Genomic DNA, 54,934 nt, shown 5'->3' with positions numbered 1-54,934 from the left:
TCGGTCGGACTCAACTGCATGATCCTGTCGCTGCTCTACCGGCTGACCCCGGACCAGTGCCGCATGATCATGATCGATCCCAAGATGCTGGAACTCAGCATGTACAAGGACATCCCGCATCTGCTGGCCGATGTGGTCACCGACCCGCCCAAGGCGGTGCGCGCGCTCAAATGGGCGGTCGAGCAGATGGAGGAACGCTATCGCATGATGGCGTCGGTCAACGTCCGCTCGCTCGGGTCGTTCAACGACAAGGTGCGCCAGGCACTCGCCAAGGGGCAGAAACTCGGCCGCAAGGTCCAGGTCGGCTACGATCCCGAAACGCGCAAGCCGCTGTACGAAGAGGAAATGCTCGACCTCAATCCGCTGCCACAGATCGTGATCATCGTCGACGAACTCGCCGATCTGATGATGACCGCGGGCAAGGAAGTCGAATTCCTGATCCAGCGTCTGGCGCAAAAGGCGCGCGCCGCCGGCATCCACCTGATCATGGCGACTCAGCGCCCCTCGGTCGACGTCATCACCGGCGTTATCAAGGCGAACCTGCCCACCCGAATCAGCTTCCACGTCACGTCGAAGATCGATTCGCGCACGATTCTGGGCGAACAGGGTGCCGAACAGCTGCTGGGCAAGGGCGACATGCTCTACATGCCCGGCGGCAAGCAGATCGCCCGCGTCCACGGCCCATTCGTGAGCGATGAGGAAGTGATGGCGGTCGCCGATCACTGGCGCTCGCAGGGTGCGCCCGACTATATCTCCGCCGTCACCGAAGAGCCGGAAGGCGGCGAGTTCGCATTGGACGGCGCCCCGACCGGCGAGGATTCGCCGGAAGAACAGCTCTACCGCCGCGCGGTCCAGCTGGTCGCGGAGAGCCAGAAGGCCTCGACCTCATGGCTCCAGCGCCAGCTACGCGTCGGTTACAACAGCGCAGCGCGGCTGGTGGAACGGATGGAAAAGGACGGCCTCGTGTCCCGCCCCGACCATGTCGGCCGGCGCGAGGTGCTGATGGATCAGGACGGGCGGCCGTTGTGAGCGAGTTCACCGTAGATGGCCGCGCATTCACGCTTGTGCGCGGAAGCGACATCGATCGTGACGGAATGTATCTTGAGTTGAGTGAAGCAGGCGGACGATCGGGAATTGCTGAACTCTTCTACTCAGACGCGCATCGCAATTTCGTACTCAGCACCTTTGGCGACGACATACCGTTGGAAGCCATCGAGATGCTGATCGCCCAAGGCAGAAAATCGCTCCCGGCGAAATCCGCCTGAACTCACCCCTCGATATCAAACAACCCGATCAGCCAGTCATGGAACAGCTTCACCGGCCGCTGCTCCAGCGCGCGGGGGCGGCAGACGAACCAATAGCTGTACGGGCTTTTGACGCTCGGATCGCCGAACAAAGTCCCAATGCGCGGGTCGTCGGGATCGATGCGATGCGAATCGAGCATGAAGGCGATGCCCACCCCCTGCGCCGCCGCCTCCAGCAGCAGCGATCCCGAATCGAACAGATCGATCGACACCGGCTCCAGATCGGGCAGGCCCAGCGCCGCCCGCCAGATTTCGAAACTGTCGGCCATGTCGCGATGGGCCAGGATCGAATAGCCGGCCAGCTCCTCGGGCCGCCCGATCGCCTCCGGCCCATGCGCCAGCCGCCGCGCCGCCACCGGGCGGATGCGGTTGCGGTCGAGTCGTCGCCCGTACAAAGTCGGTTCGATATCGCGCGCCAGCACGATCGCCGCGTCCAGCCCGTCGCCCAGCCGCGACATGCCATGCCCGCCGGTATCAATGTCGAGGTGAAGCTGCGGATGCACCGCACGCAATGCGGTCAAATGCGGCAACAACCGCTGGCTCGCGAACAACGACGGCGTGCCCAGGCGCAGCCGCAGCACTTCTGCGCCACTGTTCATGCTCTCGATCGCGTCGCTCATCGTGTCGAGCGCCGGCGCGATCAGATGCAGCAGCCGCTCGCCCTCCGCATTCAGCTTCATCGCCTGATGCCGCCGCTCGAACAATTGCTTGCCGATAAAACGCTCCAGCGCCTGCACCCGGCGGCTCAGCGCGGGTGACGACAGCGCCAGTTCCTCCGACGCGGCCTTGACCGATCCCAGCCGGGCGACCTGGACGAACGCCTCAATGGCGGTGAGGGGCGGCAGCCTGCGCATCTTATATTTCTGTGGTGCAGCGTAGCATATTGCAACTCATTCCCGCGGGCGTCCCGTGCATGACACCCCTGTCATCGGCTATAATCCGCGAATGTTACAGATTGCAGAATCTGCAATCGTCGCGAACGCTCTTCGCACTTGCACAAAAGCTCGCCGCACTGCACATAGAGCAGGCCTTTCAGGCATCCTCTCCTAAACCTTTCAAAGGGCTGGTCTTCGGACCGGCCCATTTTTTTGCGTTTTTTGCGTCGGCGAGGGTCCGGCACCGGTCCGTACTCCCAACGAACCCGCCCCCAACTCTAGCCGACACGGAACCGGCTGCCTATCTGCGCGTCACCCCCCGACGGGCGAAAGGAGAGCCGATGGCCGATACCGAAACCGATACGCGCAAGCTGCAGGTCGCCAATTCGCGACCCGAGGACAGCGGCCGCGGCCTCGCGCATCTGCCGCGTACGATGATGGAAGCGCTCGGCCTGCAACAGGGCGATGTGGTCGAGATCATCGGCAAACGCACGACGCCCGCCCGCGCCGTCTTCCCCTATCCCGAGGATGAGGGACTCGAGCTGCTGCGCATCGACGGGCTTCAGCGCGCAAATGCCGGCGTCGGTTCGGGCGACTATGTCGAGGTGCGCAAGGCCGAGTCGCGCCCAGCGACTCGCGTGATCTTCGCCCCCGCCCGCCGCGACCTGCGACTCGAGGGATCGGGCGACGCGCTGCGCCGTACCTTCCTTGGCCGTCCGCTGTGTCAGGGCGACACCATTTCGACCGTCGGGCAACAACGCGTGTCGGACATGCCGCCCAACGTGCTCCAGCATCTGCGCGCGCCCGCTTATGCGCTGCAGGAGATTCGCCTGACCGTCGTCTCGGCCGTTCCGCGCGGCATCGTCCATATCGACGCCGAGACCGAGATCGAGCTGCGCAACGAGTTCGAGGAGGCGCGCGAACTGCGCCGCGCTGACGTAACCTACGATGACATCGGTGGCATGGCCGCGACGATCGATCAGCTGCGCGAGATGGTCGAGCTTCCCCTCCGCTATCCCGAGCTGTTCCAGCGCCTCGGCGTCGATCCGCCCAAGGGCGTGTTGCTCCACGGCCCGCCCGGCACCGGCAAGACCCGCCTCGCCCGCGCGGTCGCCAACGAATCGGATGCGCAATTCTTCCTGATCAACGGTCCCGAGATCATGGGATCGGCCTATGGCGAATCGGAAAAGCGGCTGCGCGACGTGTTCGAGGAAGCGTCGAAGAACGCCCCCTCGATCGTGTTTATCGACGAGATCGATTCGATCGCGCCCAAGCGTGGCCAGGTGTCGGGCGAGGCCGAAAAGCGCCTCGTTGCCCAGCTGTTGACGTTGATGGACGGGCTGGAGGCGCGCGCCAACATCGTCGTCATCGCCGCCACCAACCGGCCCGAGGCGATTGACGAAGCACTCCGCCGTCCGGGTCGCTTCGATCGCGAGATCATCGTCGGCGTCCCCGACGAACGCGGGCGCCGCGAGATTCTGGGCATCCACACCCGCGGTATGCCGATCGAGGAACGCGTCGATCTCGACGAGCTCGCCCGCACCACCTTCGGCTTTGTCGGCGCGGACATCGCGGCGCTGGCACGCGAAGCGGCGATCGAGGCGGTGCGGAGGATCATGCCGCGCCTCAACCTCAGCGATAAAACCGTGCCCGCCGATGTCCTCGAAACGCTCGCCGTCACCCGCGAGGATTTCGTTGAGGCATTGAAGCGGGTCCAGCCGAGCGCGATGCGCGAGGTGATGGTGCAAAAGCCGAACATCAAATGGGAGGATGTCGGCGGCCTCGACGATGCGCAGATGCGCCTCAAGGAAGGCGTCGAGCTGCCGATGCGCGATCCCGACGCGTTCCGCCGGCTCGGCATCCGCCCGGCCAAGGGCTTCCTGCTCTATGGCCCGCCCGGCACCGGCAAGACGTTGCTCGCCAAGGCGGTCGCGCGTGAGGCGGAGGCGAATTTCATCGCCACCAAATCGAGCGACCTGCTGTCCAAATGGTATGGCGAGAGCGAGCAGCAGATCGCCCGGCTGTTCGCGCGTGCGCGCCAGGTCGCGCCCTGCGTCATCTTCATCGATGAGCTCGACAGCCTCGTCCCCGCGCGCGGGTCGGGCATGGGCGAGCCGCAGGTAACCGAACGCGTGGTCAACACCATCCTTGCCGAGATGGACGGGCTGGAGGAACTCCAGTCGGTGGTGGTGATCGGTGCGACCAACCGGCCGAACCTGATCGACCCGGCGCTGATGCGTCCGGGCCGGCTCGATGAGCTGATCTATGTCGGTGTGCCCGATGCACCCGGGCGCGAGCGCATCCTCAAGATCCAGACTCAGAAGATGCCGCTCGCGGACGATGTCGATCTGGCCGAAGTGGCGGCGCGGACCGAACGCTTCACCGGCGCGGATCTGGAGGACGTCGCCCGTCGCGCCGGCCTTGCCGCGCTGCGCGAACGTCCACCCGCGACACAGGTGACGATGGCGCATTTCGAAGCCGCGCTGGCCGACTCGCGCGCGACCGTCACGCCGGAGATGGAGCAGGAGTACGCGCAGATCGTCTCGAAGATGAAGCAGGACGCGGTCGCGCTCAACCCGATCGGCTTTATCGCTCCGGGGATGCTTCAGGGGCGGACTCGCTCGTCCGAAGACTGAACCAGCCGTACACGACCAGCACTGCCAGGGCGGCGGCCGCGACCAGATAGGGGAGCGGCCGCCATCCGCCATACAGCGCAACGCCGATCGACGGGCCGAGGATAAAGGCCGCGCCATTGATCGACGTGACCTTCCCCGCCACCGATCCCTGCGCGCCCTGTGGCACCGCCAGCGACGATCCGGCGGTGAATCCGGGACGTGAGAAGCCAAAGCCCATTGTCGTCAGCGCATAGGCCGTAGCGATGCCGTACAGCGACGTCGCGGTACCGGTCGCCAGGCACCCCACCGCGCTCAAACTCAGCCCGATCAGCATCAACTGACGCGGGTTAAGCCCCAGCAGCGGGATAATCCCCCACTGCACCAGCAGCGCCGACCCCGCGCCCATCATCAGCACGAGGCCGGTCGCCTCGATCGCCTCGAGCGGCGCGACGCCCAGCCGGTCGATGATCAGGAACCCGATCACCTGCCCCGCCATCGCCTGCGCATGGCCAAGGACAAGGCCACAGATCATCCACGCACGCACGCGCGGGTCTAGGAACCCGATCGGCTCGACCTTGTCCGCCGTCGCCGCAGTGACGCTCGCCCCGCTCGCCTGCCCGCCGATCGACGGATAGCTCGACGCCGCGCCATGGCTGATGCTCTCATCGACATTGCGCGGCAGCAGCCGGGCGACCGCGAACAGCATCGCCAGCGCGACAATGCTGAAGATCAGCGCCGGCCCCGCCAGCCCGATCGTCGGCCCGCCCCGCCACAGATCACCCAGCACCAGATAGGGTGCGATCGCCGGGCCAAGGATCGTCCCAAGCCCGAACGCCGAGCCGAGCAGGGTCAGCGCCTTGGTCCGTTCATCCCGGCTGGTGCGCGACGCGACGATCGCCTGAATCGCGGGCGGCGCCGCCGATCCAAAGCCGCCATACAGCATCCGCGCGGCAACGAAGAAGGCAAAGGCGGTGACCGGCGCGATCCAGCCATTGATTCCTGCGGCCAGAAACAGGCCACAGAAGAACAGCGACGCGGTCAGCCCGACCTGTCCCAGTAGCACCATCTTGCGCCGCCCATAGCGATCCGACCGATTGGCCCAGAACGGCGCGACCATCGTCCACAGCAGCGCCGACACCGAAAACGCCGCCGCCACCGCGCTGTCGGGCACGCCGAGCGAGCGCCCGAGCGCGGGCAGCACCGATTGCAGCGCGGTATTGCCCGCCGCGATCACGAACATCACCGCAAACAGGATCGCAAACGTCCGGTCCATCCGCGCCGCGCTCATTTACGCCTCCAGCCATAGCTGCGCTCGACCCGCGTCACGTCCAGCGCATACCAGTCATACCAACGCGCGCGGCCCAGATCGCGGATGCGCGCATGCTCCGGGTGGTCGCGCCAGGCGACGGCGCTCGCTTCGTCGGTCCAGTAGCTGACGGTAATGCCCAGGCCATCGGCATCGCGCACGCTTTCGACGCCGGCATAACCCGGTTGCGCCGCCGCGAGTGCGCCCATCGCCTCGGCCGCTTCGCCATATCCCGCGCCATCCTCGCCCGTGCGCTGCGAGATGAAGATCACGGCAACCTGCCCTGTGCGCGGGTGTATCATCGGTTTCAGGATGAAACGTTTCGCCCCCCGGCGCAACCGCTGCGGCGCGAACAACGTTAATGCGATACGTCGATGATGACAGGACCGTGGCAACTGTCCTACAGATGCGCGACACCGACTTGAGGATTGTTGATGACCGGTTCGACCACGATTGCCCGCTCGAAGCGCAAGGCTTCGCGCCCGCTTTCGCCCCAGGCGCTGTTTCTCCAGGGGTTCTTCAAGCACCCGGTGATGGTCGGATCGATCATCCCGTCGTCGGGTAAGCTGATCCGCAAGATGCTCGGTCCGGTCGACTGGGATAACTGCAAGGTCTTCGTCGAATATGGTCCGGGCGTCGGCACCTTTTGCCGCGCAATCCTCGAGCGGCTCGGCCCGAACGCCAAATATATCGCGATCGACACCAACCCCGATTTCGTCGCCTATTTGCGTGCGACCATCGTCGATCCGCGCTTTTCGGCAATCCACGGCTCGGCAGCGGACGTGAATGCAATCGTCGCCGATCATGGCGAGACGCATGCCGATTACGTCCTGTCCGGCCTGCCCTTCTCGACCCTGCCCGCAGGCGTGGGTGAGGAAATCGCGGCCGCGACGCATCAGGTGCTGCGCACCGACGGCCAGTTCCTTGTTTATCAGTTCAATCCCAATGTCCGCAATTTCCTGACCCCCCATTTCGCGCGCATCGACCATGCGATGGAATGGTGGAACGTGCCCCCCGCACAGCTGTGGTGGGCGTGGAAGGATGCGCCGGCGGATTGACGAGGGCCAATTGACGCGGGCCCGCGCGCTACCCACATCGGCGTGCATGGATCAGTTCAACCTGTCTGAAGCGGAATGGCGCCAGCGCCTGACCCCCGAACAATATCATGTCCTGCGTGAAGCCGGGACCGAGCGCGCCTTTTCCGGGCGGCTTTCGGACAACAAGGCCGATGGCATCTATCGCTGCGCGGGATGCCATCTCGCGCTGTTCGACAGCGACGACAAATATGATTCGGGATCGGGCTGGCCCGCCTTCACGCGGCCCGTCGCGCCCGACCATATCAGCGAGCATCGCGACACCAGCCATGGCATGACCCGCGTTGAGGTGCGGTGTGCGCGCTGCGACGGGCATCAGGGCCATGTTTTCCCCGACGGGCCGCCGCCGACTGGCTTGCGCTATTGCATCAACTCGGTCGCGCTCGAATTTCGCGCGAGGGCGGACTCCGACGACGAATGATTCGCTTGTGACAGCACCGGTTCACCCGTAAATCGTCACACAGCGTCCCATGGCCACCCGTAAACCAATGCTCTCGCCCAAGGCGCGCCGCATCCTCCTGTGGGTGGGTGGCGGCATTGCGTTGACCGCGCTCGCCGCGTTTATCGCGCTGCTGATCGCGGTCTATACCGCCAAGGCATCGCTGCCGAGTTACGAGGATCTCAAATCCTCCCCCAACGGCCAGATGATCCGCGTCCATGCCGCCGATGGCACGGTGATCGTCTCGCTGGGGCCGAGCTATGGCGAGTGGATCGCGTACGACAAGATCCCTGAACCGATGCGCGAAGCAATGGTCGCGATCGAGGATCGCCGGTTTCGCTCGCATTTGGGCGTCGATCCGGTCGCGCTCGCCCGCATCACCAAATTCGCGATCGACACGCGCGGCACCGGTCGCCGGCTTCAGGGCGCATCGACAATCACGCAACAGGTCGCGCGTACGATCTTCCTGTCGAACAAGTACGATGTCGGCCGCAAATTTCGCGAGATGATCCTGGCGCTTGCGCTCGAGCGCAAGTTTACCAAGGACCAGATCCTCGAGCTGTATCTCAACAAGGTGTATTTCGGCGGCGGCGCCTATGGTATCGACGCCGCCTCGCGCACCTTTTTCGGCCACCCCGCGACCAATCTGACGCTGTCCGAAGCGGCGGTGATCGCCGGACTGGTCAAGGCGCCGTCACGCTATTCGCCGACCGCAGACGCCCAGGCCGCTGTGGGTCGCGCGAGCGTGGTGCTCGACGTGATGGTCGAAACCGGCGCGCTGACTGCTGAAGAGGCCGCGCGCGCAAGCCCGGCCGCAGTGAAACTCTCGGCCGCACCCAAGCAGAACAGCGTCCGCTATTTCACCGACTGGGCGCTGCCCCAGCTCGAAGTGCTGATCGACGAGACCGTCGCCCCGCTCGACGTGTGGACGACGATCGACCTCAAGATGCAGAACGCCGCGACTCAGGCGATTCAGGCGAACACCCCGGCGGGCGCACAGGGCGCACTGGTCAGTCTCGACCGCGACGGCGCGGTGCGCGCGATGGTCGGCGGGCGCGACTATGTGTCGTCAATCTACAACCGCGCGACTCAGGCGACCCGCCAGCCGGGATCGGCGTTCAAGCTGTTCGTCTATCTCGCCGCGCTCGAATCAGGCCGAAAGGTCGAGGATCGTGTTGTCGACGAAGCGGTGACGATCAACGGCTGGTCCCCGCGCAACAATAGCGGCCGGTTCAGCGGCGAAATGACGCTGCGCTCGGCCTTTGCCTATTCGATCAATACCGTCGCGGCAAAGCTCGGGCAGGAAACCGGCTTTGGCACCGTCGCCGATATGGCGCGCCGCTTTGGCGTCACGACGCCGATCAATACCCAGCCGGCGATGGTACTCGGCACCTCCAACGTCCGCCTGATCGACATGACCCGCGCCTTTGCCTCGGTCGGGCAAAAGGGCGTGGCGGTGACCCCCTATGCCATCACCCGCGTCACCGCGAACGGCGCCGTGATCTATCAGCACGAGGTCGATACCTCGCGCGTGCTGGTCGCCCCCTATGTCGCGGCGCAGATGACCGACCTGCTCCAGACCGCGGTCAACACCGGCACTGGGCGCTCGGCGCAGATCGGTCGCCCGGTCGCGGGCAAGACCGGCACCACGACATCGAACAAGGATGGCTGGTTCCTCGGCTTCTCCTCGGGCCTCACCACCGGCGTGTGGATGGGCCGCGACGATGCCAAGCGTGTCGGCGGATTGCAGGGCGGCACCGCGCCCGCGCGCGCTTTCGCCAATTTCATGCGGGTCGCCGTCGCCAACCGCCCGGTCGAAGAGTTCGAGACGGCGGTAACGCTGCCCGAATGGCAGATGGAACCCGATAACGAAGCGTGGGGCGAGGCCGATAATGGCGTCTTCGTCGATGAAAACGGCAATCCGGTCGCACGCGAAGACGGGCAGGGCGAAGAGGCGATCGACGGCGAGCCCGCACCGGGCGACGATGGCGCGATCAGCCAGGACTGGCTCGACCGGATGACCGGCCGCGACGCCCCCCGCGATCCCCAGCCGGCCCCGCGCCGTGATCCCGCCGATCGCCCGCCCGCGCAGCAGCAACAGCCGCGCGAGCCGCTACGCGCGCCTCAGGACGACCGCCCGAACGAGTGAAGCCGCATCGCGTTGGCGCGCAGCCACGCCCGCTCCGGGGCGGGGTCGCGGCCATAGAGCGTGCGCACCAAGGCGTGGAATGCCGGGCTGTGGTTCATATGCGTGCGATGCGCCACTTCATGCGCGACCGTCGCGCGCCGCACCGCAGGCGGGGCAAGGATCAGCCGCCAGTTATAGCGGATCACGCCCGATGACGCGCAGCTGCCCCAGCGCCCCTTGGGATCGCCAATCGCCACCTTGCTGACCGACACGCCGGACAGCGCCGCATATTCCGCCGTCTCTTCGCTCAGCGTCTCCAGCGCCAGCTTGCGCAGCCAGCGCTCGATCCGCCGTTCATAGCCTTCGCGCGGTCCGCCGGCGATAATCTGCCCATCGTCGAGCAATGGCGTGCGCGGAAATCCGCTGTCCCAGCTGAGGCCAACCTCTTCGCCCAGATACAGGATCGTCGCGCCCGGCTCCAACGGCGTCGGCGCAGCGCGGTTGGCGAGCGCGCGGGCGATCCATTCCTGCTGTCCCTCCGCCCAGCGGAGCGCCGGGCCAGCGGGCGCGCGTGGCGGGATCGTCAGCCGCACCGCGCCGGTCGCCTGATCGACCGATAACCGCATCGTCCGCGCGCGTGGGTGGCGGACGATCTGGATCGGCACGCTCACAGGATACGGTCGACCATATGATGTTCGAGTTCGCCGGCGATATCTTCCGAAATGGTCCAGCCCCGGGTCGACTCGCCCGCCTCATGCACGCTCTCGCGGCTGCCCGAGATCAGATAATGCCACTTGGGCAGCGGCTCACCGGCGGCACGCAGGCGATAGGCGCAGGTCATCGGCAGCCAGGCGATGTCGTCGACATTCCCCGCATTCAGCCGCACGCATTCGGCGACATAGGCGTGGCGGTGGCGATAGTCGCTGCACCGCCCCTGATCGCGGTCGAGCAAGCGGCACGCGACGTTGGTGGCGTAGAGGTCGCCGGTATCGGCATCCTCGATCTTGTGCAGGCAGCATTTGCCGCAGCCGTCGCACAGCGCCTCCCACTGCGCGCGGTCGAGCCGGGCGAGTGGCAATTCCCAGAACGGGGTCAGCTGACCCACCGCGTGATTTCCGCAACGATCGCCTCGGGGCTCTGCTCCTGCGGCAGCAGCGCGATCGGCTCGCCATTCGGCCCCATCAGATACGCCTGACGGCCATGGTCCATCAGATAACCGGTCGGCGTCACCCGCTTGGCATAGGGGACGCGATAGACTTTGGCGGCCGCATCGACCTGCGCCGCGCTGCCGGTCAGTCCGACCATGCGCGGGTGAAAGGCGGCGGTGAATTCCTTGACCACCGCCGGCGTGTCGCGTTCGGGATCGATCGACACGAACACCGGCACGATCTTCGCCGCCAGCGCGGGGTTCTGCTGATCCAGCCGCTTCATTGCGCCGCCAATATTCTGGACATCGACCGGGCAGACATCGGGGCAGAAGGTGTAGCCGAAATACATGATGCGGTATTTGCCGGCGAAATCCTTTTCGGTGACGGTCTTGCCGTCGCCATTGACCAGCGTGAACGGCCCGCCGATCGAGGCTCCGGCAAGCGGCGCATCGGCGATCGACTTGCTCGCGGGCGCACCGCCGCCACAGGCGGCAAGGCCGAGCAGGACGGGCAGGGCGAAGAAAGATATCCTGTTCATGACAAGGCGACCCATGATCTGATAGAGGGTGTTAGGCAAGGCTTGCATCCTATCAGGGGTTTGTTCCGACCATGTTGACCGTCCCGTCCCGGCTCGTATTCGCCGCGGCGCTGCTGTGCGTAGCGCTTCCGGCCGGCGCCCAGCGCTTTTCCGAAAGCTACAACTTCCTGAAAGCGGTGCGCGAGCAGGATGGCAACAAGGTCACCGAATTCCTCAACGCGCCCGGCCAGACGATCGTCAACGCCAAGGACGACAAGGGCGAAGCGGCGATTCACATCGTTACCAAGCGTCGCGACATGACCTATCTCCGCTTTATCCTCGCCCGCGGGGGCAATGTGAATCTGCAGGATTCCGCAGGCAACACCCCGTTGATGCTCGCGGTGGATGCCGCGTGGGACGAGGGGATCCGCGAAATCATTACGCGCAAGGCGAACGTCAACCTGGGCAATAATGGTGGCGAGACCCCGTTGATGCGCGCGGTACAGCGCCGCGATGGCGAGCTGGTCCAGCTGTTGCTGACCAGCGGCGCCGACCCCGACATGGTCGATCGGCTCGCCGGCATGAGTGCACGCGACTATGCCGCCCGCGACACCCGCGCTCCGGCGATCGCGGAAGCGCTCAAGAACGCGCCCAAGATCAAGAAGCGCGCCGTCTCGGGCCCCAGCTTCTAAACTTACCCCCGACCGGGGACCTCGGCATCGGGATCGGTCAGCGTGATCACCCGCCGCGCCGCGCGGCGGGCGAACGCCAGCGTGCATTTGCGCCGCGTCGCGCTCGCCAGCGGCACGGTCCGCGCCTCCCGCACGATCGCCGCGTCGTAGCGGTCGGCGACGATCAGGCCGGCGCGTTCGGGCAGAAAATCGGGGCGCTCGAGCGGCGCCAGGTCGAACCCCGCCGGCACCGCCCAGAAATAGCGGTCGCAATGCGCCAGATAGTCGGTCCATTTGCCGTCACCGATCAGGTCGGCGCGCGACACCTTGACCTCGACGATCACGATCTCGCCACGCACATTGAGCGCCATCAGGTCGGCGCGCCGGCCATCGCCCAGCGGCACCTCCGCCATCGCGACGCAATCGTGGCGCAACAGCATCCGGCACACGCCGCGCGTGACATCGGCGGCAATCAGCGGCGCGGTCGCCGGATCGGGCTCAGCGGCAACGGAAAAGGCCGGGGAAGGGTGCGAAACCATCCCCGGCCTTTAGAACATTTGCCGAACAAACAAAAGCCTGTCCGCCGCGTTTCAGCGATAGAAGATGTGGTTCCCGACGCTGCCGACGCGCGCGCGGCGCCAGCCGGGCGAGACATAGCGGGCATGGAAGAACAATGCGTTCGACACGCGGCTGTCCCAGGCATCGTCGCGCGCGACCTGTGCCACGGCGAGCGCGGTCTTCCACGCACGGGCGCTGGCCGGCGGCTGCGGCAGGCGGCCGCCACGGACGAAGGAGAACTGGCCACGTTGCGTCAGCACGCCGCACACCGATGCCGGAAAGCGGCCCGATTTTGCGCGGTTGAGGATGACTTCGGCGACCGCGAGCTGGCCCTCCAGCGGTTCACCCTTGGATTCATAATAGACGCCGATCGCGAGGCAGTTGAGCTCGGCATCGGCGGCGACCGCGTCCTGCGCGGCAACGGCGGCGGCGAGCGTCGCATGGGTCTCAGTATCGGAATCGTCCGCCATCTCGGCGGTGATGGCCTGAGCATCGTCCGCTTCGAGCGCGGCGAGCGATTCGGCCATGGTCGGAACCTGTTCGGTTGCCGCTTCGTTGATCGCCTGAACCGGCGTCTTATCGGCTTCCGCAGCTACGCCAGGGGCCGTTGCACCAATGCCGGCGGCAAGGGTGAGAGTCGTGGCCGCGATGATCGCAGCCCGGAACGAAAAAGACATTCAACATCGATACTATGCGGTTGGTGCGCGATCTGATCCCCCGATGTGCATGTGCACGGACCGATCGGGCTTGCCCCCCGACTGCGTAACCCCCGGTCTCTGACCCCGACGGCACAACGCTATTAAATTGTCGCGCGCCTCTGCCGACCATGTTGCAATGCGTCAAGCACCGATGATCGTTTCAGCGGCGAACCGTTCTGCCGACGCGATATCCAGTTCCAGCACCCACAGGTCCGGATCGCGACTGCGCCGCCGTTGCCAATAGTCGCCGACCGCGCCCGGATCGTCGAACTGCAACGGGCCGCTGCGCACCAACGTGGCCTTGCCATCGGGCCCGATTCCCCGCTCGAAAACGCGCGGATCGATGCCGCGATCGAGCGCCAACACCAGGATCGCCCCGGCCTCGGCATCCCCTTTTGCCAGCACCATCGCGCTGCCACCCTCGGCATTCACGCGCCGGATCAGCGCGTTGACGATCAGCCCGCTGGCGAGCCGCGCGCTCATCGGGCGATGCGATAACCGGGCAGCCCGGCCAGCGCGATGCGCGATTTCATGAACGTGCCCGTGCCCCGCGCCGCCTCTTCCCCCGATGCGTCGATCAGCCGCGCCTCCGCGACGAACACCCGCCGCTGGCCGCTGACCCAGCGCCCCTCGGCAATCACCGGCCCCGGACCCAATGGCCGCGTGAACAACAGGTTGAACGCGGTCGTCAGCAGGAACCGGTCGGTGACCAGGCTGTTCGCGGCATAGAACGCCGCATCGTCGAGCATCTTGAAATAGCTCGTCCCATGCGCCGCGCCGCCGGCATGGAAATGGCGTTCGTCGATCGTGAAATGGATTCGCGCCACCCCGGCCTGCGGGATCTCCAGCCGCGATTCGAACATCCGGTTGATCGGGGCCGCTGCATAAAGCGATTCAAGCGCACGGTGATGCGCCTCCGCCCCCACCGCGCGTGCGGCATCAGGCAGCGGCGTCACGTGCTTCGCTTCCGGCGAGCAGGGCATAGATTGCGTCGGCCGACCCCGCCCCGCGCAGCTTGGCGGTAAACCCACGGTCGCGCAGCCGCCGCGAGACCCGCGCGAGTGCTTTCAAATGTTCGGCCCCGGCGTTGACGGGCGAGAGCAGCATGAACACCAGATCGACCGGACTATCGTCCACCGCCCCGAAATCGACCGGCTTGTCGAGCCGCATCATCACGCCGCGCACCGCATCCAGCCCCTCGATCCGGCCATGCGGGATCGCAATCCCGCCGCCGAAACCGGTCGTACCCAGCCGCTCGCGCGCAGCCAGCTGCGCAGCGACGGTCGTCGCGTCGAGGCCATAGACCCGCGCCGCGATGTCGGCGAGCAGCGCGAAGAGTTTCTTCTTGCTGCCCGCCGTCACGCCCGAGGCAACCGCCTCGGGCGTCACCAGATCATGGAGATCCTGCATCGTGCTGGGTCAGGCCGCCCGGTTGGGTTCGACCCATCCGATCGTGCCGTCGGTGCGGCGATAGACCATGTTGTAGTTGCCGGTGCCGCTGTTCTTGAACAGCAGCGCATTGGTATTGCGCAGGTCCAGCATCATCACCGCGTCCGAAACGCTGGCGTCGGGCACATCGACGCGGGTCTCGGCGATGATCGCCGGGGCGTCGGCCGCTTCCTCCTCTTCCTCGGCCTGGAACACGGTATAGCCCGCGTCGAAATCGGCCATCATCGCCTGCGCCTGGCCGTTGTTGCGGTCCTTCAGGCGGCGCATGTAGCGGCGCAGCTGCTTTTCGATCTTGTCGGCAGCACCGTCAAAGGCGAGGTGCGCTTCCTGTGCGGCATGCGCGCCCTTGAGCACCAGGCCCTGCATCACATGCGCGACGATGTCGCAGGTAAAGCCATAATCGTGCGGACCCTTGCCAAAGGTGACGTTGGCCGAGATCGCCCGCGCGAAATACTTCTCAGCGATACCCTGGAGCCGGTCGTCCACGTGCTGCCTCAGCGCATCGCCCGTGTCCACCTGATGACCAGAAACCCGGATATCCATATTTTCCTCCGTCCTAACAAGAGGAGCACCTAGGAATGGGGGCCGACAGCGTCAACCGGACGCCGCCGTTCCCCAGACAGGGTCCTCGAACCCGGCCATAAACGCCGAATGGCGCGCCAGTTCCTCCGCGCTCGGCGTAAAAATGCGCGCCGGGCGTATATTGCTCTTAGCCGATGCGACGGTGATCCGGTCAGGCCCGGTAGTTTCACCCACCGCCAGCCCCAGCGCGATCTGCCGTCCGCCGGTCAATTCGATGAACACCTGCGCCAGCAACTGCGCATCGAGCAACGCGCCGTGCAGCTCGCGCGCCGACAGGTCGACGCCATAGCGCACGCACAGCGCATCGAGCGTATGCTTGGCACCAGGATGCTTGGTCCGTGCGATCTGCAGCGTGTCAACGATGCGGTCGACCGTCAGGATCGCGCGGCCGCACGCCTTCAGCTCGCCGTTCATGAAGCCCAGGTCGAACATCGCATTGTGCGCGATCAGCGGACAATCGCCCAGAAACTCGATCAGTTCGTCGCAAATCTCGTGAAAGCGCGGCTTGTCGGCCAGGAACGCCTCCGACAGGCCATGCACCGCAAACGCCTCGACCGGCATGTCGCGATCGGGGTTCACATAGCGGTGGAAATGCCGGCCGGTCGGCACCCGGTTGATCAGCTCGACACAGCCGATCTCCACCAGCCGGTGCCCGGCGCTGTAGCTCAGGCCGGTTGTTTCGGTGTCGAACACGATTTCACGCATGCCCTGCTTATCCGCCCGTTTGGCCAGTGAGGCAAGCGATCACCGCCGCAACTTCGGCACGCGTCGCGTCTTTCGTGCCGCCGGTGGAGATCACGAAATCGGCGCGCGCGCGCTTTTCGGCGTCGGGCATCTGCCGCGCGAGGATCGACTCGAACCGCTCCACCGTCATCCCCGGCCGCGCCAGCACGCGCTCACGCTGAACCTCTGGCGGCGCCGAGACGACGATGATCTTGTCGACCTGCCGCCACCCCCCGGCCTCGAACAACAGCGGCACATCGAGCAGCACCAAAGGCTGGTCGGAATTGGCCTTGAGAAATTCATTGCGCGCATGCGCAACGGCAGGATGGACGATCCCCTCCAGCCGCTTGAATGCCTCCGGATTACCGAACACCGCCTCGCCGAGCAGCGTGCGGTCCACGCCCAGCTCGGTCGTCGTATCGGGAAACTCCGCCTCGATCTGCGCGACCAGCGCACCGCCCGGTCCCTGCAGCCGATGCACTTCGGCATCGGCATCGAACACCGGCACCCCAGCATCGGCGAACATCGCCGCAACGGTGGACTTGCCCATGCCGATCGAACCGGTGAGGCCGAGGACGAGGCTCATTTCAGCAGTAGCGTCCGCAGCTCTGCATCATGCTCGCGCGGTGCCGCCTTGCCAAAGAACAGCTCGAACGCCAGCGCCGCCTGCCCGATCAGCATCTCCAGCCCATCGACCGTCTCCAGCCCGCGCGCCCGCGCCGCCGCGAGCAGCCCGGTCTCAAGTGGCGCATAGACCGCGTCATAGACCAAAGCATCTTCGGGCAGGGTCGACAAATCGAGGTCGAGCGGCGGGTGCCCGACCATCCCCAGCGAGCTAGCATTGACCAGCAGCGCGACCGGCGGCAGCGGCGCGTCGAGCGCCACGACATCGCCCTTCAACCCAAAGGTCGCGAGCAGCCCCATTGCCTTCAGCGGAGATCGGTTGAGGACCGTCACATGGCCGACCCCGGCTCGCGACAATGCGAACAGGATCGCGCGCGCCGCGCCGCCTGCACCAACCACCGCGACCGGCGCACCCTCAAGGTCGAACTCGGCGATCGGGGCGTAGAAGCCTGCCGCATCGGTGTTGGTACCGATCAGCGCGCCGTCCGCCCCGCGAAACACCGTGTTCACCGCCCCGATGCTCATCCGTACCCCACCCGGATCGGGCACATGGTCGAGCGCGGCGACCTTGTGCGGCGCGGTGATGTTGCACCCGCGCCAGTGCGGATCGTCGCGCCGCGCGGCAAAGAACTCGCCCAGCCCCTCGGGCGTTACCAATGTCTTGGTATAGCGCGCATCGATCCCGAGCTTGTCGATCCAGAAGCCATGGATCAGCGGCGATTTGGATTGCGCGATCGGGTCGCCGATCACCTCGGCGTGAGGAATGGTCATGACGTCAATTGGCCTCTGGTTCGCAGATAATCGAGGATGTTGAGCAACGGCATGCCCAGGATCGTGTAATGGCTGCCCTCGATCCGGCTGAACAGCTGCACCCCCAGCCCCTCGACCCGGTAGCAGCCGACGCAGCCCGCAATCGCCGGCCATTCCGCGTCGAGATACTCGGCGATGAACGGGTCCGACAGCGGTCGCACCCACATCCGCGCGCGATCGACATGCCGCCACACCGCGCGGCCATTCTCCGCGATCACCGCGGCGCTGTAGAGATCGTGGCGCTTGCCCGACAACAGCTTCAGATGGCGTTCGGCATCCGCACGATCGACCGGCTTGTCGAGCAACGTCCCGTCCTCGATCGCCACCACCGAATCCCCGCCGAGCACCAACGTGCCCGGGATGCGCTGGCTGATCTTGATCGCCTTCATCTCGGCCAGCGCATCGGCCAAGTCGCGCGGCGCGACTTCTCCCAGCCCCGCCTTGACCGCATCCTCGTCGACATGCGCCGGCAACGCCTCATGCGCCACGCCTGCGGCATTCAGCATCGCCCGCCGCGATGCGCTGGTGGATGCAAGCACGATCATGCCATGGAATCCGGATGCCGCGCCGCCGCGGTCGCGCGCTCGTTCGACATGGTGATGATCGCCGCCGCGGTTTCCTCGATCGACCGCCGCGTCACGTCGATCACCGGCCAGCCATTGTCGGCGAACATGCGCCGGGCATAGGCGACCTCCTTCTGCACGGCTTCCTGCTCGATATAGCTGGTCTCATCCTGCTGGTTGAGCGCGAGCAGCCGGTTGCGCCGCACTTGGATCAGGCGCTCGGGACTGGTGGTCAGCCCGACCACCATCGGGTTTTTGAGGCGATACAGCAGGTCGGGCGGCGGCGATTGCGGCACGATCGGGATGTTGGCAACCTTGAGCCCGCGATTGGCGAGATAGATCGATGTCGGCGTCTTCGACGTGCGCGACACGCCGGCGAGCACGATGTCGGCCTCCTCCCAATTCTCCCAGTTGACGCCATCGTCATGCGCAATCGTGAACTGGATCGCATCGACCCGCGCAAAATAGGCGGCATCGAGCATATGCTGCCGCCCCGGCCGCGCCTTCATCTCCTGCCCCAGCAGGTTGGACAGCGCATGGTTGACCGGATCGAGCGGCGCCACGGCAGGCAACCCGATCGCGCGGCACCGCGTCTCGAGCTGGCGGCGGATCTCAGGGTTCACCAGCGTGAAGATCACCAGCCCCGGATTTTGCGCAATCTCGGCCAGAATGCGCTCAAGATGCGTTTCGCTGCGCACCATCGGCCAGAAATGGCGCAGCACCTCGACATCATCGAACTGCGCGAGCGCGGCCTTGGCGATATTCTCCAGCGTCTCGCCGGTGGAGTCGGAGAGGAGATGCAGGTGCAATTTCACCCGAAAATGCCCTGTCTGGACGGATCTGTGGAAAACATGGGGGAAATCGCTAGCGCAACCCGCCGGACCCGCCAAGCGGGGGAGTCCATCCACGCTCCGGGTCATTCATCCACAGCCGGCTCCACAGCGCGGCGATCCTGCGCACAGCCTGTGGATAATGTGGACGGTTGAATCGAATCGCCGTGGAATCGCGTGAGTCAGCGCGGTCAATCTGTTGGCAGAATGGGCATGAACGCCTAAGCCCCAGCATCCACGCGCCAACTAACATCTACAGTCTATTAGAATCTTATTTCTTTCTTTTGTTGAGAGACGAGCGGTCCGGTGACTCCCAAAAATCTACTCCGAGTGCTGTCAGGGGAACGCGTCGATGCGCCCCCCATGTGGCTCATGCGTCAGGCAGGCCGCTATCTCCCCGAATATCGCGCACTCCGGGCGGAGAAGGGCGGCTTCCTCGAACTGGTCAACGACAGCGACGCCGCGGCTGAGGTCACGCTTCAACCAATCCGCCGCTTCGGCTTCGACGGCGCGATCCTGTTCTCGGACATCCTCGTCGTGCCCCACGCACTCGGCCAGGATCTGTGGTTCGAGGCGGGGGAGGGGCCACGCCTTGCCCCCAAGCTGGTCGATCATGCCCTGGAAAGCCTCACAGCGGCCCCACAGCGGCTCGACCCGGTCTATGGCACCGTGACCCGCGTCGCCGCCGCTTTGCCGCCTGAGGTGACGTTTCTGGGCTTTGCAGGAAGTCCCTGGACCAACGCGACGTACATGGTCGCCGGGCAGGGGAGTCGCGACCAGAGCGAGACGCGCCGCATGGCCTATGCCGATCCGGGCGCGTTTCAGGCGATTATCGACGCGATCGTCGCCATGTCGATCGACTATCTCGCCAAGCAGATCGAGGCGGGGGTCGAGGCGGTGCAGCTGTTCGACAGCTGGGCGGGGTCGCTTAGCCCTGCGCAATTCGAACGCTGGGTGATCGCCCCCAACGCCGCAATCGTCGCCGGCCTGCGCGCCCGCTGCCCGCACGCCAAGATCATCGGATTCCCCAAGGGCGCCGGCGGCAAGCTCGCCGCCTATGCCCGTGAAACCGGGGTCGACGCGATCGGCCTCGATGAAACCGTTGATCCCGTTTGGGCGCACCGCGAACTCCCCGCCGGCATGCCGGTGCAGGGCAATCTCGATCCGCTCGCGCTGATCGCCGGCGGGGAGGAGCTCAAGGCAGCGGTGACCCGCGTCATTGATGCCCTGCGCGAGCGCCCCCATATCTTCAACCTGGGCCACGGCATCCAGCAGGATACGCCGATCGCCCATGTCGAACAGCTGATCGGCATCGTGAGGGGCACGCACGCATGAGCGGATTTCTGGGCAATGCCTGGCTGTGGATGAAGGCCGCGCACGTCATCTTCGTCATCTTCTGGATGGCCGGCCTGTTCATCCTGCCGCGCTACCTCGTCCACCATCAGGAGGCGCTGGCCGATCCGGTGCAGGCGAAAGCATGGGCCGAACGCGAAGCCAAATTGCGCCGCGTCATCCTCACACCGTCGCTGATAATCGTCTGGGTCCTTGGCCTCGCGCTAGCGGTCAATCTCGGCTTGCTAGAAGGCGGGTCGGGCCTCGGCTGGCTCCACGCCAAGCTGCTGCTCGTCCTGCTCCTCTCGGGCTATCATGGCTGGGCGATCGGCTATTCGAAGAAGCTGACGGCGGGGCAGGGGCCGCTGACCAGCAAGCAGCTGCGCCTCGCCAATGAGATCCCGGCGATCTTCGTCGCGCTGATCGTGATCCTCGCGGTGGTGCGTCCGTTCTGATCGCTTGACTTGATGGAGGGCGAATCCTAATCCGCTATGGTCGCGTCGCCGTTCTGGCGGCGGCCCGGCGTCCCTCCTTTTTTCCTCAAGCCATCGCCTCCCGCGCGTCCAAACGCCCGAAAACCCTGCAGCGATCGCCAGACGGACTTCTCCCATGCACTTAAAAGATTTGAAGAAAACCGCGCCCGCCGAACTGGTGACGATGGCCGAGGAACTCGGCGTCGAGAGCGCTTCGACGCTGCGCAAGCAGGATTTGATGTTCGCCATCCTTAAGGCTCAGGCCGAGAATGGCGAGCTGATCATGGGTGAGGGCACGATCGAGGTGCTCACCGATGGCTTCGGCTTCCTGCGCAGCCCGCAGTCGAACTATCTCGCTGGCCCCGACGACATTTACGTTTCGCCCAATCAGGTCCGCAAATTCGGCCTGCGCACCGGCGACACGGTCGAAGGCGAGATCCGCGCGCCCAAGGATGGCGAGCGCTATTTTGCCCTGACCAAGCTGGTCAGCGTCAATTTCGACGACCCCGACGTCGTCCGCCACCGCGTCAATTTCGACAACCTCACGCCGCTCTATCCCGACAGCAAGCTGACGCTCGACCCGGCCGATCCGACGCAAAAGGACAAGTCGGCGCGTGTCATCGACATCGTCTCGCCGCAGGGCAAGGGCCAGCGCACGCTGATCGTCGCGCCGCCGCGCGTCGGCAAGACGGTGATGCTGCAGAACATCGCCAAGGCGATCACCGACAACCACCCCGAAATCTTCCTGCTCGTCCTGCTGATCGACGAACGCCCCGAGGAAGTCACCGACATGCAGCGCAGCGTGAAGGGCGAGGTGGTCAGCTCGACCTTCGACGAACCCGCCACGCGTCACGTCGCCGTCGCTGAAATGGTGATCGAGAAGGCCAAGCGCCTGGTTGAGCACAAAAAGGATGTCGTCATCCTGCTCGACTCGATCACCCGCCTCGGCCGTGCTTACAACACCGTGGTCCCAAGCTCGGGCAAGGTGCTGACCGGCGGTGTCGACGCCAACGCGCTCCAGCGTCCCAAGCGCTTCTTCGGCGCCGCGCGCAATATTGAGGAGGGCGGTTCGCTCTCGATCATCGCCACCGCGCTGATCGATACCGGCAGCCGCATGGACGAAGTGATCTTCGAAGAGTTCAAGGGCACCGGCAACTCCGAAATCGTCCTCGACCGCAAGGTGGCGGACAAGCGCATCTTCCCGGCGCTCGATGTCGGCAAGTCCGGCACGCGCAAGGAAGAGCTGCTGCTCGACAAGCCGACCCTGTCGAAAATGTGGGTCCTGCGCCGCATCCTCATGCAGATGGGCACCACCGACGCGATGGAGTTCCTGCTCGACAAGATGAAGGATTCGAAGACCAACGAAGACTTCTTCGACAGCATGAACCAGTAAACGCGGGCAGATCGTTGTTTACGCGGCGGCGCGGTCGTTATGGCCGCGCCGTTCGCATTTTGCGGGTGAAACGCTTCACCCGCCGCAACGTTGATCCCGCGCGGGCTTGACCGCGCGATGGTGAACGGCTTTGTCCGTCACCAACAATCAAACAGGGAAATCCATGCAGGAAATCTGGGGCCATATCGTCGCCGACTTCGCCGGCCTGTTCTCGGGCAGCGGGTCCGCCTGGCTGGCATTCGGCCAGGTCATTTTGATCGACATCGTCCTTGCGGGCGACAATGCGATCGTCATCGGTGCGCTTGCTGCGGGTCTGCCTGCGGATCAGCGCAAGAAGGTCATCCTGATCGGCATCATCGCCGCGCTGGTGCTGCGCATCGGCTTTGCGCTGGTGGTGACGCAGCTGATGGCGATCGTCGGCCTGATCTTCGCCGGCGGCGTGCTGCTGCTGTGGGTAGCGTGGAAGATGTGGCGTGAGATCGGCCATGGCGGCGAAAGCGCCGGTTCGCCCGAAATTGCGGGCGACGAGCATTCGGGCCTGAAGCCGGCCAAGAGCTTTGCCGGCGCCGCCTGGGCAGTGGCCGTCGCCGACGTCTCGATGAGCCTCGACAACGTTCTCGCGGTCGCAGGGGCGGCGCGCGACCATCCGGGCATCCTGATGGTCGGCCTGGTCATCGCAGTCGCGCTGATGGGCGTCGCGGCGAACATCATCGCCAAATATATCGAACGCTTCCGCTGGATCGCGTGGATCGGTCTGCTGGTGATCGTCTATGTCGCCGGGTCGATGATCTATACCGGGATCACCGATCAGGATGTGGGGCTGCTTCAGCTTTTCCGCTAAGGCATTGATCTGAAAACAGGAAAGGGCGGCGTCCGCGAGGATGCCGCCCTTTTTCGTGTCAGCCGATATGTTCGGCAAAGAACGCTTCGGTCCGGCTGTCGGCCAGCTGCGCTGCGGCATCCGATCGGCGCTTGCCCATCTCGGTGGCAAAGCCATGGTCTTCGCCCGGATAGTCGTGGAGCGTCACCTTGGGGTGATCGTCCAGACCTTCATGCATCGCCTGCTGCGTCGCGGCGGGGACGAACCCATCGTCGCCGGCAATGTGAAGCATCAGCGGGTTGGCGATGGCGTGCTTTTCACCGAGCAGCCCGTCGACGCCCACGGCATAATAGCCGACGCTGGCATCGCTATCGGTGCGGGCGGCGGTCATGAAGGCGAGGCGACCGCCGAGGCAATAGCCGGTGACCCCGACCTTGCCGCCGCTGGCGTCGCGCGCCGCGCGGATCGTGGCCTCGATATCGGCGACGCCCTTGTCCTGGTCGAACTTGCCCATCCAGTCGAGCGCCTGCTTGAACTCCGCTTCGACATCGGGATCGAGGTCGATGCCGGGCTCAAGCCGCCAGAACAGGTCCGGGGCAAACGCGACATAGCCGAGCGACGCGAAATGATCGCATTTGCGCCTTATGCCTTCGTTCACGCCAAAGATTTCCTGGATCACGACGATCGCGCCACGCGGGGTGCCCTCGGGATCTGCACGATAGGCGGCGAAGCTGCCGCTTCCGTCGATAGCGTCGATTTCGATAGTCGGCATGAAACTCTCCTTGGTCAGCGGTGGCGCTGCTCGTGATCGAGCAGCCATTGCTTGGTGGCGGGGCCATCGCCCGCGGAATAACTCCCCAGCGCGCCGCCGGCAGCGGTCACCCTGTGGCATGGAATGATGACGGGAAGCGGATTGCGTGCGCACAGCTGCCCGATCGCACGCGCGCCGGACCCCAACCTTTTCGCTAGTTCGCCATAGCTCGCGGTCTCGCCATAGCCGAGCGCAACCAGCCCGGCGCGCAGGTCGCGTCCGCGCGCTGAGGCGATGGCCGGGAGTGGCAGGTCGAAAGCCTTGAGATCGCCCGCGAAATAGGCGTGAATCTGTTCACAGGCCGCCCGAACGGGATCGGTTGCTCCGGCCAGCGGCGGCGCGTCGCCGCCCAATGTCACGCGCAGCACCATGCTTTCATCCCCTTCGATCCGGATCAGGCCGATGGGCGTTGCGATCAGGGCATGGTCGCGCGCATACATGGGCTGAGCGTAGGGCAGGGGATGCTTCGGGCTCAAGTGGAGAAGACGGTATGAAGATCAATGTCGAGGTCGACTGCACCCCCGAAGAGGCGCGCCGTGCGATGGGCCTGCCCGATTTCACCCCGGTCCATGACCGCTACATCCAGATGATGATCGATTCGATCGACAAGGGCGGGGTCAATCCCGAGCTGCTCGAGAATATGATGAAGAGCTGGACCCCGATGGGTGAGGCGGGGATGAACTTCTGGCGCGGCATGTTCGATATGGGCAAGCGTAGCGGCAGCGAGTGAGCGACACGATCTTCGCGCTGTCGAGCGGGGCACCGCCCGCCGGCATCGCGGTTATCCGCATTTCCGGCCCTGAGGCATTCGCGGCGGTGACGCGGCTGGCGGGTGAGCTCCCGTCACCGCGTCGCGCATCGCTGCGGACCCTGCGGCATGATGGCGAAGCGCTCGACCGCGCGCTGGTGCTCGTTTTCCCCGGCCCCGCGACGGCGACCGGCGAGGATCTTGCTGAGTTGCACCTTCACGGTGGTCGCGCCGTAGTGCGCGCGGTTGAGGCAGCGCTGGCGGCAAGCCCGGGACTGCGCGGCGCCGAACCCGGCGAGTTCACCCGCCGCGCGCTGACCAACGGCCGTATCGACCTGACCGAAGCCGAGGGCCTGGGCGACCTGCTCGCCGCCGAAACCGAAATGCAGCGCCGCACCGCGCTGCGCGCCGCCGAGGGCGGCGTTCGCGCGCGGATCGACGCGTGGGCGGCGCGCGCCCTGCGTCTCTCGGCGCTGGTCGAGGCAATGCTCGATCATGCCGATGAGGATGATGTGGCGGGCGAGGGCGATGTTCTCACTACCGTGCAGCGCGACGCGTTGACACTCGCGGCGGAGATCGAGGCTGTAACCGCGCAGCCGCCGGTCGAACGCATTCGCGATGGCATCCGTATCGTGCTGGCGGGACAACCCAATGCTGGCAAATCGACCTTGCTTAACGCGCTGGCCGGACGTGAGGCGGCAATCGTCTCGCCGCTGGCAGGAACGACGCGCGACCGGATCGAGGTCCCGGTGATGCGTGACGGCATTGCCTATCTGCTGACCGACACCGCCGGCCTCCACGCCGCACCTGCGGATATCGTCGAGGAGATCGGCATTGCCCGCGCCCGGTCCGCGATCGAGAGCGCTGACCTCGTCCTGTGGCTCGACGATGCGCCATTGCCCACCGAATTGGCGGACCTGTCACATCTCCTGATTTATCCTCGTGCCGACGCACCCGGACGGGAGGCGGGCGCCACCGATCGCCTGTCCGTGTCGGCGGAGACGGGGCAGGGGGTTGAAGCCCTGTGGAATGCCATCGCGGCGCTCTCCGCCGCGTTGCTTCCCCCTTCCGACAGCGTCGCACTGAACATCCGGCAGCGCTCGCTCGCAGAGCAGTCCGCTGTCGCATTGCACGCTGCCGCCGCGCAGGATGAGTTGCTGCTCGCCGCCGAGGAACTGCGCGCGGCGCTGCGGGCGTTCCATCGCATCACCGGCGCGGCGGATGTCGAGGCGATGCTCGACGCCTTGTTCGGACGCTTCTGCATCGGCAAGTGAGTGTTCCACGTGGAACGCTTTTGACCTGACCCCCGCGCGGGGCTATGCGACAGCCATGCACAGGTTCGATGTGATCGTGATCGGCGGCGGCCATGCCGGTACCGAAGCCGCAGCTGCGGCTGCGCGCTGCGGTGCGCGGACGGCGCTCGTCACCTTCGATTCCGCAATGATCGGGGCCATGTCGTGCAATCCCGCAATCGGCGGGCTTGGAAAGGGCCATCTGGTCCGCGAAGTCGATGCGCTCGACGGGCTGATTGCCCGCGCCGCCGACGCCGCCGCGATCCACTACCGCCTGCTCAATCGCTCCAAGGGACCCGCGGTGCAGGGTCCGCGCGTTCAGGCCGACCGCGTCCGCTACGCTGCGGCGATCCAGACGATGCTCGCGGCCCAGCAGGGGTTGGAGATTGTCGAAGGCGAGGCGGTCTCCCTCGCCCTGGAGGGCGTGCGCATCGCCGGCATCGCGCTTGCCGACGGCACCACGCTGCATGCCCGCGCTGTCATCCTCGCCAGCGGTACCTTCCTCGGCGGCCGCATCTTCCGTGGCGAAGAACGCGAGACCGGTGGCAGGGTAGGGGAGCGTGCCGCGACCGCCCTCGGCGTTCAACTGCGCGATTGCGGCCTCCCCATCACCCGCCTCAAGACCGGGACGCCCCCCCGGATCGATGGCCGCACGATCGACTGGGGCGCGCTCGACGAGCAACCGAGCGATGCCGACGATTGGCGGATGTCGCCAATGACGTCGGGACCTCGCCTCCCCCAACTCGCCTGCGCGATCACCCGCACCACGCTAGAGACCCATGAGATCATCCGCGGCGGCCTCGACCGCTCACCCCTGTTCAGCGGCGCGATCGAAGCCGGGGGCCCCCGCTATTGCCCCTCGATCGAGGACAAGATCTTCCGCTTTGGCGACCGCGACGGCCATCAGATCTTCCTCGAGCCGGAGGGGCTGGCGACGCACCTCGTCTATCCCAATGGCCTCTCCACCTCGCTCCCCACCGACGTCCAGGCCGCAATGATCGCCTCGATCCCCGGCCTCGACCGCGCACAGATCGTAACCCCCGGCTATGCCGTCGAATACGACCATGTCGATCCGCGCGCGCTGTCGCATCAGCTTGAGAGCCGCGACCTGCCCGGCCTCTATTGTGCAGGCCAGATCAACGGCACCACCGGATATGAAGAGGCGGCCGCACAGGGGCTGGTCGCTGGCATCAACGCCGCAGCCGCAGTCCTCGGCCGCGCGCCCACCGTCTTCCCGCGCGAGCTCAGCTATATCGGCGTTATGGTAGACGACCTCACGCTACAGGGCGTGACCGAACCCTATCGCATGCTCACCGCGCGCGCCGAGCACCGCCTCTACCTCCGCGCTGACAACGCCCAGACACGCCTTGCCCCGCTCGGAGAGGCGGCCCAGTGCCTCCGCCCCGACCGTCGCGCGTTCATCGCCACGCGCGTCAGCGAACGCGCTCGCCTAGACGCGGTGTTCAACGACACCCGCACAGCCCACGCACTCGGCCAGGCTGGCGCACCGGTTTCCCAAGATGGTGCCCGCCGCACCGCCTTCGAATGGCTACGCTTCCCTTCGGTCACCCTCGAACATCTGGGTATCGATACCGGTGACGCCGATCCGGCAATCCTGTCCGAGCTGATCGAAGACGCCCGCTACGCACCCTATCTCGAGCGCCAGGCGCAGGAGACCGCGGCAATGCAGCGCGCTGACGGCACGCGCATTCCAGCAGCGCTCGACTATGCCGCAGTTCCGGGCCTGTCCAACGAGATGGTCGAACGCCTCGGAACCGCACGCCCTGACACGATCGGCGACGCAGCCCGCGTGCGCGGAATCACACCCGCGGCGTTGACCGCAATCCTCCTCCATGTGAAGCGCGCTGCATGACCGAAGATGAAGCCCGCGACTGGATCCGCACCCGCACAGATGTTTCACGTGAAACACGGCTTGCCGCATTCGTGGACCTGCTGCGCGACGAGGCGACCCGCCAGAACCTTGTGTCCCCCTCGACGCTCGAGCAAATCTGGGCCCGCCACATTGTCGATTCGGCCCAACTGCTCGACCATATCGATCCCGGCGGCGTCTGGCTCGACATCGGCAGCGGCGCAGGGCTCCCCGGAATCGTCCTCGCCATCCTCCGCGACGAGCCCGTCGAGCTGGTCGAGCCGCGCAAGCTACGCACCGCCTTCCTCCAGCATTGCGCCGATACCCTCGGCCTTACCAACGTCACGATCCACACCGCCAAGGTCGAACGGACGAAGGGGCGCGCAAGCGTCATCACCGCCCGCGCCGTTGGCACCCTCGACACACTGTTCCGCATCGCCCGCCACCGCAGCGATCGCTCCACAATCTGGGTGCTCCCCAAAGGCCGAAACGCGCAATCGGAGGTGGAAGATGCGCAGCTATGGTGGCAAGGTTCGTTCCACGTGGAACCGAGCGTGACCGCACCGGACTCGCTCATCATCGTTGCCAAAGAGGTGCGCCCGAGATGATCTGCATCGCGATTGCAAATCAGAAGGGCGGTGTGGGGAAGACCACGACCGCGATCAACGTCGGCACCGCGCTCGCCGCGACCGGCAAGCGGGTGTTGCTGCTCGACCTCGACCCGCAGGGCAATTGCTCCACCGGCCTCGGCATCGGCCGCGCCGATCGCGAGCGTTCGACATACGACCTGCTGATCGGCGAGACCAATCTTGAGAATGTGTTTGTCCCCACCCGCGTCCCCGGTCTCGACATCGTCCCCGCCACGGTCGACCTGTCGGGCGCGGAAATTGAACTGATCGAGTTCGAGGCGCGCACCCACCGCCTCGCCACCGCGATCGAGCGCAGCGCAAAGCGCTGGGACGTGGTGCTGATGGATTGCCCGCCGTCGCTGGGCCTGCTCACGATCAACGCGATGGTCGCCTCCGACGCGCTGCTCGTCCCGCTGCAGTGCGAGTTCTTCGCGCTCGAAGGGCTCAGCCAGCTGCTCACCACCGTCGAGCGCATTCGCGGGCGCTTCAACCCTGGCCTGTCGATCCTCGGCGTCGTCCTCACCATGTACGACCGCCGCAACCGGCTGACCGATCAGGTCGCCGATGACGTCCGCGCGGTGCTGGGTAAGGTGGTGTTCGACACCGTCATCCCCCGCAACGTCCGCCTCTCCGAAGCCCCGAGCCACGGCCTGCCCGCGCTGATCTACGATTATCGCTGCGCCGGGTCGGAAGCTTATATCGCCCTTGCGCGCGAAGTGATCGATCGCCTGCCCAAGCTGAAGAAGGCCGCATGACCGAAGAGACACCGCAAGAGGCCACCACGCCCGCTGCCTCGCCACTCAGCACCCGCAAGGCGCGTCCGGGCCTTGGCCGCGGCCTCAGCGCGCTTTTGGGCGATGCCGAGCGCGAAGAGCCCGTCCGTCCCGGCACCGAACCGTCGATGGGCGTGCGCATGCTCCCGGTCAGCTCGCTCGCGCCGCACCCCGAACAGCCGCGCCGCCATTTCGATGAGGATGCGCTGGAAGAGCTCGCCAAATCGATCGCGATGCGCGGGCTGATTCAGCCGATCGTCGTGCGCCCGCACGGCAAGGACTATCAGATTGTCGCCGGCGAACGCCGCTGGCGCGCGGCGCAGCGCGCGCGGCTGCACGAGGTACCGGTCATCGTCCGTGATCTGGATGAGGCGCAGACGATCGAGATCGCGATCGTCGAGAATATCCAGCGCGAGGATTTGAACGCGATCGAGGAGGCCGAGGCCTATTCCAAGCTGATCAACGATTTCGGCCACAGCCAGGAGGCGCTGGCCAAGATCGTCCACAAATCGCGCAGCCACATCGCCAATTTGATCCGCCTGCTCGACCTGCCGCAAAGCGTGCGTGAGCGCGTGGTCGAAGGCGCGCTGACCATGGGCCATGCCCGCGCCCTGATCGGCGCGCCGGACCCCGAAAAGCTCGCCAAGATCGTCGTCGAACGCGACCTGTCGGTCCGCGAAACCGAGAAGCTCGCCCGCGAAGCCAAGCCGCGCGCGGCGGGGAAGGGCGGCGAACGCAGCGGCGGCACCGCCAACGCCGATATCGTCGCGCTGGAACGCCAGCTGGGCGACGTGCTCGGCCTCAACGTCAAGATCAACTTTGGCGAAAAGGGCGGTGCGCTGACGCTCGCCTATTCGACGCTGGATCAGCTGGACATGATCTGCCAGCGCCTGACGGGTGAAAAAATCTAACTATATCAGCGGTTTACGTTCATGTCGCCGCGCATTCTAATCTTCTTAGCCCCTCCCGCTTGCGGGAGGGGTTGGGGAGGGTCTTCTTCGTCTTCTTCTTCGATCTCGCAGCCTGCCCTTCACTCAGAACGAAGACCCTCACCCAACCCCTCCCGCGAAGCCGGGAGAGGGCCAAGAGCAGCACGCCCGCATTCGGCTCTTTGCCGCGCATTCGCCTAACCTGAGTGAGATGCGTACCAACGCCGCGCCATCCCAATCGTCACCCCGGCCCTGTGCCGGGGTCCACCGGGCGGCAAGCGCGAAACTCCAGCTTCAATCCGCTGCGCGTGATGATGCGTGGACCCCGGAACAAGTCCGGGGTGACCGAGACATTTCGCGACAATGCTAACGCTAACCGTGCCCGTGCATCGTCGCGGTGGACGGCAAATCACGAAAGCCGCCATCCGCCAAATGGGTCAGCACGCGCGAGCCAGCGTATATCATCCACTGCTCTTCGGATGGATCGCCACCATAGGGCCAGGTTTCGAGCGCCAACCCACCATCAAACAGGAATGCGGATCGACCGCTAGGTGGCTCGACGCTAATGTCCGACAGGCAGTGTTGGTTCAGAGTAGAGACCGCGCGCTTGATGGAGCTGCTGTCACTTTCCGACCACGCGAGTTCAACGCCTTCGCGAAGGATCTGCCAATTGCAGCAATATATCCAGACGTGCCATTCGCCATAGCCCTCGCGGACTGGCGACGGAGCACCGAACTCAAGGGTCAAAAAGCTGCCAAAGCCTTGATTCGCGCCCCACACCGGCAAGCCGATCATTGGCTCAATGAACGCGAAAGCGGCACGATCCATTCCGCCACTCACCCCCGCGCCGCACCCCGCGCCAGCACCGCCAGCTCATGATCCGCCAGCACTTGCCCGGCATTCCCGCCACCGCGCGTCATCGCCCGTTCCGCCTCACGCGCGCGTTCCACGGCGCGGGCCAGCATCGGACTATTCCAGCGTTGCAGCGCGCGGATCGTCGCGGCTTCCTCCTTGAAGAAGACGCGGTGTTTCTTGACCACCTCGCCGGGGCTCATCCCGTGGTCGATATCGGCGCGCATCTCGGCCAGCGCCATCAGGCGGCGGACCAGGCCGCGTAGCAGGGGAATCGTCGAAACCCCCGCCGCATCGAGCCGCGCCAGTTCGACGCCAATTTCCGCCGGGCGACCGCCCACAACCGCCTCGATCGCGCCCGACATCTCGGCCTCGCCCAGATCCGCGCCGATCGCGTCGAGCGCCTCGATCCCCGCCTCACGCGGCCGATCGGGCGCGGCGTCGAGGAACAGCGACAATTTCTCGATCTCGCGCGCCAGCACCGCGCGATCGCCACCCGACATCGCGGCCAGGCGATCCGCCGTGCCGCCGACCAGCCGCAGCCCATGTTCGCGCGCGATTCCGGTCGCCAGCTGCCCCGCAGTGCGCGCGTCGGGCACGTAACAGGCATGGACCATCACATTGGGCGCGGCGAGCGCGAGCTTGAGCAGCCGCCCGGTGCCCTTCAGCCCGCCGCCGATCGCGACCACCGGATTGCCGCCGATTTCCGCCTCGATTAGCATCCGCACCGCGTCGGTACCGCCATCGTCAATGCCCGACACGCGGATGTAGCGCGCCCCGCCGAACAGCGACAGCGACGCCGCTTCGCCGGCGAGCAGCCCGGCATCGTCCTTCAGCGCGCTGCCCTCGATATCGACGCGCTCGGCGTCGCTGCCCATTGCCCGGCCGAGCCGCGCGGCAAGGTCGTTCGCACCCGCCTCATCGGGGCCGTAGAGCAGGAACAGGCGAACATCAGGGCCGGGCTTGTCCAGCCGCGCGCGGATCTGTGCTTCGCTCGCCTTCACTTGGTCGCAGAGCTGCGTGCGTAGCGGGCCAGCCGCGCGACGATCTGATCCGCGACGATGCCCGACAGCCGTTCCAGCGCGCTCCGCTCCGCCGCGATCGTCGCATATTCCGATCCCGCGACGTCGATGCCGGCATCCGACCCTGCGGTCGCGTCCAGCACCGTCTGTCCGGTCGCCAGGTCGATCAGCTGATAGCGCGCGCGCAACGTCCGCCGCTCGCGCGTCACCACGTCATCGCTGCGCACGCCCAGACCCTCGATCCGGTCGTCCAGCGTGATTTCCAGCCGATAGGCCGGGGTGCCGCTGCGCGTCGCCTCGATCCGGTCGCGCACCGCGTTGGACACCAGCCAGCCGGCCTCGCCCTGAATCGGCGCAACCTCGACCCCCGACAGCATCGTCTGAACGGGGCCGCCCACGCCGCCGCCGTAGAGCGGCCGCAACCCGCAGCCCGACAGCGTCGTGCCCGCCGCGACCAGCGCGATCAGGAGTGCTGCGCGCTTCATGCGACGATATTCACCAGACGGTCGGGCACGACGATCACCTTTCTGGGTGCTGCGCCTTCCAGAATGCGCTGCACATTGGGATTTGCCAAGGCCATGGCTTCCAGATCGGCCTTGTCGGCGCCCTTGGCCGCCTTGACCGTGTCGCGCAGCTTGCCGTTGACCTGGATCGCGATCGTCACCTCGTCATCGACCAGCAGGGCAGGGTCGACCGCAGGCCATTCGGCATCGGCGATCAGGCCATCATTGCCCATCGCGGCCCAGGCTTCCTCGGCGAGATGCGGGACCATCGGCGCGGCGACCAGAATCGCGGTGCGGATCGCATTGGCACGCGACGCGCTGGGTGCGGCCTTCTCCAGCGCGTTGACCAGCCCATAGAGCTTGGCCACCGCCTTGTTGAACTGCAGCCCCTCGATATCCGCGGCGACGCCGGCGATGGTCTGGTGCAGCACGCGGTCGAGGCTCTTGTCCTCCCCGGTCCAGTCTTCCAGCCCGTCGAACAGTCTCCACAGCCGCTGGACGAAGCGCCACGCGCCCTCGATGCCGTTCTCGGTCCACTCCAGATCGCGCTCGGGCGGCGAATCCGACAGCACGAACCAGCGCACCGCGTCCGCGCCATACTGGTCGACGATCGGCTCGGGATCGACCGTGTTCTTCTTGGACTTGGACATCTTCTCGATGCGGCCGACGGTGACGGGTGCGCCGCCTTCTGAGTCAACGAGAACGTCGTTCTTGCGCACCACCTCGCCCGGCGACAGCCAGCGGCCATCGCTGGCCTTGTAGGTTTCGTGCGTCACCATCCCCTGCGTGAACAGCCCCTCGAACGGCTCGGCGATGTCGATCATCCCGATCCGCTTGAGTGCGCGCGTCCAGAACCGGGCATAGAGCAAATGCAGGATCGCATGCTCGACCCCGCCGATATATTGATTCACCGGCAGCCACTGCTCGGCCACCGCGCGGTCGAACGGCTTGTCGTCAGGTTGGCTGGCGAATCGGATGAAATACCAGCTCGAATCGACGAACGTATCGAGCGTATCGGTTTCGCGCCGCGCGGAATGGCCGCATTGCGGGCAATCGACATGCTTCCACGTCGAGTGGCGGTCGAGCGGGTTGCCGGGGATGTCGAAGCTGACATCTTCGGGCAGGACCACGGGCAACTGCTTCTTGGGCACCGGCACCGCGCCACAGATTTCGCAATGCACGATCGGGATCGGCGTGCCCCAGTAACGCTGGCGGGAAACGCCCCAGTCGCGCAGCCGCCAGACGGTCGTGCCCTTGCCCCATCCTTCGGATTCGGCGCGGCGGATCACCTCACGCTTCGCGTCGGCGACATCCATGCCATTCAGGAAGTGAGAATTCACCAGCGTGCCGGGGCCGGTGTAGCTTTCTTCCTCGACATATTCGCTTTGGGTTTTTTCGCCATCCGCGACGACGCGCCGGATCGGCAGGCCATATTTGGTCGCAAATTCGAAATCGCGCTGGTCATGCGCCGGCACCCCGAACACCGCGCCGGTGCCATAGTCCATCAGCACGAAATTCGCGATATAGACCGGCAATTCCCAGGTGGAATCAAAGGGATGCGCCGCACGGATGCCGGTGTCGAAGCCCAGCTTCTCCTGCGTCTCGATCTCGGCCGCAGTCGTCCCGCCCAGCTTGCACTGCGCGATGAAGTCGGCAACCGCCGGATCCTTCGCGGCGAGCGCCTGCGCGATCGGATGATCCGCCGCGATCGCGACGAAGCTCGACCCGAAAATCGTGTCGGGGCGGGTAGTGAACACTTCTACTTCATTGAAATCGCTGGACGAAATCTTGAAGCGGAACTGCATCCCCTGCGACTTGCCGATCCAGTTTTCCTGCATCAGCCGGACCTTGTCGGGCCATTTGTCGAGGCTATCGAGACCCTCGAGCAATTCGTCGGCAAAGTCAGTGATCTTGAGGAACCACTGGTTGAGCTTCTTCTTCTCAACCAGCGCCCCTGACCGCCATCCGCGCCCATCGATCACCTGCTCATTGGCGAGCACGGTCATGTCAACCGGGTCCCAGTTGACCGTCGATTCCTTGCGGTAAACCAACCCGTTAGCGAACAGATCGAGGAACAGCGCCTGTTCGTGGCCGTAATAATCCGGCTCGCACGTCGCCAGCTCGCGACCCCAGTCGATGGCTAGGCCGAGGCGTTTCAGCTGCGCGCGCATCGTCGCGATATTGTCGCGGGTCCAGCCGCCGGGATGGACCTTCTTTTCCATCGCGGCATTTTCGGCCGGCATGCCGAATGCGTCCCACCCCATCGGGTGGAGCACTTCCATGCCCTTCATCCGCCGATAGCGCGTCAGGACGTCGCCCATCGTATAGTTGCGGACGTGCCCCATATGGATGCGCCCCGATGGATAGGGAAACATCTCAAGCACATAGGATTTGGGCTTGGGCGAGTGATCGTCCGCGGCGAAGGTCTGGCGCTCTTCCCAGACCTTCTGCCACGCGGAATCGGCTTTCAGCGCGTTGAACCGCGACATGGTATTTCCTCAGGCTCGACGCCGGTTCGCTCCCGCACCCGGGTCCGCAAGGCTGTCGCCGGGTCGAGGAGCAGGCCGGTGCCGCTAACTAAACGACGGCTTTTAGTTCCCCACGATCGCGGCGCGGCGCAGGTCGCGCGCCTTCGTCAGGATGATATCCTCAAGCTTCTGGACCGTTGCCGCCTCGACTGGCGCGTCGACCCACTGGCCACCGCGATTCTGCTGACGCTGAACGCTGACGCGCAGCGCGTCGGCGCGCAGATCCTGGTCAAGGATCGCGACGGTGATCTTCACCCGCTCGGTCGTGAGGTTGGGGTTTACGTGCCAGTCGGTGACGATCACGCCGCCGTTGGAATCGGTCTGGGCAATCGGCGCAAACGACACCGTGTCGAGCGCGGCGCGCCACAGATAGGCGTTGACGCCGATCGTCGTCACTTTCGAAGCGGCAAGGTCGGCGCGCGGGCGATCGCCGCCGCCGCCGCACGCGGCGAGGGTAAGGGCAACGCTGCCCAGGATCGCGGTGCGCAACTGGCGGTTCATCGGCATCATCCTATGGGTAGTCTCATCGGGTTTGTGTGCATCTATAGATGCTGGGGCGCGCGCCGCAAGCGCAAGCCGCTGTGCGTCCGGCCCCCAAGCTGTGCGTCTTGTGCAACACCTGCGCCGAAATCGGATTCCGCCCAGTGGAACAACCGCGCCGAATCATGGTAGTGCCCTGATCGAGTAAGGGGTTTTGATGCGTATTCGTCGGATCATCGCTGGCTTGGGACTGGGGACGCTGGGCGTCGCCGGATTCGTTGCCGCGCCGGCGCTTCTCGCACAGACCGGGACGCCGCAGCGCGCTGTGGCACAGCGGGCCGCCCCGATCGCCGGAATCGGCACCTTTACGCCGGCATCGGCCGACCCGCGACTCGCGGCGGCACTGGCGCGCAGCGGTCTTTCGGGCAGCGGCTTTCGCTTCACCCCCGCTGACACGCGCGGTACCAGCAATCGCAGCGTGACCGTCGCGGTCCGCGCACGCACCGCACGTCCGTCGGCCGCAGTTGCCGATCGTGGCGCGGCGGCTCCCGCTTCGGTGACGTTGCAGCCGATCGCCTATAATCTGGGCGTGTCGGTTGGCTGGAAGCGCTTTGCGATCTCGGGCGATCTTGCCAAGCTGGACCTGGCGGGTCAGCCGGGCAGCAGTCAGAAAATGGATCTTGGCGCGAGCTATACCGGCAAGCGCGCTTCGGGCCGGATCAAGGCGACCAGCGAGACGCCGACCGAGCGTGGTCCGCGCCTGCTGACGGTCGATCCGAATTATTCGCTCGATGTGGGCGGTGCCTATTCGATCACCCGCAACCTCGCTGTGACCGCGGGCGTTCGCTACACCAGTGAGAAGGATCGCCTTCCTCAGCTGAAGGACGACCGGCGTGACAGCCAGGCCGTCTATGTCGGGACCGCAATCCGCTTCTGATCGGTGACGCCCGGCTAAGCCCAGGCGTCGATTCCAGCCCATCCATGCACGCCGAAGCGGCTCAACGCGCGCCAGCGGCGTTCGTCCATTCCGCCCAGTGCGATGACCGGCGCCTTTAGACCCCGGATCATCAACCCGAACCGCACCGGACCAAGTGCTGGTGCGCCGGGGTGGGAGCGGGTGGGGTAGGCCGGCGAAACGAACAGCAGTGCCGCGCCCATTCGTACTGCCGCAATCGCTTCGGTTCGCGAATGGACCGGGGCGGTCAGCGCGTCCCGCTGCCGGCCGTGGCGGAGCATCGGACCGCGACCGACCGGCGGCCCGGCCACCACCAGCACCAGCCCCCGTCGCCGCGCGGCGCTACGCACCCGCACGAACAGCGCGTGCCGCGCCTTGGCCGCCGTGGCGTAATGCCGGAAGATAATGCCCGATCCGCGCGGCAATGCGTCGATCGCGGACCACAGCGCATCACCCAACCGCTCGTCGGTCATCAGCCAGCGGCGCGGCAAAGCGGAGGGGCGGGGGTGGCGGCGCGGCATCGTGCCACCTATAGCGCGGCTTATGTCAGCCGAAACCGCTTCCTCCCGCCTCGCCGATATCCACGCCCGCATCGCCCGCGCTGCGTCCACTGCGGACCGCCGTGCCGATGACGTCACGCTGATCGCGGTCTCCAAGACGCAGGACGCCGCAGCGATTCAGCCGCTGATCGACGCTGGCCAGCGCGTGTTCGGTGAGAATCGGGTGCAGGAGGCGGCGGGCAAATGGCCAGAGCTGCGCGCCGCACATCCCGATATCCGACTGCACCTTGTCGGCCAGCTTCAGTCGAACAAGGCTGCTGACGCGGTTGCGCTGTTCGATGCGATCCATTCGGTGGATCGGCTCTCGCTGGTTGCTGCGTTGGCAAAGGCGATGGCGGAGAGCGGCAAGCGCCCCGATTGCTTCATCCAGGTCAATATCGGGGACGAGCCGCAAAAGGGCGGGGTGGCGGTCGCCGATCTGCCGGCGCTGCTGGCTGAGGCGCGTGCGGCGGGCCTGCCGCTTGCCGGGCTGATGGCGGTGCCGCCGTTTGAGGTCGATTCGGCACCCTATTTCGCGCTGTTGGCGAAGCTGGCGCGCGAGGCGGGACTGGAGGCCCTTAGCATCGGCATGTCGGACGATTTCGAGGTCGCGGTCACGATCGGCGCAACGCATGTCCGCATCGGCACGGCGTTGTTCGGAGCGCGCGCATGAGTCTGTCGGTCCGTTTCGATGCGCTGATCTTCGATTTTGACGGCGTGTTGCTGGAGAGCGAGTTCGAGGGCAACCGGCACATTGCCGATTATCTGACCGGCATCGGCCACCCGACCAGCGCCGACGAGTCGATGGCCAACTTCATGGGGCTGGCGGGCCGCGAGTTCATCGATGCGATCGAAAGCTGGATCGGGCGCACCCTGCCCGAGGATTTCCACGCCGCGCGTGAGGCGGAGAATCGCCGCGTGCTCGCTGAAGGGGTGGCGGAGGTCGCGGGTGCCATCGCCTTCGTCCGCGCACTGCCCGACGATCTGCCGCGCGCCATTGCCTCGTCGAGCAACAGCCACTGGATCGGGACGCATCTCGACCATCTCGGCATCCGCGATGTGTTTGACGGCCGGATCTTCAGCGGGCGCGAGCATGTCGCGCGCGGCAAGCCGGCGCCCGACATCTACCTTCATGTTGCCGCGCATCTGGGTGTGCCGATCGAGCGCTGCGCGATCCTTGAGGATTCACCCGTGGGAGCGACCGGGGCGGTGGCGTCCGGCGCGCATGTCATCGGCCTGTGCGCGGGCAATCACTGCGGGCCGGACCACGCCAGCCGCCTGCGCGCGCTGGGTGTAAACGACATCGCGCACGATTTCACCGAAGTCGCGCGACTGCTGGCTTAAGCCGTCCCGCCAACGGTCAGTCCGTCGAGCAACAGCGTAGGCTGACCGACGCCGGCAGGAACGGACTGCCCGCCCTTGCCGCACATGCCGATGCCCTCATCGAGCGCGAAATCATTGCCGATCCCGATCACCCGGGTCAGGCTGGTCGGACCGTCGCCGATCAGCGTCGCGCCCTTGATCGGGGCGCCGAGTTTGCCGTTCTCGATCTTGTAAGCCTCGGTGCAGGAGAAGACGAACTTGCCCGACACGATGTCCACCTGACCGCCGCCAAAGCTCTTAGCGAAGATGCCCTTCTTCACCCGGCTCAGGAGCTCGGCGGGATCGTCCTGGCCGCCGCGCATGAAGGTGTTGGTCATGCGTGGCATCGGGGCGTGCTGAAACGATTCGCGGCGGCCATTGCCGGTCGGTTCGACGCCCATCAGCCGCGCGTTCATGCGATCCTGCATATAGCCGCGCAGGATGCCGTCTTCGATCAGCACCGTTTCGCGCGTCGGCGTGCCTTCGTCGTCGATCGACAGCGACCCGCGGCGGTCGGTGATCGACCCGTCATCGACCACGGTAACGCCGGGCGCCGCGACCCGCTCACCGATGCGGCCGGAAAAGGCGCTGGTGCCCTTGCGGTTGAAATCGCCCTCGAGGCCATGGCCGATCGCCTCGTGCAGCAGGATGCCGGGCCAGCCCGGGCCAAGCAGCACGGTCATCTCGCCGGCCGGGGCATCGACCGCGTCGAGATTGACGAGCGCCTGCGCCAGCGCCTCATCGATCGCGCGGTTCCAGGTCTCCGGCTGCATCAACCGGTCATAGAGCGCGCGGCCGCCGGTGCCGAAGCTGCCGGTTTCTCGCCGTCCGTTGGTTTCGACCACGATCGACACGTTGAGGCGCACCAGCGGGCGGATGTCGGTGGCGATGAAGCCGTCGGGACGGACGACCTCGACCACGCTCCACGATCCCAGCAGGCTGACCGAAACCTGCACCACGCGCGGATCGCGGGCGCGGGCAGCAGCGTCGATCGTCTGGCACAGATTCACCTTGTCGGCGAAGGGGACCAGATCGAGCGGGTCGGCATCGGTGTAGAGGTGGCGGTTGGTGCCGACCGGGGCCGCAGCCTTGGGGCCGGTCGCCGGGTCGATCAGCGCCATCGTCTCACCCGCGCGACGGATCGCGGCGTCGCTGATCTCGTTTGCATGGGCAAAGGCGGTGGTTTCCCCGCTCACCGCGCGCAGGCCGAAGCCCGAATCGGTGTTGTAGGACGCGGTCTTGAGTCGCCCGTCGTCGAAGCCGAACGCCTCCGACTTGCGGTATTGCAGGTAAAGCTCGCCATCCTCAGCCGTGGCGAGGATCGATGCGGTCAGGCGCTGCGCGGCGTCGGCGTCAAAGCCGTCGCGGTAGAGGAAACCTCGGGGATCGCTGTACATCCCCTCAATATAGGCGGATCAGGCGCTCGCGCCAGCCGGGTGGTCGGGCAATTGTGACTGGTCGGCGCGATCGGCGGGACCGCCGATCAGCACGAAGCGGCGGTCGCAATAGCCGCAATCGACATAACCATGCTCGTCGATCTGCAAAAACACGCGCGGATGGCCGAGTGCGGCGGCGATTCCGGCATGCGCGCCGTCACAGGCGACGCGGGCGGTGGTGACGCGGGTGATTTCGGGAGGCGCGATCATGGGCCTGCGGTTAGCAAAGCGCAGGCGGGCGGGCAATCGGTCCTATTTCGCCGCTCGTCCCGCTCTCGCAAAGGCAACCACATCGTCCATGCATTTCTTGCCCACAATTTTGGACTTTTTTAGATCGAGTTGACGTTCAACATCTTCAATAACCGAGGCGACAGTAGGCGCGTCGTTTCGAGTGGAAAGCCTTCCTAAATAGTACGCAGAAGAAATTACCATTTTAGGTTGATCTTTTTTTGAGTTTTTAAAGGCGTCATCTATCAAGATATTGAGAGCTGCTGCACATCGCGCGTCTGCAAAATCAGCGGCGGACGGTGTAATCTGAATCGTGAGTAATGAAGCTAGATTCAGCGCGACGTGCATCATTTTCTTCTCCCATGCTCGCATAGCGTGAATTGCTTCTGTACGATCTGCAAATTGTTTGGCTTGCCAATCGTCGCCCACCGTCCCACTTCCCCGGCATGAGCGACGCGGCAATCGAGATCGACGGCCTTTCCAAGGTCTATCAGGGCGGCAAGCAGGCGCTGGACGGGGTGAGTTTCACCGTGCCGCGCGGGCAGATTTTCGGGCTGCTGGGGCCGAATGGCGCGGGTAAGTCGACGCTGATCAATATCCTGGCTGGCCTCGTCAACAAAACCGGCGGACGCGCAAGCATCTGGGGCTTCGACATCGACGCCAGCCCGCGCAACGCCAAGCGCGCGATCGGGATCGTCAATCAGGAGATCATGTTCGACCCGTTCTTCACGCCGGTCGAGACGCTGGAAATCCAGGCCGGATTGTACGGCGTGCCCAAGGCGGAGCGGCGGTCGATGGAGCTGCTGCGCGCGGTGCATCTGGAGGACAAGGCGCGCGCCTATTCGCGCACTCTGTCGGGCGGCATGAAGCGGCGGCTGATGGTGGCGAAGGCGATGGTGCATTCGCCGCCGGTGCTGGTGCTCGACGAGCCGACTGCGGGCGTCGATATCGAACTGCGCCAGCAGCTCTGGGCCTATGTCCGCACCCTCAATGATCAGGGCGTGACGGTGGTGTTGACGACCCACTATCTCGAGGAAGCCGAGCAGCTGTGCGATCGCATCGCGATCATCAACCACGGCAAGCTGATCGCCAACGAACCGACCCGCGAACTGGTCGGCAAGACTCAGGAAAAGGTAGTCGAGGTAGTGGTCGATCGCGATATCGTGACGCCGCCCGCCAATGGCTGTTTCCAGAAGATCGAGGCGAAGGGCGAGCGGACTCTGGTCATCACCTATCGCAAGGACCGCGCGAACGCCGGTGAGGTGCTCGGCGCGGTGCAGGCGGCGGGGTTCGGCATTGTCGATGTCAGCACGCGGGAGGCGGACCTGGAAGACGTGTTCCTGAGCCTGACGCGCGCCGCCAACGCTGCTTAACGCGAATAGCGCGCGAAAAACCGCCACATCGCGTCATTATCCGCAGTCCAGACATGGCCACCGCCGCGCAGGATATGGGCAGCGACCTCGGCCTGCGCCCGGCAGCGCGTGTGGAGCCGCTCATAGAGATTGGCGGCGAGGTCGCGGCGCAGCGGACCGGCGGTGCAGCCGTTGAGCGCGGCCCAGCGCGCTTCGGCGGCCTCCATCGTATATTGCCAATAGCCGGCGCCGCCGCCCTGCACCGGGTTGGTGCCATCGGCATCGCCGGCAAAGGCGATCACCGGCATCGGGCGCTTCGGCGTGCAGGTCGCGGGGTCGGGGCGGGTCTTGTCGCTTGCCAGCGGGTTGCCGGCGCGCAGGCCCACGACCGGGGAGATGGCGGCGAAGCGGTCGGAGGCGACACAGCCGAGCCAAGACGTCATCCGTCCGCCGCCCGACAGGCCGGTGGCATAGACGCGCTTGGAATTGGCGCAGCCCCTGCTCGCCAGCCAGTCGATCGCGGTCTTGAGGAACGCCACGTCATCGGCATCGCCCGGCCCCGGCACCTTGCCAGTGACGGTGGGAACGCCGGGAATGTTCCAGACAAAGCCACGCTCGACCGGGATGCCGGCATCCGGCGCCGCGACGAGGAAGCCGTGGCGGTCGCTGCTCGCCTCCAGCTTCGATTGCGCAAGGATCGCGGCTCCGTCTCCGCCACTACCGTGGAGCGCGAACACCAGCGGGAGGCGACCCGGCTTTGCGCCGGCGGGCACGTGCAGCAGCAGCGCGCGGCCGGTATCACCAACCGTCACCCGCGAGGTGGTCCCGGGCGCGACCGGACAGCCAGGCGCCGCGAGCGCGGGGGCAAGCGGGGCGAGTAGCGCGGCGGCGGCGGCGAGGATCAGGCGCATCGGAATCTCCTTGAGCTGCCCTCGCTATGAGCTGCGCCGCCGCCCGGCAACCGCAGCGTGTTTGAAATCGCCGCGCTTTGTCGCATAGCGGCGCCCCGCCATCGGTGCGCGAAGGAACGAGATTGGCCCACGACCCTCATCAGTGCGACGTGCTTGTCATCGGCTCGGGCGCCGCCGGACTCACTGCCGCGCTCAATTTGGCCGAACGGTTCCGCGTCACGGTGCTGGCCAAGGGCGGGCTGGACGAGGGATCGACCGCGTGGGCGCAGGGCGGGATCGCCGCGGTACTGGAGCCCGGTGACACGTTCGAGGCGCATATCGAGGACACGATGGTCGCCGGCGCGGGCCTGAACGATCGCGCCACGGTGGAGATGGTGGTCGAGAATGCTCCCGCCGCGATCAACCGGCTGGTCGAGCTGGGCGTGCCGTTTAACATGGACGGCAATGCGCTGCATTTGACGCGTGAAGGCGGGCATAGTGCGCGCCGCATCGTCCATGTCGATGACGCCACCGGTTGGGCGGTGCAGGTTGCGCTGATCCGCGCGGCGCAGGCGCATCCCAACATCACGCTGGTTCCCGACATGGTCGCGATCGACCTTGCCACCAGTCGCCATGAGCTGCGCTATTCGGGCGCGGGCAAGGTGTGGGGCGTCTATGCCGTCAATCGCGCCACCGGGGGCGTCGAGCTGTTCACCGCCAATGCGACGGTGCTGGCGACTGGCGGGGCGGGGCGGACCTACCTCTTTTCCACCGCGCCCAAGGGGGCGACTGGCGACGGTATCGCGATGGCGTGGCGCGCGGGCTGCCGCATCTCGAACATGGAGATGATGCAGTTCCACCCGACCTGCCTCTACCATCTCGACGTCAAGAATTTCCTGATTACCGAAGCGGTGCGCGGTGAGGGCGGGCGGCTGATCAACCCGCAGACCGGCAAGCGGTTCATGGCGGATTATGATCCCGATCGGATGGAGCTGGCGCCGCGCGACGTCGTCGCCCGCGCGATCGACGCGGAGATCAAGCGCGACGGCCTCGATTACGTCCATCTCGACATCAGCCATATGCCTGCTGAGTTCGTGAAGGGGCATTTCCCCAACATCTACGACAAGCTGATCGGGCTTGACATCGACATGACCACGGGGCCGATCCCGGTGGTGCCGGCCCAACACTATACCTGCGGCGGGATCGTCATCGATCTGGACGGACGCACCGATTTGCTCGGCCTCTATGCCGCGGGTGAGTGCAGCGAGAGCGGGCTGCATGGTGCCAACCGTCTCGCCAGCAACTCGCTGCTCGAATGTTTCGTGTTCGGCGAGGCGGCGGCACGGCACATCGCGGCGAACTGGGACGATCTGCCCGCCCCGCCGCCGATCCGACCTTGGGACGAGAGTCGCGTTGCCGATTCGGACGAAGAGGTGGTGATCAAGCAGAACTGGACCGAGATCCGCCGGTTCATGTGGAACTATGTCGGTATCGTCCGCACCACCAAGCGGCTCGAGCGTGCCGCCCACCGGATCAAGCTGCTGAACGAAGAGGTCGCCGATTATTACGGCCATTTCCGTGTCACGCCTGACCTGATCGAGCTGCGCAACCTGCTCCAATCGGCCGAGCTGATCGTGCGATCGGCGCTGCACCGGCATGAAAGCCGTGGGTTGCATTATACGTTGGACCACCCGCAAACCGCCGAGGTTGCTCGCGATACCGTGTTAGTTCCCTAGGATTTTGGCCGAATCTTCACGCTTTGGCGTCATATTCCCCGTATTCGTCGCAGAAGCCGCTGCTGCCTCTTGAGCCGGAGCGCGGTGCGAACGCATGATCGCTTTGGGCAAGGGGCGTGGTATCGTGTTGGGGATGCAGGAGTTTACGATTCTTCAGCGTGCAATGACTCTGGCGGGCCTCGCGCCTGTTCTGTTGATCGGCGCGGGCGTGCATCGCGACGACCTGCCCAAGGATCTGACCCCGGCCAGCTATCGCGTGTCGATGCCGATCCCGGCCGCGCCCAAGCCGCTCCCCGTCTTTCCCGCTCCTGCAGGGCTAACCGCGACGGTCGACGCCCTTGCGCGCGATTTCGGCGGGGTCGTCGGCATCTCGGTGCGCAGCCTTGAATGGGGGTGGCAGGTCGATGCCAATGGCAATCGCCGCATGCCGCAGCAGAGCGTGAGCAAGCTGTGGGTCGCGATGACCGTGCTCGACGCACGTGACAAGGGGCGCCTGACGCTGGATGATCCGGTCGAGCTGACCCGCGAGCATCTGACCCTGTTCCACCAGCCGATTGCCACGTTAGTCGTGCGCGACGGCGTTTATCGCACCACAGTGCGTGAGCTGTTGCTGCGCGCGATGCAGTCGAGCGACAATACTGCCAACGACCGGCTGATGAGCCTGGTCGGCGGGCCGGGCGCGGTGCGCGCCTTCATCGCCGAAAAGGGGTTGGGCGAAATTCGGTTCGGCCCGGGCGAACGCCTGTTGCAGGCGGGGACCGCCGGCCTGGCGTGGAAGCCCGAATACTCCATGGGCCGCGCATTTTATCAGGCGCGCGCCGCGTTGCCGATCACTGTGCGGCGGGCATCGTTTGATGCCTACATCGCCGATCCGCCCGATGGCGCGTCGTCGTCGGCCATCACGCTGGCGCTGGCGCGGCTCAAGGCCGGTGAATTACTGTCACCTGCCTCAAGCAATTTCCTGATCAACGTGATGCAGGGCGCACGCACCGGTCGCGCGCGGATTAAAGGTGCGACACCGCCCGACTGGAAATGGGGCCACAAAACTGGGACCGGGCAGGATCTGGGCGCACGCACTGCCGGGTTTAATGATGTCGGCGTTCTGATCGCGCCCGATGGCAAGGCCTATTCGATCGCCGTGATGATCGGGGATACGTCACGTCCGGTACGAGAGCGCCAGCAGTTGATGCAGGCGGTCGTGGCTTCGGTCGTCGCCAATCATCGCTAAGGCTTAAGCTCTCGCTCATGCGGTTTCGCGCTGCTAAGCCGTCGCCATGCCTCATCTCTATCTTGTCGACGGCTCGAGCTTTATCTTTCGCGCCTATCATGTGCTGCCCAAGCTGACCAACAAGCATGGCGAGCCGGCCGGCGCGGTTTATGGCTATGTGTCGATGCTGTGGAAGCTGGCGAGCGAGCTGCACAAGGCGGAGGGCCCGAGCCATCTGGCGGTGATCCTCGACAAGAGCGAGCATACCTTCCGCAACGACCTGTACGACCAGTATAAGGCGCACCGCCCGCCCGCGCCGGAGGATTTGCGCCCGCAATTCCCCATGATCCGCGACGCGACGCGCGCGTTCAGCCTGCCGTGCATCGAGGAATTGGGCTGGGAGGCGGACGACCTGATCGCATCCTATGCCAAGGCGGCGCTGGCGCAGGGGTGGCAGGTGACGATCGTCAGCTCCGACAAGGATCTGATGCAGCTGCTGACCGAACCCGGCATCGACATGCTCGACACGATGAAGGACCGGCGCATGGGGCCGGAGGCGGTGGTCGAAAAGTTCGGGGTCGGGCCGGACAAATTGGGCGAGGTGCTGGCGCTGATGGGCGACAGCGTCGACAACGTTCCCGGCGTGCCCGGCGTGGGGCCGAAGACTGCGGCCAAGCTGATCCTGGAGCATGGCGATGTCGAGGCGGTGCTGGCTGCCGCGCCCGACATGAAGAAGGGCAAGCTGCGCGATAATTTGATCGAGCATGCCGACATGGCGCGGCTATCGCGCAAGCTGGTCGCGCTGGCCGACGACGTGCCGCTGCCCGAGCCGCTCGACGATTTCGTGCTCGACGGGATTCCCGATGCGCCGCTGCGTGCATTTCTGGAGCATCACGGGTTCAAGACGCTCCTGACGCGGCTGGGGAGCGAGTCGAGCTCGGTCGCGGATGCGCCGGTCGAAACGCATGAGGTGCCGGGCCTCGAGCCGGATCCGCCGTGCGACCATGATGGCTATGAGACGGTGGTCGATGAGGCGGCGCTGGATCGCTGGATCACGGTGGCGCGGCATCAGGGCTGGGTCGCGGTGGATACCGAGACGACCGGGACCGACGCGACCCGCGCCGAGCTGGTCGGGGTCAGCCTGGCGCTGCACCCGAACCTCGCCTGCTATATTCCGATTGGACATGGCGGGACCGACATGTTCGCGGAGAAGCCGGTGCAGCTCGACCGGGCGACGGTGTTGGCGAAGCTCAAGCCGCTGCTCGAGGACCCGGCGGTGCTCAAGATTGGGCACAACCTCAAATATGACCTGATCATCCTCGGCCGGCTGGGGATCGACATCGCGCCGTTCGACGACACGATCGTGATGAGCTTCGACCTCGATGCCGGGTTGCACGGGCATGGCATGGATGAGCTGGCCGCGACGCATCTCGCGCACAGCTGCATCGCGTACAAGGACGTAACCGGGAGCGGGAAGAAGCAGATCGGGTTCGCCGAAGTCGATCTGAAGGCCGCGACCCGCTACGCCGCCGAGGATGCCGATGTCACGCTGCGGCTGTGGCGGCGGTTGAAGCCGCGCCTCGCTTATGAAGGCGCGACGCGGGTCTATGAGATGGTCGATCGGCCGCTGGTGCGCGTGATCGCCGACATGGAGCGCGCGGGGATCAAGGTCGACGCGACGGTGCTGGCGCGGCTGTCGGACGAATTCTCGAAACAGATTGCGAGCCTGGAGGGCGAGATTCACGCCATTGCCGGGTTCAAATTCACCATCGGCAGCCCCAAGCAATTGGGCGACGTGCTGTTCGACAAGATGGGGATCAAGGGCGGGCGCAAGGGCAAGAGCGGCGTCTATTCGACCGACGTCAACGAGCTGGAGCGGATCGCGGCGGACAAGGATTCGCCGGGACGCGAGATGGTGGCGAAGGTGCTCGACTGGCGCCAGCTGTCGAAGCTCAAATCCACCTATACCGACGCGTTGCAGGCGCAGATCAACCCGGCGACCGGGCGCGTGCATACCAGTTACTCGCTGACCGGCGCACAGACCGGACGGCTGTCATCGACCGACCCGAACCTGCAGAACATCCCGATCCGCACCGAAGTCGGGCGCCAGATCCGCGACGCCTTCGTTGCCGAACCGGGCAATGTCATCCTGTCGGCCGACTATTCGCAGATCGAGCTGCGCCTCGCCGCGCATATCGCTGACGTTCCCGCGCTGCGCGAGGCGTTCGAACAGGGCGAGGACATCCACAACCGCACCGCGATGGAGCTGTTCGGTGAGGTCAACCGCGACACGCGCGGGCGGGCCAAGACGATCAACTTTGCGATCCTTTATGGCATCAGCCGCTGGGGGCTGGCCGGGCGGCTCGACGTCACGCCGGACGAGGCGCAGGGGATGATCGACCGCTATTTCCAGAGCTTCCCCGGGATCAGCCGCTACATCGCCGACACGCTGAACGAGGCGAAGGCGCGCGGCTACACGACGACGCTGTTCGGGCGGAAAACGCACTTCACCCGGATCAACGCGCCCAACCAGAATGAACGCGCGGGCAGCGAGCGCGCCGCGATCAACGCACCGATTCAGGGCACGAGCGCCGACATCATCAAGCGCGCAATGGCGCGGATGGGACCGGCGTTGCTGGACGCGGGGCTGCCCAACGTGCGGATGCTGCTGCAGGTGCATGACGAACTGGTGTTCGAACTGCCCGAAGGCGATGTCGAAGCGGCGTCGGCGGTGATCCGCCGCGTGATGGAGACTGCGGCTGAACCGGCGGTCACGCTGACCGTGCCGCTGGGTGTCGAGATCGGCACGGGTGCGAGCTGGGGCGCGGCGCATTGAGCACCGCCGCCGCGCAGAACGGCCCTTCCGATGACCTGAACGCGCTCGCGAAGGGCGGGCGGACGAACATCTTCGGCTTTTTCCTGCGCCTGCTCGCGCGCTTGCCGTTCCTGTTCATTGCCGGGCGGCTCTATGGCGCAGAGACGGTCGGGCGGTTCGCGCTTGCCGTGGTGGTGGTCGAGCTGGCGGCATTGCTCGCGACGCTCGGGCTCAAGCGCGGGCTGGCGCAGGCGCTGGCATCGACCGACCGACCGCATGCCCATGTCGTGTGGGACGGGATGGTCGTCGCCTTCGTCGTCTCGGTGCTCGCGAGCGCGTTGCTGTTCGCTTTTCCCGACTTGATGTTCCCCAACAGCGGGACGACCGGGCTCGACCGCTATCTGGCAGTGATTGTGTTCGCGATTGCCTGGTCCGATGTCAGCCTCGCCGCGCTCGCCTATCGTAACAATGTGAAGGCGACGGTGACGGCACGGGCGATCGTCGAGCCATGGACGATCAGCATCGCGGCGTGGGTGCTGTACTATGTCTCGGCGCGCGATGGCCTGATCATCGCCTATGTGCTGTCGATGGCGGCGGCGCTGGTGGCGAGCCTGATCCCGTTCATCCGCAGCTATGGCCTGCCGCATGGCTGGTCGCCGCGGGTGACGCCGTTGCTTCAGCTCGCCCGGCGCAACATGCCGCTGGCGGGGGCCGACGCGCTCGAATGGGGATCGCGCAACATCGACCGGTTCATCCTCGGCCTGTTCTTCCCGCCGGCGATCGTCGGCATCTATTACATGGCGCAGCAGGTCTCCTCGATCCCGCAAAAGCTCAAGACCAGCTTCGATCCGGTGCTGGGACCGGTGATCGCGCGCAATCTGGCGGCGGGGAATCGCGGGGCGATCGCGGCGCAGGTGCGGCAGGTCGGATTCTGGATCATCACGTTACAGGCGGCATTGCTGCTGATGGGCGGCATCCCGGCGGAAGGGGTGATGGGCGTGGTCGGCCCGCAATTCGTGGTCGGCGCAGCGGCCCTGTGTTTCCTGCTTGCCGCCGAGGTCGCCGCGACGCCCGGCGCGGTGGCCGAAGCCGGGCTGGTCTATATGGCGCGACACCGCAATCTGGTGGTATCCATGCTGTTGCTGGCGTTCCAGGCGGCACTGAGCTTTGCGCTGGTGTTCCAGATGCGGGCGATGGGCTTTGACATCCATGTCCAGGCGTTGGGGCCGGCGATGGCGCTGGTGCTGACGCTGGCGCTGGGGTCGACGATCAAATGCTGGATGCTGGCGCGGCTGACCGGTGCGTCGGTATTCAGCCTGCGCCCGGGCTTCATCGCGGCAATTGTGGTCGCGGGAGCGGTCGGTTGGGCGTTCACCCGGCTGCCGCACCGCCTCGAATGGCTGGAGTTGTCGGTCGGCGTTCCGGCGATCTGCATCGCCTATTTCGCGGTGATCGGGAAATGGGCGTTCGGGCCGGAGGACCGCCAGCTGTTCAAGAAGATGCCGAAGAGCGAACCGACGCTGCCGGACGAGAAGGTGTGAGCCTCCGCTTGTCCTGAGCCTGTCGAAGGGCCGATCCTGAACCGCAAGATTCAGGATCCACGCTTCGACAAGCTCAGCGCAAACGGGGGGCGGGGCGTCCCAATCAGTGCCGGAAGTGGCGCATCCCGGTGAAGACCATTGCGAGACCGGCTTCGTCCGCCGCCGCGATTACTTCATCGTCGCGGATCGATCCGCCGGGCTGGATCACCGCGGTGGCGCCCGCCTCGACCGCGGCGAGCAGGCCGTCGGCGAACGGGAAGAAGGCGTCGGAAGCGACCGCGCTGCCGATCGTGCGTGGTTCGCTCCAACCGGCCTTTTCGGCGGCGTCCTTGGCCTTCCACGCGGCGATGCGCGCGGATTCGAGACGGTTCATCTGGCCCGCGCCGATACCCGCAGTGCTGCCGCCGCTGGCATAGACGATCGCGTTCGACTTGACGTGCTTGGCGACGGTCCAGGCGAACAGGCAGTCGGCCAGCTCCTGATCGGTCGGCGCGCGCTGCGTCACGACCTTGAGCGCGTTCTGCGTCACCCGACCACTGTCGCGCGACTGGACCAGCGCGCCGCCCGCGATCGTCTTGAGCATCAGACCCGGGCGTGTCGGGTCGGGCAGTTCGCCGCAGATCAGCAAGCGCAGATTCTTCTTCGCGGCGAAGATCGCCTTGGCTTCGTCGCTCGCGCCAGGGGCGACGACGACTTCGGTGAAGATGTCGGTGATCGCGCGCGCCGTGTCCGCGTCAAGCGGGCGATTCAATGCGATGATGCCACCGAAGGCCGACACCGAGTCACAGGCGAGCGCCGCCTTGTACGCATCGACCAAAGTCTCGGCGGTGGCGACGCCGCATGGATTGGCGTGCTTGACGATGACCACGGTCGGCGGGCCGTCGCGGAATTCGCTGACGAGCTCGAGCGCGGCATCGGCGTCGTTATAGTTATTGTAGCTCAGCTCCTTGCCCTGCAACTGCTCGGCCTGCGCGATGCCCGGCGTGGCGGGGCCGGCGGGGAGATAGAGCGCCGCCGACTGGTGCGGGTTCTCACCGTAGCGCAGTTCTTCGCCGCGCTTGAACACCATGGGCAGCGTTTCGGGAAAGCGCTCGCCCTGATCGGCGAAGGCGAACCAGCTGGCGATGGTCGAATCATATTGCGCGGTCAGGGCATAGGCCTTGGCGGCGAAGCGCTTGCGGTCTTCCAGCGTGGTTTCGCCGGTCGCGACCACGGCATAGTCGGCGGGATCGGTGACGATCGCGACAAAGGCGTGGTTCTTGGCCGCCGAGCGGACCATCGAGGGGCCGCCGATATCAATATTCTCGATGATCTCGTCGCGGCTCGCGCCCTTCGCCACCGTCTGCGCGAAGGGGTAGAGGTTGACCACGACCAGATCGATCATGCCGATCGCATGTTCGCTGGCTGAGGCCATGTGCCCGGCATCGTCGCGCACCGCGAGCAGGCCGCCATGCACCACCGGGTGCAGCGTCTTGACGCGGCCGTCCATCATCTCGGGAAAGCCGGTGAGGTCGGAGATGTCGCGGACCTCCAGCCCTGCCTCACGCAGCACCTTTGACGTCCCGCCGGTCGAGACGAGTTCGACCCCCTTGGCGGCGAGCGCCTGACCGAGTTCGACGATCCCGGTCTTGTCGGAGACCGAGAGGAGGGCGCGGCGGATGGTGATGCTGGTCATGGCGGGGGCCTCTAGGATGCGGGCCAAATTATCGCAATGCCGTAGCGACGCCTCAGCTGCCCTTGCGCGCCCGGTGGAACAGCCACGAGATGCTGGAGCCGCCGGTCAGTGCTTCTCCGGTGAGCACCAGCTGCTGCGTTTCACGTGGAATGCCCTTGGCATCGATCCACACGCTTTCCTCGATCGCGAGTGCGCCGCCACGCGCGCGGAACTGCCACACCGATCCCGATCGCGTGCGCAGTAGTGCGCCCGCCCCGTCGGCGGTGGGGGTGGCTTCGACTGCGGGGTGGAGGTGGAAGCGGACGGTGAACGGTACCGCTTCATTTTTGCCACCACGCTTGGCGGCGGGAAGCAGGCTGTCTTCGCCGCGCACGTCGCGTCCATCCGTGCCGAGCGCGATGGTGCGGCGGTGGATCACGCCGTGACGGCGGGCATAGCCGTCATGGCTTGCCTCGATCCGGCTGGCGGTATCGGTCTCGTTGCGGCTCAGCTCCATCTCGACCACGCCGCGGCCGAGCGTGCCGTCGGGATGGATCGCAGTGGAGTTGCTGTCGCGCACGACCAGCGTCGAATGGGCCGCAGTCGTCCGCAGCCCCTCGGTCAGCGCGGCGGGCAGGCGCAGGTCGGCGCCGCGCGCGCCGCCACAGCTGACCACGATCCGCTCGGCACCGTCGGAAAACTCGAAAGCGAGGGTCGAGGCGCAGCCGCCCGCCATCACCCGCGCGATCGGTGGCGGGGCGGCGTCCATGATCAGCACCGTCCCCTGCTGGGCGAGCCGCTGATAGCCCCATTCATGCGCCTGACGCAGCGGGCGGACGCGCGCGCCCGTGGCTGCAACCGTCTGTTCGATCACGTCCCCGGAAATCGGAATCCCGCCTTGCCAGCTCGCCAGCCCGCCATCGCCATGGCTGACGCCGAGCAGCGCCGAGACCATGCGGTCGATGGCGGCGACGACAAATCCGGGGGCATCAAGCCGGCGCGCGGCATAGGTTTCGCGCAGCAGCGTGAGCAGCTGAATCGCGTCGAGCAGAGCGGCGGGCGAGCGGCCGGTGATGCCGCCGTCGCGGCTGACCGCTCCGGTGATCGCGCGCGACAGCCCGGCCTCGCCGAATGCGCGGCGCGGGTCGCCGCCGGGAATCATCAGTCCGGCCGTGAGCACCCCGCTCCATGCGGCGATGCGCGGCGCCCCGGTCGGCGCGCGATCGGCGGCGCGATCGAGATGGCGCGCCCCACGGGCAAGTGCGTGGAGCACCTGTGAGCGATAGACAAGGTCGGTGCTCGACAGGATCAGCGGCGCGTGCGCGGTCCAATATTGCAGGCGGCGACCCCATAGGTCGGCGCGCCAGGCGGGATCGGCGACCTTGCCGGCATGTGCCGCCAGCCAGCCGCGCATCAGCGCTTCGGCGATCGGCGCGGCCTGTTGCCGGGTGGCGACGGTGGACAGGTCGCGCAGCCAGGCAAAGCTGTGCAGATGCTCGCCAAAGGCGGCGGACCAGCCGGGCCGGGCGAAATCAAGCGCGGTGACGTCATGGCTCTCGCCGCGAAACATCAGCTTGCCGTCGAGCAGCGCATTTCCGCGCGCCGGATCGCCCATGAACGGATCATCGGTCACCGCGATCAGCTTGAGCGGATGACGGCCCTTGAGCCGCAGCGCGTGGATCGGAGTGCGCCAGCTCAAGCGGAACAGCTTTTCGGAAATGCGGTCGGCGAGCGACAGGCCACGATCGCCCCCGACCCGGATGAGCCGCTTGCCCTGCTCGATCCCGTCGCTGGCCGCCCCATCGGCGGGCTCATCGCCGTCAATGCTCACCCGGCCCGCAGTGCTGCAATGTTCTCGGCATAGGCCGTGGGGCCGCCCTTGAACGCTGCTGTGCCCGCGACCAGTGCGTCGGCGCCGGCGGCAATCACCCGCGCGGCGTTGCTGCGATCGACTCCGCCATCGACCTCCAGGTCGATCGACCGCCCGCTGGTGTCGATCCGGGCGCGCAGGGCCGAAATCTTAACGAGCTGGCTCTCGATGAACTTCTGCCCGCCAAATCCGGGGTTCACGCTCATCACCAGGATCAAATCGATCAGGTCCATGACATGATCGACGACGTCGACCGGCGTCGCGGGATTGAGCACGACCCCGGCGCGCTTGCCCAGCGCCTTGATCGTCTGGAGCGTGCGGTGGAGGTGCGGGCCGCTTTCGGGATGGACCGACAGGCAATCGGCGCCCGCCTCGGCAAATGCCTCCAGCATCGGGTCGACCGGGGCGATCATCAGATGGACGTCGAACGGCTTGGCGCTGTGCGGGCGCAGCGCCTTGATCACCGCTGGGCCGATCGTGATGTTGGGGACGAAATGCCCGTCCATCACGTCGATATGGATCCAGTCGGCCCCGGCCGCGTCGATCGCGCGCACTTCCTCGCCCAATTTGGCGAAATCGGCGGACAGGATGGACGGGGCGATGCGGACGGGGTTCATGGCCTTCCCTTTATCACCTCAACTCTAGGCGGCAACTCGCATGAGCCGCACCATGAAAAACCCGTCGAGCCCGCCATGGTCCGCGAGCATGCCGGGCAGGGTGCGCAGCCAGCCACGTGGATGGGCGGGAATCCCCTCGGGCAGTTCATCGGGCAGGATCGGGTCGATCGCGAAACCGGGATGGTCGGCCAGGAAGCGTTCGATCTGCTGTTCGCCCTCCTCCGGCTCGAGCGAGCAGGTGGCATAGACCATCAACCCGCCGGGGCGGACCCAGCGCGCCGCGCGCGGCAGGAGTTGCGCCTGAAGCTCCGCCATCTCCGCGATCAGGCGCGGGCGGACGCGGTGGAGCACATCCGGGTGGCGGCGGAAGATGCCGGTCGCGCTGCACGGTGCGTCGAGCAGGACGGCGTCGGCCTCGAACCCCGGTTCCCATTTGAGCAGATCGGCGGCGATGACGGTTGCGGACAGGCCGGTGCGTTCCAGATTTTCGTGAAGTCGCGCCAGACGACTTTCCGAGGCGTCGACCGCAGTCACGTCCCATCCGGCGGCCGCGAGCTGGAGCGTCTTGCCGCCCGGCGCGGCGCACAGGTCGAGCGCGCGACCCGATCCGCTGCCGATCAGGCGTGCGGGGAGCGAGGCGGCGATGTCCTGCACCCACCAGTCGCCCTCGGCAAAGCCTTCATGCTCCGGAATGCTGGTGCCCGCCGCGACCCGGACATGGCCGGGGAGCAGGCTTTCGCCCTCGGCGGAGGCTCCGCCGCGCAGGGTCAGGTCAAGCGGCGGCGGGGCGGCGATCGCGGCGCACGCGGCGTCGGCGACGCGCTCGCCCCAATTGCCGGCGATCCGGGCATAGACGTCGCCCGGCAGCGCGGGCGGATCGGTGAGCACGGCATTCTGGCGCATCAGCGTGCCGAACACGCCATGGACGAGCTTGCGCGGGCCGCCATCGACCAACGGTAGCGCGGTCGAGATCGCCGCATGCGGCGGGGTACCGAGCCGCAATGCCTGAACCAGCGCGATGCGCAGGACAAAGCGCGCCTTGGCGTCATCGGGCAGGCGGTTACGCGTTGCGCTGTCGATCAGGTCGTCGAGATCGACGAGCCGGCGCAGTGCCTCAGCCGCGATCGCGTGCGCGAGCCCGCGATCGGACGGGGCGAGCCCTTGGGTCGAGGCGTCGAGCGCTTGTTCGATCGCGAGGCCGCGACGCAGGACTGCGTCGAGCAGGCGCAAGGCGGCGAGGCGTGCGGGAACGCCGGGAGGATTGGCGGGGCGGGGCGGGGGGCGATGACCGGTAGGGCGGGGCATCACCGCCCCCTACGCCGAAACGGCTGCGCGTTCACCCC

Annotated in this window: 58 protein-coding genes (1 of these 58 cut by a window edge); 25 read left to right on the top strand and 33 right to left on the bottom strand. The window is 66.0% G+C overall.

The features are described from left to right. Together K9B35_RS11170 and K9B35_RS11165 are read left to right on the top strand one after the other, a co-directional pair. Positions 1-1,029, top strand: partial view of a DNA translocase FtsK gene (locus K9B35_RS11170; protein WP_224922235.1) — the 3' end only. Its footprint begins 1,278 nt before the window's first position; the window shows 1,029 of its 2,307 coding nt (coding positions 1,279-2,307); its start codon lies off the left edge, out of view; its stop codon occupies positions 1,027-1,029. Then, complete coding sequence (locus tag K9B35_RS11165; RefSeq protein ID WP_224921920.1) at positions 1,026-1,265, top strand: hypothetical protein; 240 nt, start codon at positions 1,026-1,028, stop codon at positions 1,263-1,265. Before K9B35_RS11170 ends, K9B35_RS11165 begins: the two co-directional genes overlap by 4 nt. Positions 1,266-1,267: 2 nt before the next feature. Here K9B35_RS11165 and K9B35_RS11160 read toward each other — a convergent pair whose 3' ends face one another. After that, entirely contained in the window at positions 1,268-2,158 is an 891-nt protein-coding gene (locus K9B35_RS11160) for a LysR substrate-binding domain-containing protein (protein ID WP_224921919.1), read from the bottom strand. 362 nt (positions 2,159-2,520) lie between these two features. On the opposite strand from K9B35_RS11160, the gene K9B35_RS11155 reads away from it, so the two are divergent. Continuing rightward, entirely contained in the window at positions 2,521-4,815 is a 2,295-nt protein-coding gene (locus K9B35_RS11155) for a CDC48 family AAA ATPase (protein ID WP_224921918.1), read from the top strand. Here the strand turns inward: K9B35_RS11155 and K9B35_RS11150 are convergent. Together K9B35_RS11150 and K9B35_RS11145 are read right to left on the bottom strand one after the other, a co-directional pair. Next, positions 4,766-6,082, bottom strand: a complete 1,317-nt coding sequence (locus K9B35_RS11150; RefSeq protein ID WP_224921917.1) for an MFS transporter — start codon at positions 6,080-6,082, stop codon at positions 4,766-4,768. The two genes, K9B35_RS11155 and K9B35_RS11150, sit on opposite strands and share 50 nt — an antisense overlap. Continuing rightward, positions 6,079-6,402, bottom strand: coding sequence for an antibiotic biosynthesis monooxygenase family protein (locus tag K9B35_RS11145; RefSeq protein ID WP_224921916.1), 324 nt, complete (start codon positions 6,400-6,402; stop codon positions 6,079-6,081). The genes K9B35_RS11150 and K9B35_RS11145 overlap by 4 nt, the downstream gene beginning before the upstream one ends. 132 nt (positions 6,403-6,534) lie before the next feature. Between K9B35_RS11145 and K9B35_RS11140 the strand changes: the two genes are divergently transcribed. Genes K9B35_RS11140 through K9B35_RS11130 form a run of 3 tightly spaced genes read left to right on the top strand, consistent with a single transcriptional unit; the run spans position 6,535 to position 9,782 of the window. Then, complete coding sequence (locus K9B35_RS11140; RefSeq protein ID WP_224921915.1) at positions 6,535-7,158, top strand: class I SAM-dependent methyltransferase; 624 nt, start codon at positions 6,535-6,537, stop codon at positions 7,156-7,158. A gap of 46 nt (positions 7,159-7,204) precedes the next feature. Next, entirely contained in the window at positions 7,205-7,615 is a 411-nt protein-coding gene (gene msrB, locus K9B35_RS11135) for a peptide-methionine (R)-S-oxide reductase MsrB (RefSeq protein ID WP_224921914.1), read from the top strand. Positions 7,616-7,664: 49 nt separating this feature from the next. Beyond that, complete coding sequence (locus K9B35_RS11130) at positions 7,665-9,782, top strand: transglycosylase domain-containing protein (RefSeq protein ID WP_224921913.1); 2,118 nt, start codon at positions 7,665-7,667, stop codon at positions 9,780-9,782. On the opposite strand, the gene K9B35_RS11125 is transcribed toward K9B35_RS11130, so the two are convergent. From K9B35_RS11125 to K9B35_RS11115, 3 genes are read right to left on the bottom strand one after another with little or no spacing between them, the layout of a single operon-like run. Next, positions 9,758-10,432, bottom strand: a complete 675-nt coding sequence (locus K9B35_RS11125; RefSeq protein WP_224921912.1) for a M48 family metallopeptidase — start codon at positions 10,430-10,432, stop codon at positions 9,758-9,760. The two genes, K9B35_RS11130 and K9B35_RS11125, sit on opposite strands and share 25 nt — an antisense overlap. Continuing rightward, positions 10,429-10,857 carry a YcgN family cysteine cluster protein gene (locus K9B35_RS11120; protein ID WP_263622546.1) on the bottom strand — a complete coding sequence of 143 codons (429 nt, stop codon included), beginning with the start codon at positions 10,855-10,857 and terminating at the stop codon, positions 10,429-10,431. The genes K9B35_RS11125 and K9B35_RS11120 overlap by 4 nt, the downstream gene beginning before the upstream one ends. Then, entirely contained in the window at positions 10,854-11,447 is a 594-nt protein-coding gene (locus K9B35_RS11115) for an SCO family protein (RefSeq protein WP_224921910.1), read from the bottom strand. Before K9B35_RS11115 ends, K9B35_RS11120 begins: the two co-directional genes overlap by 4 nt. A gap of 71 nt (positions 11,448-11,518) precedes the next feature. Between K9B35_RS11115 and K9B35_RS11110 the strand changes: the two genes are divergently transcribed. Next, positions 11,519-12,118: an ankyrin repeat domain-containing protein gene (locus tag K9B35_RS11110; protein WP_224921909.1), complete on the top strand. Its 600-nt coding sequence runs from the start codon at positions 11,519-11,521 to the stop codon at positions 12,116-12,118. Between the two features lie 2 nt (positions 12,119-12,120). Here K9B35_RS11110 and K9B35_RS11105 read toward each other — a convergent pair whose 3' ends face one another. The 11 genes from K9B35_RS11105 to K9B35_RS11055 all read right to left on the bottom strand — a co-directional run bounded on the left by K9B35_RS11105 (position 12,121) and on the right by K9B35_RS11055 (position 18,919). Then, positions 12,121-12,636 (bottom strand): MmcB family DNA repair protein, encoded by a 516-nt coding sequence (locus K9B35_RS11105; protein WP_224921908.1) that lies wholly within the window; start codon positions 12,634-12,636, stop codon positions 12,121-12,123. A 51-nt stretch (positions 12,637-12,687) separates the two neighbouring features. Beyond that, the gene (locus K9B35_RS11100; RefSeq protein WP_224921907.1) at positions 12,688-13,332 is read right to left on the bottom strand and encodes a cell wall hydrolase; all 645 of its coding nucleotides are present in this window, start codon (positions 13,330-13,332) and stop codon (positions 12,688-12,690) included. Positions 13,333-13,494: 162 nt separating this feature from the next. Further along, positions 13,495-13,836: a DUF1491 family protein gene (locus K9B35_RS11095; protein WP_224921906.1), complete on the bottom strand. Its 342-nt coding sequence runs from the start codon at positions 13,834-13,836 to the stop codon at positions 13,495-13,497. Continuing rightward, the gene (locus K9B35_RS11090; RefSeq protein ID WP_224921905.1) at positions 13,833-14,336 is read right to left on the bottom strand and encodes a PaaI family thioesterase; all 504 of its coding nucleotides are present in this window, start codon (positions 14,334-14,336) and stop codon (positions 13,833-13,835) included. The genes K9B35_RS11095 and K9B35_RS11090 overlap by 4 nt, the downstream gene beginning before the upstream one ends. Beyond that, on the bottom strand, positions 14,293-14,763 hold the full coding sequence (locus tag K9B35_RS11085; RefSeq protein WP_224921904.1) for a PTS sugar transporter subunit IIA: 471 nt from the start codon (positions 14,761-14,763) through the stop codon (positions 14,293-14,295). Before K9B35_RS11085 ends, K9B35_RS11090 begins: the two co-directional genes overlap by 44 nt. A 9-nt stretch (positions 14,764-14,772) precedes the next feature. Continuing rightward, a complete protein-coding gene (gene hpf, locus K9B35_RS11080) occupies positions 14,773-15,345 on the bottom strand; it encodes a ribosome hibernation-promoting factor, HPF/YfiA family (RefSeq protein WP_224921903.1) in 573 nt (190 codons plus the stop codon). 51 nt (positions 15,346-15,396) lie between these two features. Then, positions 15,397-16,089 carry a DNA polymerase III subunit epsilon gene (dnaQ, locus tag K9B35_RS11075; protein ID WP_224921902.1) on the bottom strand — a complete coding sequence of 231 codons (693 nt, stop codon included), beginning with the start codon at positions 16,087-16,089 and terminating at the stop codon, positions 15,397-15,399. 7 nt (positions 16,090-16,096) lie between these two features. Beyond that, positions 16,097-16,693 (bottom strand): dephospho-CoA kinase, encoded by a 597-nt coding sequence (gene coaE, locus K9B35_RS11070; protein ID WP_224921901.1) that lies wholly within the window; start codon positions 16,691-16,693, stop codon positions 16,097-16,099. Continuing rightward, on the bottom strand, positions 16,690-17,502 hold the full coding sequence (locus tag K9B35_RS11065) for a shikimate dehydrogenase family protein (RefSeq protein WP_224921900.1): 813 nt from the start codon (positions 17,500-17,502) through the stop codon (positions 16,690-16,692). The genes coaE and K9B35_RS11065 overlap by 4 nt, the downstream gene beginning before the upstream one ends. After that, entirely contained in the window at positions 17,499-18,086 is a 588-nt protein-coding gene (locus tag K9B35_RS11060) for a Maf family protein (protein WP_224921899.1), read from the bottom strand. Before K9B35_RS11060 ends, K9B35_RS11065 begins: the two co-directional genes overlap by 4 nt. After that, the gene (locus K9B35_RS11055) at positions 18,083-18,919 is read right to left on the bottom strand and encodes a pyruvate, water dikinase regulatory protein (protein ID WP_224921898.1); all 837 of its coding nucleotides are present in this window, start codon (positions 18,917-18,919) and stop codon (positions 18,083-18,085) included. Before K9B35_RS11055 ends, K9B35_RS11060 begins: the two co-directional genes overlap by 4 nt. Positions 18,920-19,240: 321 nt before the next feature. Here K9B35_RS11055 and hemE point away from each other — a divergent pair, with 321 nt between their 5' ends. The 4 genes from hemE (at position 19,241) to K9B35_RS11035 (ending at position 22,973) form a co-directional block, all read left to right on the top strand. Further along, positions 19,241-20,269 carry a uroporphyrinogen decarboxylase gene (gene hemE, locus K9B35_RS11050; RefSeq protein ID WP_224921897.1) on the top strand — a complete coding sequence of 343 codons (1,029 nt, stop codon included), beginning with the start codon at positions 19,241-19,243 and terminating at the stop codon, positions 20,267-20,269. Then, positions 20,266-20,721, top strand: coding sequence for a CopD family protein (locus K9B35_RS11045; RefSeq protein WP_224921896.1), 456 nt, complete (start codon positions 20,266-20,268; stop codon positions 20,719-20,721). The genes hemE and K9B35_RS11045 overlap by 4 nt, the downstream gene beginning before the upstream one ends. A 154-nt stretch (positions 20,722-20,875) precedes the next feature. Beyond that, the gene (rho, locus tag K9B35_RS11040) at positions 20,876-22,132 is read left to right on the top strand and encodes a transcription termination factor Rho (RefSeq protein ID WP_224921895.1); all 1,257 of its coding nucleotides are present in this window, start codon (positions 20,876-20,878) and stop codon (positions 22,130-22,132) included. 163 nt (positions 22,133-22,295) lie between these two features. Next, positions 22,296-22,973, top strand: coding sequence for a TerC family protein (locus K9B35_RS11035; protein ID WP_224921894.1), 678 nt, complete (start codon positions 22,296-22,298; stop codon positions 22,971-22,973). A gap of 58 nt (positions 22,974-23,031) precedes the next feature. Here the strand turns inward: K9B35_RS11035 and K9B35_RS11030 are convergent, their stop codons facing one another. Both K9B35_RS11030 and K9B35_RS11025 read right to left on the bottom strand, forming a co-directional pair. After that, a complete protein-coding gene (locus K9B35_RS11030; protein ID WP_224921893.1) occupies positions 23,032-23,724 on the bottom strand; it encodes a dienelactone hydrolase family protein in 693 nt (230 codons plus the stop codon). 14 nt (positions 23,725-23,738) lie between these two features. Beyond that, positions 23,739-24,203: a methylated-DNA--[protein]-cysteine S-methyltransferase gene (locus tag K9B35_RS11025; RefSeq protein WP_224921892.1), complete on the bottom strand. Its 465-nt coding sequence runs from the start codon at positions 24,201-24,203 to the stop codon at positions 23,739-23,741. 50 nt (positions 24,204-24,253) lie between these two features. Here K9B35_RS11025 and K9B35_RS11020 point away from each other — a divergent pair, with 50 nt between their 5' ends. From K9B35_RS11020 to K9B35_RS10995, 6 genes are read left to right on the top strand one after another with little or no spacing between them, the layout of a single operon-like run. Then, a complete protein-coding gene (locus K9B35_RS11020; protein WP_224921891.1) occupies positions 24,254-24,493 on the top strand; it encodes a DUF6489 family protein in 240 nt (79 codons plus the stop codon). Continuing rightward, positions 24,490-25,785 (top strand): tRNA uridine-5-carboxymethylaminomethyl(34) synthesis GTPase MnmE, encoded by a 1,296-nt coding sequence (mnmE, locus tag K9B35_RS11015; protein ID WP_224921890.1) that lies wholly within the window; start codon positions 24,490-24,492, stop codon positions 25,783-25,785. Before K9B35_RS11020 ends, mnmE begins: the two co-directional genes overlap by 4 nt. A 55-nt stretch (positions 25,786-25,840) precedes the next feature. Further along, positions 25,841-27,676, top strand: coding sequence for a tRNA uridine-5-carboxymethylaminomethyl(34) synthesis enzyme MnmG (mnmG, locus tag K9B35_RS11010; RefSeq protein WP_224921889.1), 1,836 nt, complete (start codon positions 25,841-25,843; stop codon positions 27,674-27,676). Further along, complete coding sequence (rsmG, locus tag K9B35_RS11005) at positions 27,673-28,281, top strand: 16S rRNA (guanine(527)-N(7))-methyltransferase RsmG (RefSeq protein ID WP_224921888.1); 609 nt, start codon at positions 27,673-27,675, stop codon at positions 28,279-28,281. The genes mnmG and rsmG overlap by 4 nt, the downstream gene beginning before the upstream one ends. Beyond that, a complete protein-coding gene (locus tag K9B35_RS11000) occupies positions 28,278-29,057 on the top strand; it encodes a ParA family protein (RefSeq protein ID WP_224921887.1) in 780 nt (259 codons plus the stop codon). The genes rsmG and K9B35_RS11000 overlap by 4 nt, the downstream gene beginning before the upstream one ends. Next, on the top strand, positions 29,054-29,986 hold the full coding sequence (locus K9B35_RS10995; protein ID WP_224921886.1) for a ParB/RepB/Spo0J family partition protein: 933 nt from the start codon (positions 29,054-29,056) through the stop codon (positions 29,984-29,986). Before K9B35_RS11000 ends, K9B35_RS10995 begins: the two co-directional genes overlap by 4 nt. A gap of 390 nt (positions 29,987-30,376) precedes the next feature. Here K9B35_RS10995 and K9B35_RS10990 read toward each other — a convergent pair whose 3' ends face one another. From K9B35_RS10990 to K9B35_RS10970, 5 genes are all read right to left on the bottom strand, one after another. Next, positions 30,377-30,832, bottom strand: coding sequence for a hypothetical protein (locus K9B35_RS10990; RefSeq protein WP_224921885.1), 456 nt, complete (start codon positions 30,830-30,832; stop codon positions 30,377-30,379). An 8-nt stretch (positions 30,833-30,840) separates the two neighbouring features. Continuing rightward, entirely contained in the window at positions 30,841-31,860 is a 1,020-nt protein-coding gene (gene holA, locus K9B35_RS10985) for a DNA polymerase III subunit delta (protein ID WP_224921884.1), read from the bottom strand. Continuing rightward, the gene (gene lptE / locus K9B35_RS10980) at positions 31,857-32,363 is read right to left on the bottom strand and encodes an LPS assembly lipoprotein LptE (RefSeq protein WP_224921883.1); all 507 of its coding nucleotides are present in this window, start codon (positions 32,361-32,363) and stop codon (positions 31,857-31,859) included. Before lptE ends, holA begins: the two co-directional genes overlap by 4 nt. Continuing rightward, positions 32,360-34,870 (bottom strand): leucine--tRNA ligase, encoded by a 2,511-nt coding sequence (gene leuS, locus K9B35_RS10975; protein ID WP_224921882.1) that lies wholly within the window; start codon positions 34,868-34,870, stop codon positions 32,360-32,362. The genes lptE and leuS overlap by 4 nt, the downstream gene beginning before the upstream one ends. Before the next feature lie 102 nt (positions 34,871-34,972). Then, the gene (locus K9B35_RS10970; RefSeq protein ID WP_224921881.1) at positions 34,973-35,410 is read right to left on the bottom strand and encodes a DUF3576 domain-containing protein; all 438 of its coding nucleotides are present in this window, start codon (positions 35,408-35,410) and stop codon (positions 34,973-34,975) included. Between the two features lie 196 nt (positions 35,411-35,606). Between K9B35_RS10970 and K9B35_RS10965 the strand changes: the two genes are divergently transcribed. After that, positions 35,607-36,326, top strand: coding sequence for a hypothetical protein (locus K9B35_RS10965; protein WP_224921880.1), 720 nt, complete (start codon positions 35,607-35,609; stop codon positions 36,324-36,326). Positions 36,327-36,340: 14 nt separating this feature from the next. Here the strand turns inward: K9B35_RS10965 and K9B35_RS10960 are convergent, their stop codons facing one another. Next, on the bottom strand, positions 36,341-36,865 hold the full coding sequence (locus K9B35_RS10960; RefSeq protein WP_224921879.1) for a thiamine phosphate synthase: 525 nt from the start codon (positions 36,863-36,865) through the stop codon (positions 36,341-36,343). A 22-nt stretch (positions 36,866-36,887) separates the two neighbouring features. Here K9B35_RS10960 and K9B35_RS10955 point away from each other — a divergent pair, with 22 nt between their 5' ends. Together K9B35_RS10955 and K9B35_RS10950 are read left to right on the top strand one after the other, a co-directional pair. Further along, on the top strand, positions 36,888-37,556 hold the full coding sequence (locus K9B35_RS10955; RefSeq protein ID WP_224921878.1) for a YggS family pyridoxal phosphate-dependent enzyme: 669 nt from the start codon (positions 36,888-36,890) through the stop codon (positions 37,554-37,556). Further along, entirely contained in the window at positions 37,553-38,227 is a 675-nt protein-coding gene (locus tag K9B35_RS10950) for an HAD family hydrolase (RefSeq protein WP_224921877.1), read from the top strand. Before K9B35_RS10955 ends, K9B35_RS10950 begins: the two co-directional genes overlap by 4 nt. Here K9B35_RS10950 and tldD read toward each other — a convergent pair. Genes tldD through K9B35_RS10935 form a run of 3 tightly spaced genes read right to left on the bottom strand, consistent with a single transcriptional unit; the run spans position 38,224 to position 40,338 of the window. Next, positions 38,224-39,642 (bottom strand): metalloprotease TldD, encoded by a 1,419-nt coding sequence (tldD, locus tag K9B35_RS10945; RefSeq protein ID WP_224921876.1) that lies wholly within the window; start codon positions 39,640-39,642, stop codon positions 38,224-38,226. The genes K9B35_RS10950 and tldD overlap by 4 nt on opposite strands. Before the next feature lie 18 nt (positions 39,643-39,660). Next, the gene (locus K9B35_RS10940; protein ID WP_224921875.1) at positions 39,661-39,891 is read right to left on the bottom strand and encodes a zinc-finger domain-containing protein; all 231 of its coding nucleotides are present in this window, start codon (positions 39,889-39,891) and stop codon (positions 39,661-39,663) included. A gap of 42 nt (positions 39,892-39,933) precedes the next feature. Next, on the bottom strand, positions 39,934-40,338 hold the full coding sequence (locus K9B35_RS10935) for a hypothetical protein (protein ID WP_224921874.1): 405 nt from the start codon (positions 40,336-40,338) through the stop codon (positions 39,934-39,936). 17 nt (positions 40,339-40,355) lie between these two features. On the opposite strand from K9B35_RS10935, the gene K9B35_RS10930 reads away from it, so the two are divergent. Continuing rightward, positions 40,356-41,282, top strand: coding sequence for an ABC transporter ATP-binding protein (locus tag K9B35_RS10930; RefSeq protein ID WP_224921873.1), 927 nt, complete (start codon positions 40,356-40,358; stop codon positions 41,280-41,282). Here the strand turns inward: K9B35_RS10930 and K9B35_RS10925 are convergent. Next, positions 41,279-42,172: an alpha/beta hydrolase family esterase gene (locus K9B35_RS10925; protein WP_224921872.1), complete on the bottom strand. Its 894-nt coding sequence runs from the start codon at positions 42,170-42,172 to the stop codon at positions 41,279-41,281. The two genes, K9B35_RS10930 and K9B35_RS10925, sit on opposite strands and share 4 nt — an antisense overlap. A 122-nt stretch (positions 42,173-42,294) precedes the next feature. Between K9B35_RS10925 and nadB the strand changes: the two genes are divergently transcribed. From nadB to K9B35_RS10905, 4 genes are all read left to right on the top strand, one after another. Then, the gene (gene nadB, locus K9B35_RS10920) at positions 42,295-43,887 is read left to right on the top strand and encodes an L-aspartate oxidase (RefSeq protein WP_224921871.1); all 1,593 of its coding nucleotides are present in this window, start codon (positions 42,295-42,297) and stop codon (positions 43,885-43,887) included. 94 nt (positions 43,888-43,981) lie between these two features. After that, a complete protein-coding gene (locus tag K9B35_RS10915; RefSeq protein WP_224921870.1) occupies positions 43,982-45,115 on the top strand; it encodes a serine hydrolase in 1,134 nt (377 codons plus the stop codon). A gap of 46 nt (positions 45,116-45,161) precedes the next feature. Then, on the top strand, positions 45,162-47,930 hold the full coding sequence (gene polA, locus K9B35_RS10910; protein WP_224921869.1) for a DNA polymerase I: 2,769 nt from the start codon (positions 45,162-45,164) through the stop codon (positions 47,928-47,930). Continuing rightward, a complete protein-coding gene (locus tag K9B35_RS10905; protein ID WP_224921868.1) occupies positions 47,927-49,450 on the top strand; it encodes a lipopolysaccharide biosynthesis protein in 1,524 nt (507 codons plus the stop codon). Before polA ends, K9B35_RS10905 begins: the two co-directional genes overlap by 4 nt. A 103-nt stretch (positions 49,451-49,553) precedes the next feature. Here K9B35_RS10905 and purH read toward each other — a convergent pair whose 3' ends face one another. From purH to K9B35_RS10885, 4 genes are read right to left on the bottom strand one after another with little or no spacing between them, the layout of a single operon-like run. Further along, positions 49,554-51,125 carry a bifunctional phosphoribosylaminoimidazolecarboxamide formyltransferase/IMP cyclohydrolase gene (gene purH / locus K9B35_RS10900; protein WP_224921867.1) on the bottom strand — a complete coding sequence of 524 codons (1,572 nt, stop codon included), beginning with the start codon at positions 51,123-51,125 and terminating at the stop codon, positions 49,554-49,556. A gap of 52 nt (positions 51,126-51,177) precedes the next feature. Beyond that, positions 51,178-52,935 carry a heparinase II/III family protein gene (locus K9B35_RS10895; RefSeq protein ID WP_224921866.1) on the bottom strand — a complete coding sequence of 586 codons (1,758 nt, stop codon included), beginning with the start codon at positions 52,933-52,935 and terminating at the stop codon, positions 51,178-51,180. Then, positions 52,932-53,591, bottom strand: a complete 660-nt coding sequence (rpe, locus tag K9B35_RS10890) for a ribulose-phosphate 3-epimerase (protein WP_224921865.1) — start codon at positions 53,589-53,591, stop codon at positions 52,932-52,934. Before rpe ends, K9B35_RS10895 begins: the two co-directional genes overlap by 4 nt. 24 nt (positions 53,592-53,615) lie before the next feature. Continuing rightward, positions 53,616-54,896 carry an RsmB/NOP family class I SAM-dependent RNA methyltransferase gene (locus K9B35_RS10885; protein ID WP_224921864.1) on the bottom strand — a complete coding sequence of 427 codons (1,281 nt, stop codon included), beginning with the start codon at positions 54,894-54,896 and terminating at the stop codon, positions 53,616-53,618. Positions 54,897-54,934 lie beyond the last annotated feature (38 nt).

The organism is Sphingomonas sp. R647 (assembly GCF_020177055.1).
In the GTDB taxonomy this organism is placed as follows: domain Bacteria; phylum Pseudomonadota; class Alphaproteobacteria; order Sphingomonadales; family Sphingomonadaceae; genus Sphingomonas.
The sequence above is the reverse complement of the archived record's forward strand: the minus strand, read 5'-3'. Positions and strand labels throughout refer to the sequence as shown.

What these genes read in the sequence shown, in the direction of transcription:
- K9B35_RS11160 (WP_224921919.1), bottom strand. Translation starts at nt 2,158, where the DNA reads ATGCGCAGGCTGCCGCCCCTCACCGCCATTGAGGCGTTCGTCCAGGTC.
- K9B35_RS11155 (WP_224921918.1), top strand. Translation starts at nt 2,521, where the DNA reads ATGGCCGATACCGAAACCGATACGCGCAAGCTGCAGGTCGCCAATTCG.
- K9B35_RS11150 (WP_224921917.1), bottom strand. Translation starts at nt 6,082, where the DNA reads ATGAGCGCGGCGCGGATGGACCGGACGTTTGCGATCCTGTTTGCGGTG.
- K9B35_RS11145 (WP_224921916.1), bottom strand. Translation starts at nt 6,402, where the DNA reads ATGATACACCCGCGCACAGGGCAGGTTGCCGTGATCTTCATCTCGCAG.
- K9B35_RS11140 (WP_224921915.1), top strand. Translation starts at nt 6,535, where the DNA reads ATGACCGGTTCGACCACGATTGCCCGCTCGAAGCGCAAGGCTTCGCGC.
- msrB (WP_224921914.1), top strand. Translation starts at nt 7,205, where the DNA reads ATGGATCAGTTCAACCTGTCTGAAGCGGAATGGCGCCAGCGCCTGACC.
- K9B35_RS11130 (WP_224921913.1), top strand. Translation starts at nt 7,665, where the DNA reads ATGGCCACCCGTAAACCAATGCTCTCGCCCAAGGCGCGCCGCATCCTC.
- K9B35_RS11115 (WP_224921910.1), bottom strand. Translation starts at nt 11,447, where the DNA reads ATGAACAGGATATCTTTCTTCGCCCTGCCCGTCCTGCTCGGCCTTGCC.
- K9B35_RS11110 (WP_224921909.1), top strand. Translation starts at nt 11,519, where the DNA reads ATGTTGACCGTCCCGTCCCGGCTCGTATTCGCCGCGGCGCTGCTGTGC.
- K9B35_RS11105 (WP_224921908.1), bottom strand. Translation starts at nt 12,636, where the DNA reads ATGGTTTCGCACCCTTCCCCGGCCTTTTCCGTTGCCGCTGAGCCCGAT.
- K9B35_RS11100 (WP_224921907.1), bottom strand. Translation starts at nt 13,332, where the DNA reads ATGTCTTTTTCGTTCCGGGCTGCGATCATCGCGGCCACGACTCTCACC.
- K9B35_RS11095 (WP_224921906.1), bottom strand. Translation starts at nt 13,836, where the DNA reads ATGAGCGCGCGGCTCGCCAGCGGGCTGATCGTCAACGCGCTGATCCGG.
- K9B35_RS11090 (WP_224921905.1), bottom strand. Translation starts at nt 14,336, where the DNA reads ATGCCCTGCTCGCCGGAAGCGAAGCACGTGACGCCGCTGCCTGATGCC.
- K9B35_RS11085 (WP_224921904.1), bottom strand. Translation starts at nt 14,763, where the DNA reads ATGCAGGATCTCCATGATCTGGTGACGCCCGAGGCGGTTGCCTCGGGC.
- hpf (WP_224921903.1), bottom strand. Translation starts at nt 15,345, where the DNA reads ATGGATATCCGGGTTTCTGGTCATCAGGTGGACACGGGCGATGCGCTG.
- dnaQ (WP_224921902.1), bottom strand. Translation starts at nt 16,089, where the DNA reads ATGCGTGAAATCGTGTTCGACACCGAAACAACCGGCCTGAGCTACAGC.
- coaE (WP_224921901.1), bottom strand. Translation starts at nt 16,693, where the DNA reads ATGAGCCTCGTCCTCGGCCTCACCGGTTCGATCGGCATGGGCAAGTCC.
- K9B35_RS11065 (WP_224921900.1), bottom strand. Translation starts at nt 17,502, where the DNA reads ATGACCATTCCTCACGCCGAGGTGATCGGCGACCCGATCGCGCAATCC.
- K9B35_RS11060 (WP_224921899.1), bottom strand. Translation starts at nt 18,086, where the DNA reads ATGATCGTGCTTGCATCCACCAGCGCATCGCGGCGGGCGATGCTGAAT.
- K9B35_RS11045 (WP_224921896.1), top strand. Translation starts at nt 20,266, where the DNA reads ATGAGCGGATTTCTGGGCAATGCCTGGCTGTGGATGAAGGCCGCGCAC.
- rho (WP_224921895.1), top strand. Translation starts at nt 20,876, where the DNA reads ATGCACTTAAAAGATTTGAAGAAAACCGCGCCCGCCGAACTGGTGACG.
- K9B35_RS11035 (WP_224921894.1), top strand. Translation starts at nt 22,296, where the DNA reads ATGCAGGAAATCTGGGGCCATATCGTCGCCGACTTCGCCGGCCTGTTC.
- K9B35_RS11030 (WP_224921893.1), bottom strand. Translation starts at nt 23,724, where the DNA reads ATGCCGACTATCGAAATCGACGCTATCGACGGAAGCGGCAGCTTCGCC.
- K9B35_RS11025 (WP_224921892.1), bottom strand. Translation starts at nt 24,203, where the DNA reads ATGTATGCGCGCGACCATGCCCTGATCGCAACGCCCATCGGCCTGATC.
- K9B35_RS11020 (WP_224921891.1), top strand. Translation starts at nt 24,254, where the DNA reads ATGAAGATCAATGTCGAGGTCGACTGCACCCCCGAAGAGGCGCGCCGT.
- mnmG (WP_224921889.1), top strand. Translation starts at nt 25,841, where the DNA reads ATGCACAGGTTCGATGTGATCGTGATCGGCGGCGGCCATGCCGGTACC.
- rsmG (WP_224921888.1), top strand. Translation starts at nt 27,673, where the DNA reads ATGACCGAAGATGAAGCCCGCGACTGGATCCGCACCCGCACAGATGTT.
- K9B35_RS11000 (WP_224921887.1), top strand. Translation starts at nt 28,278, where the DNA reads ATGATCTGCATCGCGATTGCAAATCAGAAGGGCGGTGTGGGGAAGACC.
- K9B35_RS10995 (WP_224921886.1), top strand. Translation starts at nt 29,054, where the DNA reads ATGACCGAAGAGACACCGCAAGAGGCCACCACGCCCGCTGCCTCGCCA.
- K9B35_RS10990 (WP_224921885.1), bottom strand. Translation starts at nt 30,832, where the DNA reads ATGGATCGTGCCGCTTTCGCGTTCATTGAGCCAATGATCGGCTTGCCG.
- lptE (WP_224921883.1), bottom strand. Translation starts at nt 32,363, where the DNA reads ATGAAGCGCGCAGCACTCCTGATCGCGCTGGTCGCGGCGGGCACGACG.
- leuS (WP_224921882.1), bottom strand. Translation starts at nt 34,870, where the DNA reads ATGTCGCGGTTCAACGCGCTGAAAGCCGATTCCGCGTGGCAGAAGGTC.
- K9B35_RS10970 (WP_224921881.1), bottom strand. Translation starts at nt 35,410, where the DNA reads ATGAACCGCCAGTTGCGCACCGCGATCCTGGGCAGCGTTGCCCTTACC.
- K9B35_RS10965 (WP_224921880.1), top strand. Translation starts at nt 35,607, where the DNA reads ATGCGTATTCGTCGGATCATCGCTGGCTTGGGACTGGGGACGCTGGGC.
- K9B35_RS10960 (WP_224921879.1), bottom strand. Translation starts at nt 36,865, where the DNA reads ATGCCGCGCCGCCACCCCCGCCCCTCCGCTTTGCCGCGCCGCTGGCTG.
- K9B35_RS10955 (WP_224921878.1), top strand. Translation starts at nt 36,888, where the DNA reads ATGTCAGCCGAAACCGCTTCCTCCCGCCTCGCCGATATCCACGCCCGC.
- K9B35_RS10950 (WP_224921877.1), top strand. Translation starts at nt 37,553, where the DNA reads ATGAGTCTGTCGGTCCGTTTCGATGCGCTGATCTTCGATTTTGACGGC.
- tldD (WP_224921876.1), bottom strand. Translation starts at nt 39,642, where the DNA reads ATGTACAGCGATCCCCGAGGTTTCCTCTACCGCGACGGCTTTGACGCC.
- K9B35_RS10940 (WP_224921875.1), bottom strand. Translation starts at nt 39,891, where the DNA reads ATGATCGCGCCTCCCGAAATCACCCGCGTCACCACCGCCCGCGTCGCC.
- K9B35_RS10930 (WP_224921873.1), top strand. Translation starts at nt 40,356, where the DNA reads ATGAGCGACGCGGCAATCGAGATCGACGGCCTTTCCAAGGTCTATCAG.
- K9B35_RS10925 (WP_224921872.1), bottom strand. Translation starts at nt 42,172, where the DNA reads ATGCGCCTGATCCTCGCCGCCGCCGCCGCGCTACTCGCCCCGCTTGCC.
- K9B35_RS10915 (WP_224921870.1), top strand. Translation starts at nt 43,982, where the DNA reads ATGATCGCTTTGGGCAAGGGGCGTGGTATCGTGTTGGGGATGCAGGAG.
- polA (WP_224921869.1), top strand. Translation starts at nt 45,162, where the DNA reads ATGCCTCATCTCTATCTTGTCGACGGCTCGAGCTTTATCTTTCGCGCC.
- purH (WP_224921867.1), bottom strand. Translation starts at nt 51,125, where the DNA reads ATGACCAGCATCACCATCCGCCGCGCCCTCCTCTCGGTCTCCGACAAG.
- rpe (WP_224921865.1), bottom strand. Translation starts at nt 53,591, where the DNA reads ATGAACCCCGTCCGCATCGCCCCGTCCATCCTGTCCGCCGATTTCGCC.
- K9B35_RS10885 (WP_224921864.1), bottom strand. Translation starts at nt 54,896, where the DNA reads ATGCCCCGCCCTACCGGTCATCGCCCCCCGCCCCGCCCCGCCAATCCT.